This window comes from Achromobacter sp. ISS7, assembly GCF_056523125.1.
Genome location: NZ_JAWRZD010000001.1, coordinates 5,339,542 through 5,395,336, shown reverse-complemented (window position 1 = coordinate 5,395,336; position 55,795 = coordinate 5,339,542). Strand labels below are relative to the sequence as shown.

The following is a 55,795-nucleotide window of genomic DNA, read 5'->3' as shown; positions in this document are numbered from 1 at the left end:
CGTGAGGCCTGTGCATTCGTTGCCCCTTACCACTCTCTTAAAAGGACGCATGATGAAGAAGACAACCGCCCCCACGCCCCAGGACCTCGCCGGCGCCAACGCCGCCTATTGCCAACGACTGGGCGAACTGGCGCGCGAAAGCCAGCAGCGCTGGCTGCAACTGGGCCAGCGCCTGGCCAGCGACGGCACCGGCCAGTACCTGTCGACCCTGGCGCCGCTCAAGCTCGACGGCAACTGGCAGAACATCGCCCCCGCGCTGGGCGAGGTCACGCGCAAGCAATGGCAGTGCCAGCTCGAGGCCAGCCAGGCCATCACCCACGCCGCGCTCGAAGACCAGGCGGCGCTGGCCGCCGGCGTCAGCGAAGCCGTGAGCGGCTGGCTGCGCAACGCCTCGGCCGCGGCCAGCGGCGGCCTGGCCGATTCGCCGCTGACGCGCATGTGGTCGTCGTATTGCGACCAGATGACCTCGGCCTGCTCGGCGATGCGCGAGGCCAGCCAGTTCGGAGCGCGCCATGGCGACTAAACGCACCGCGCTCATCACCGGCGGCGCGGGCTGCCTGGGCCGCGCCATCGCCCGGGCCCTGAACGACGCCGGCCACGACGTGATCGTCACCTGCCACTCCAGCGAGGCCGCCACGCGCGAATGGCTCGACCAGGAGGCGGCCGCCGGCCGCCGCTACGACATGGTCAAGGTCGACGTGGCCGACTACGACTCGTGCCAGGCGCTGGCGCGGCGCCTGGCCGACGACGGCCGCCAGATCGACATCCTGATCAACAACGCCGGCATCACGCGCGACGCCAGCCTGCGCAAGATGAGCTACGAGAACTGGAACGAGGTCCTGCGCAGCAACCTCGATTCGATGTTCAACATGACGCAACCCCTGTGCGGGCCGATGGCCGACCGCGGCTGGGGACGCATCGTCAACATCTCGTCGGTGAACGGCTCCAAGGGCGCCTTCGGCCAGACCAACTATGCCGCATCCAAGGCCGGCATCCACGGTTTCACCAAGGCGCTGGCGCTGGAACTGGCCAGGAAGAACGTCACGGTCAACACCGTATCGCCGGGCTACCTGGCCACGCGCATGGTCAAGGCCGTGCCGGAGGAAGTGCTCAAGGAGAAGATCCTGCCGCAGATTCCGCTGGGCCGGCTGGGCGAGCCCGACGAGATCGCCGCGCTGGTGGCGTTCATCTGCAGCGACGCGGCCGCGTTCATGACCGGCAGCAATGTGGCCATGAACGGCGGGCAGCACATGTATTGATGCGCGCCGGGCGTCGGGCGGCGGCGTCCGGCCGTTTCCCGACGCCCTGCCTGTCGCCGCGCCGGCCTCACGCCGGCGGCGGCGCCAGTTCCTCGACCAGGAAGTCCACCAGCGCGCGCACCTTGGCCACCATGTGACGGCGCGACGGGTACACCGCGTAGACGTCGGTCTCCACCGGCGCCCAGTCCGGCAGCACCGCACGCAGCGTGCCGCGTTCCAGGTCGTCCCGCACATACACCCGCGGCACCAGGCTGACGCCGAATCCGGCCCGCAGCGCGTCGCACACCGCCAGGCTGGAGCTGACCTTGTAGCGGCCGCGCACCGGCACCCGCTCGACCTGCGCGCCGCGCCGGAAGGTCCATTCATCCGCATGCCCCGACAGCGTGAAGCGCACGCACTCCAGGCGCCGCAGGTCGGCCGGCTGCGTCGGTTCGCCATGCTGATCGAAGTAGGCCGGCGCGCCGCACAGCACATGCTCCAGCGCCATCAACTTGCGCGCCACCAGGCTCGAATCCTCGAGCCTGTCGCTGCCGCGGATGGCCACGTCGAACCCCTCCTTGACCAGGTCGATGCGGCGATCCTCCAGGTGCAGGTCGAGCGACAGGCGCGGGTGGCGGGCCAGGAAGCGCGGCATCGCGGCCGACAGCAGGGTCAGGCTCAACGACAGCGGCGCGCTGACGCGCAACGTGCCGCTGGGCTCCTGCTGCAAGGGACCCAGCGCCAGCTCGGCCTCGTTCAGGTCGTCGAGGATGCGGGCCACCTGCTCGTAGTACTGCCGCCCCGCCTCGGTCAGGCTCATGCGGCGCGTGGTGCGGTTCAGCAGCCGCGCCGCGACGTGCGCCTCGAGTTCGGCGATGTTCTTGCTGACGGCCGCGGGCGACAGGCGCAATTGGCGCGAAGCCGCGGCGAAGCCGCCCTGCTCGACCACCTGGCGAAAGACCCTGAGCGCGGTGAGATGATCCATGGGACGGCCCTTTTTTATTTACTGGTGGTGAATGATGTCGCGACCGGAATCGATATTATCGTCCGGGCGCGATTCAATTAGCCTGTCGGTATCGAAGCCGCCGGCCCGCGCCCCTTGGCGTGGCCGGCCTGAAGGAATCCCGCCATGCCCCGCAGCACCGACCTGCTCCTGACCGCCACCGCCCCCGCCATCTGGGGCAGCACCTATGTCGTCACCACCCTGATGCTGCCGCAGGGCTATCCGCTGACGGTGGCGATGCTGCGCGCGCTGCCCGCCGGGCTCCTGCTGCTGCTGGCGGTGCGCAAGCTGCCGCACGGCATCTGGTGGCTGCGCACCGCGATCCTGGGCGCGCTGAACTTCTCCATTTTCTGGGCGCTGCTGTTCGTGGCCGCCTACCGCCTGCCGGGCGGCGTGGCCGCGACCCTGGGCGCGATCCAGCCGCTGGTCGTGATCCTGCTGGCGCGCGCCTTGCTGGGCGCGCCGGTGCGCGGCCTGGCGGTGCTGGCGGCCCTGGCCGGCATCGGCGGCGTGGCGCTGCTGGTGCTGGGGCCGAAGGCGGCGCTGGATCCGGTGGGCGTGGCGGCCGGGCTGGCCAGCGCCGCGTCGATGGCGCTGGGCACCGTGCTGAGCCGCCGCTGGCAGCCGCCGGTATCGGCGCTGGCGTTTACCTCCTGGCAATTGACGGCGGGCGGCGTGCTGCTCGTGCCTCTCGCCTTGCTGGCCGAACCGGCGCTGCCCGCGCCGACCCTGCTGAACGTGCTGGGCATCGCCTACCTGGGACTGATCGGCGCCGCGCTGACCTACGTCATCTGGTTCCGCGGCCTGGCGCGGCTGGAGCCCGCGGTGGTGTCGTCGCTGGGCTTCCTGAGCCCGGTGTCGGCGGTGCTGCTGGGCTGGGCGCTGCTGGACCAGCGCCTGAGCGCGGCGCAGATGGCCGGCATGGCGATCGTGGTGGCCAGCGTATGGCTGAGCCAGCGCGTGCAGCGGCGCGCGGCGCTCACTGGCGCAAGCGTTCCAGCAGGAAATCCACGAACGTCCGCACCCGCAGCGACACATGGCGCACGTGGGGATAAAGCAGGGTGAACGCGCGCGAGGCGCCGCCGAACGCCGGCATGATTTCCATCAGATCGCCGCGCCGCAGGTCGTCCTGCACCACGAAGCGATAGGTCTGGAACAAGCCGGCGCCATGGCGCGCCAGGCTGACGCCGCCCAGCACGTCGCCCGAACAGCTGGTGCCGCCGCTGGTCGGCAGCTCGATCTGGCGGCCATCGCGCATGAAGATCCATGGAATGTTGCGGCCGGTGCTGGGGAGTTCGAACTGGATGCAGTCGTGCTCGCGCAGGTCCTCCAGCGTGCGCGGCGTGCCCGCCCGCCGCAGGTAGCCGGGCGCGGCGACCAGCACCATCTCGGCGTCCTCGAGCTTGCGCGCCACCAGATTGGAATCGGGCGGCAGGCGTCCACGGATCGCCAGGTCATAGCCTTCCTCGGCAAAGTCGATGTTGCGGTTGCTGATGTGGACGTCGACCTGCACCAGCGGATAGCGTTGGCGGAACTCGCCCAGCAGCGGCAGCACGCGGTGATGGGCATACGGCGTGGGCAGGCTGATGCGCAGCTTGCCGGCCGGCTCGGCCTGCTGGCCGGTGACCTCGCGCTCGGCCTCGTTCAACAGCGCCAGGGCCGAACGGCATTGCTCCATGTAGCGCTGGCCGGCGGCGGTCAGGCGGATCTGGCGCGTGGTGCGCACGAACAGCCGCACGCCCAGGCGCTCTTCCAGCCGCGACACCGAACGGCTGACCGCGGCCGGCGTCACGCCCGCGGCGTTGGCCGCGGCGGTGAAGCTCTGCAGTTCGGCCGCCAAGCAGAACAGTTCGACGCTGCCCAGCATCAGGTCTTCGAAACGGCGCTGCATGACATGTCCTCGTGCATGACGGGACCGCGCGCGGGGTTCACCGCGGCGGTTCGGCCGCGCGTCGAACCGGCCAGGGCGCGGCCACTCGATTCATTACATGGTGTATTCATTGATTTGATATTTGGTATGTTTATCACGTTTCGAGTCATAAGTAGAGTGGCGCTACCCCCTCTTATCTCGGAGTTCACAACATGTCCAAGCAAACCAAGACCATCATCGTGACCGGCGCCTCCAGCGGCATCGGCCTGGCCATCGCCCGCGCCTACCTGGAGCGTGGCGACAACGTGGTGGGCAATGCCCGCAGCGCCGAACGCCTGGCCCACGCCGCCCGCCAGCTGGGCAACCCGCCGCGCTTTCTGGGCGTGGCCGGCGACATCGGCCACCCCGACACCGCGCGCGCCCTGTTCGACCGCGCCACGCAGGCCTTCGGCAAGGTCGACGTGCTGGTCAACAATGCCGGCATCTTCATCGCCAAGCCGCTGGGCGAGTACACCACCGACGACGCCGACGCGCTGTTCAGCACCAACCTCAAGGGCTTCTTCTACCCGTCGCAGCAGGCCGCCGCGCACATGGCGGCGCACGGCGGCGGCCACATCGTCAACATCACCGCCAGCATCGCGCTGCAACCGCAGCAACAGGTGCCCGCGCTGCTGCCGGTCCTGGTCAAGGGCGGCCTGAACCAGGCCACCGAAGCGCTGGCGCTGGAACTGGCGCCGCACAACATCCGCGTCAACGCGGTCGCCCCGGGTATCATCGAGACGCCCATGCATGACGGCGGCGACACGGATTTCCTGGACCGCCTGTCGCCGTCCGGCCGCCGCGGCAACACCCGCGACGTGGTCGACGCGGTGCTGTACCTGACCGATTCGTCGTTCACGTCCGGCGCCATCCTGCCCGTCGATGGCGGCGCCGCGGCCGGTCGTTGGTAAGCCCGTTGACAAGCCCCGCCGGCGCGCGCCGGCCTATACATCGAGGAATCCGCATGCCTTACATCAACATCCAGATCACCCGCGAAGGCGCCACGCGCGAACAGAAGGCCGAGCTGATCAAGGGCGCCACCGACCTGGTGGTGCGCGTGCTCGGCAAGGACCCGCAGGCCACGTTCGTGGTCATCGAGGAAGTCGACACCGATAGCTGGGGCGTGGCCGGCGAAACCGTCACGGCGCTGCGCCAGCGGCAGCGCGCCGCGCAGGCGACCTGACGGGTCCGGCCCGCCGCCAGGTGCCCCTGCGCGGCGGCCGGATCAGACGGCGCAGCCTTACCGCTGCGCCGTTTTTTTTGTAACGCCGTCATCTGGCCCTTTCATCGCATCCGCCTTGTTTTCCCTATGGGAATCCGGACCGCGGGATCACCGCATCGCCAAACTGATCCGCTTTTTTCGTCGCCGTCTGAATCTGTACTGCACAGCGCCCCCGGCCTATCTTGGCGCTACAGGCATCGGCCTGTCCGCGCGCGCCGCCCGGTGGCGGCAGGATCGCGCGGGCCTTGAAGTCAGGAATCACCCGCCATGGATAGCGACGCGCTACTGCTTGCCCGAATACAGTTCGGATTCACCATTTCCTTCCACATCATTTTTCCGGCCATCACCATCGGCCTGGCCAGCTACCTGGCCGTGCTCGAAGGCTGCTGGCTGCGCACCCGCAATACCGTCTACCGCGACCTCTACCACTTCTGGACCAAGATCTTCGCCGTCAACTTCGGCATGGGCGTGGTGTCCGGGCTGGTGATGGCGTACCAGTTCGGCACCAACTGGAGCTTCTTTTCCGATTTCGCCGGCAGCGTCACCGGGCCCCTGCTGGCCTATGAGGTGCTGACCGCGTTCTTCCTGGAGGCCGGCTTTCTCGGCGTGATGCTGTTCGGCTGGTCGCGCGTGGGCCCGGGCCTGCACTTCTTCTCGACCATCATGGTGGCGCTGGGCACGCTGGTGTCGGCCACCTGGATCCTGGCGTCCAACAGCTGGATGCAGACGCCCGCGGGCTACGAGATCCTGGACGGCCGCGTGGTGCCGACCGATTGGCTGGCGGTGATCTTCAATCCCTCGTTCCCCTATCGCCTGGCGCACATGGGCATCGCCGCGTTCCTGGCCACCGCGCTGATGGTGGGCGCGTCCGGCGCCTGGCACCTGCTGCGCGGCGACCGCAGCCCGGCGGTGAAAAAGATGTTCGCGATGGCGATGACCATGCTGGCGATTTCCGCGCCGCTGCAGGCGGTGGTGGGCGACTTCCACGGCCTGAACACGCTCAAGCACCAGCCCGCCAAGATCGCGGCGATCGAAGGCCATTGGGACAACGAGCCCGGCGCCGGCGTGCCGCTGACGCTGTTCGGCATCCCCGACATGGAACGCGAAGAGACCCGTTACGCGCTCAACGTGCCGCGCCTGGGCAGCCTGATCCTCACGCACAGCTGGGACGGCCAATTCCCCGGCCTGAAGTCGTATCCGCCCGAGGACCGGCCCAACGCCACCGTGGTGTTCTGGTCGTTCCGCGTCATGGCGGGCCTGGGCATGCTGATGATCCTGCTGGCCGGCTGGGCGCTGTGGGCGCGCTGGCGCGGCCGCCTGTACCAGTCGCGCGCGCTGCAACGCTTCGCGCTGTGGATGGGGCCGTCCGGCCTGGTGGCGATCCTGGCCGGCTGGTATGTCACCGAGATCGGCCGCCAGCCGTGGATCGTCTACGGCGTGATGCGCACGGCCGACGCCGCGACCCGCCATGGCCTGGGCGAACTGACGCTGACGCTGGCGTTGTTCGTGGTGGTGTACCTGTTCGTATTCGGCGCCGGCGTGTCGTACATGCTGCGCCTGATCCGCATGGGCCCGACCCCGGCGCCCGGCCACGCGCCGCTGTCCGGCGGTCCGGGCGAACCGCGCCAGCCATCGCGGCCGCTGTCGGCCGCCTCCACCTCGGCGGACGCCCCGTCCGCGCAACCTGGATTCAAAGGAGCCTGACGCCATGGGCATCGACCTTGCATTGATATGGGCCGGCATCATCCTGTTCGGCGTGATGATGTACGTGGTGATGGACGGCTTCGACCTGGGCATCGGCATCCTCTTTCCGCTGATCGCCGACGCCGAGGAACGCGACGCCATGGTCAACACCGTCGCGCCCGTCTGGGACGGCAACGAGACCTGGCTGGTGCTGGGCGGCGCGGGGCTGCTGGCCGCGTTTCCGCTGGCCTACTCGGTGATCCTGAGCGCGCTGTACCTGCCGCTGGTGTTCATGCTGCTGGGGCTGATCTTCCGCGGCGTGGCGTTCGAATTCCGCTTCAAGGCCGACCCGCGCCACCGCGCGCTGTGGGACCGCGCCTTCGTGCTGGGCTCGCTCTGCGCCACCTTCTTCCAGGGCGTGACGCTGGGCGCCTACATCGAGGGCATCCCGGTGGTCGACCGCGCCTACCAGGGCGGGCCGTGGGACTGGATCAGTCCGTTCTCGCTGTTCACCGGCGCGGGCCTGGTGGCGGCCTACGCGCTGCTGGGCTGCACCTGGCTCATCATGAAGACCGAGGGCCGCCTGCACCGCCACATGTGCGCGCTGGCGCGGCCGTTGACGCTGGCGCTGCTGGCGGTGATCACCGTGCTCAGCCTGTGGACGCCGCTGGCGCAGCCGCAGATCGCGCAGCGCTGGTTCAGCCTGCCCAACATGTTCTGGTTCCTGCCGGTGCCGCTGCTGGTGGCGGCGGCCGGCATCGACCTGATGCGGCGCGTGCGCGGCACGCCCGACGCGGGGCCGTTCGTGCTGGCGCTGTGCCTGGTGTTCCTGGGCTACAGCGGCCTGGGCATCAGCATCTGGCCCGCGGTGATTCCGCCCGACGTGTCGATCTGGACCGCCGCCGCGCCGCCGCAGAGCCTGGGCTTCGCGCTGGTCGGCGCGCTCGCCATCATTCCGATTATCCTGATGTACACCGCCTGGTCCTACTACGTGTTCCGCGGCAAGGTGCGCACCGGCGAGGCGTTTCACTGATGGCCGCGCCAACCTCCCTGCCCTCCTGGCGCAGCCGACTGCTGTGGCTGCTGTTGATCTGGGCCGGCGGCGTGGCGGCGCTGGGCCTGGCCGCCGGCGCGCTGCGGCTGGTGATGCGCGCCATCGGCATGTCGACCTGAACCGCCTTCTTCCCCGGATCCTGCCATGAAGCGCTATGAACGGTTGACCGAAGAAATCACCGCCTCGATCCTGTCGGGCCTGCTGCAGGCGGGCGACCGGCTGCCCTCGGTGCGCCAGACCAGCGCCAGCCGCGGCGTCAGCCCGTCGACGGTGTTCAAGGCCTACTACCTGCTGGAAGCGCGCGGCCTGATCCGCGCGCGCGATCGCTCCGGCTACTACGTGCTGCGCGCTTCGCAGGCCGCGCTGCCCGAGCCCGACGACCTGTCCAGCGCCGCCGCCGGCCGCCATCCGGTGGACGTCAGCGACAACGTGCTGCAGGTGCTCAACGCCACCTTGCGGCGCGACATGCTGCCGTTCGGCTCCGCGTTTCCCAGCCCGTCGCTGCTGCCCTACAGCCGGCTGGCGCGCTACATGGCCACCACGGTGCAGCAGCTGGACCCGTGGGGCTCGATCGACGACCTCAGCCCCGGCGACGCCGCGCTGCGCCGCGCCATCGCCTTGCGCTACCTGGCCGACGGCCTGACGGTGCCGGTGGACGACATCATCATCACCAACGGCGCGCTCGACGCGCTCAACCTGTGCCTGAGCGCGGTCACGCGGCCCGGCGACGCGGTGATCGTGGAATCGCCGACGTTCTATGCCGCCCTGCAATCGCTGGAACGCAACCAGCTGCACGCCATCGAGGTGGCGACGCATCCGCGCGAAGGCATCGACCTGCAGGCGCTCGAGCGGGCCATCGTGCAGCACCAGCCGCGCGCCTGCTGGTTGATGACGACCTTCCAGAATCCGCTCGGCAGCCTGATGCCCGAGTCCAAGAAGGAAGCGCTGGTCGCGCTGCTGGCGCGCCACGGCGTGGCGTTGATCGAGGACGACGTCTACGGCGAGCTGTACTTCGGCGCCACGCGGCCGCGGCCCGCCAAGGCCTTCGACCGCGAAGGCCTGGTGATGCATTGCTCGTCGTTCTCGAAAACGCTGGCGCCGGGCTACCGCGTGGGCTGGGTCGCGGCCGGGCGCTACACCCGCGCCATCATGCGCAACAAGCTCACCACCAGCCTGGCCACCGCCGCGCCGACGCAGGCCGCGATTGCCGCGTACCTGGCGCAGGGCGGCTACGACCGCCACCTGCGCCAGTTCCGCCAGACGCTGGCCTTGCAGCAAGGCGAGATGCTGCAAGCGGTGGCGCGCTACTTTCCCAAGGGCACGCGCGCCACGCGGCCGCTGGGCGGCTACTTCACCTGGGTCGAACTGCCCGCGCACATCGACACCCTGCGCCTGCATCGCGCGGCGCTCGACCACGGCATCAGCATCGCGCCGGGGCCGCTGTTTTCCTCGTCCGGCGCGTTCGGCAACTTCCTGCGGCTGAACTGCGGACACCCCTGGAACGCGGAGATGGAGCAAGGCATGGCGACGCTCGGCAAGCTCATGGCGACATGAAATCCGCCATATTGATACAGATGGAAACCCCGCCCCGACGCGCATCCCTTAGAGTGCGAAGCCTTCAACATCAGGACGGTGCCGCGTCGCGGCGCGTTGCTCATGACGGCTTCCTTTTCCCGTGTTCTACCGCGCCATGCGCTGGGTTGCTACCTCGGCGCGGCCGCGCTGCTGTACCTGTTCAGCGCGCAGCTGCTGGCCATCATTGACATCTGGCTGCTGCCGCGCAGCCTGCTGGTCGAGATGCTGCGCTATCGTGCCATGTGGCTGGTCTTCTTCCTGACATTGCCCGCCGTCGGCTATCTGCTGTGGCGCGGTTCGGACCTGGTCGCCTGGTGGCGCGCGCCCGCCGCGTTGACGCTGGATGACCGCGCGCTGCACCTGGGCGCACGCACGGTGGCGTTCAGCGACATCGCGTCGATGCGCCATCTGCACAATCGCGACCATCTACTGCTCACGCTGGCCAACGGCGAGCGCGTGCGCTTGCGGCTGGGAATCTGGGCAGGCGCCGACGAGCTGCTCGAGCAGCTAGATGCGCGCATCGGCGGCAATCTCGAAGCCGACGCCCAACGCCGCATCGACGCCGGCGCCACCGTCGCTTTCGGTTCCCTCGGCATGAACGCGGCCGGCCTGGTGCACAAGGGCCGGCAGATTCCGTGGACGACGATCGACACCATCCGCACGCAGTCCGACAGCGAAGGCATGGAAACCGACGAGACGCTGATCATCGTCGCGCAGGGCAAGACCCACAAGATCGACCGTTCCCGCATCGACAACGAGCCGGTGATGCTGGCCTGTCTGCAGCGCTACCTTCCCGGCGCCTGACCCCGACATCCGCCCTTCGTGGCGGCCTCCCCTCCCTACCCCGCAGCCTCGACATGGAAATCTACAGCTCCGCCTCGCACCAAGCCCAAACGCTGGCCGACCGTCCGGTGTACTACTCGCGCAACCGCCTCATCGTCGGCGCCGTCATCTGGACGGTGGGCGCGGTGGTGTTCGGCGCCCTGGCCGCGCGCACCCGCGGCAATCTCGGCGGCATGGCGTTCTTCGCCGCCATCGCGGCCATCGGCGTCTGGCTGGTGATCCGCTGCCTGATGCGCGCATTCGGCCCGGCCAAGCCGGTGATCACCTTCACCCGCGCGGGCCTGCAGGTGACGGACGGCACCGTCATTCCGTGGGACGCGATCAACGAGAACACCTACGTCAACCAGACCTACGTCGGCATCCCCACCGCCAGGCAGATCCAGTTGAAGACCTCGCTGCCGAACCGCAAGCGCGTGCTGATCCAGGCCATGGCGCTGGAGATCAGCGCCGACGAATACCTGGCCTTGTGCGACGCCTACCAGGCGCGCTGACCAACCGGCATCTTCCCCTCGGCGGGACCGGGCCGGCACCGACGCCGGCCCGTCATGCGCCACGCCTCAGTTGGCGGTGGCGCCGGAATCCTTCACTGCCTGCGCCCAGGCCGCGATCTCCTGGCGGATGAACGCGCCGAAGCCGGCGGTATGCAGGTTCGACGCCTGGGCCCCTTCTTCCATCAGGCGCTGCCTGACCGCCGGCGCCGCCAGCGCGCCGCCCAGGGCGTCGTTCAAGCGCGCCACCACCGCGTCCGGCGTTCCCGCTGGCGCCACCACGCCGTGCCACGACAGGGCCTGGAAGCCCGCCAGGCCCGATTCCGCCATGGTCGGAATCCCGGGCAAGGCCGGCGAGCGCTGCGGCGAGGTCACCGCCAACGCGCGCAACGTGCCCGCCTTGACGTGCGGCAGCACGCCCGGAATCGTCGTGAACATGAAGTCGATCTGGCCGCCGATCAGGTCGGTGATGGCCGGGCTGCCGCCCTTGTACGGCACGTGCGTGAACTGCAGGTCCGCGGCGCGCTTGAACATCTCGCCCGCCAGGTGGCCGGGCGTGCCGGCGCCGGCCGATCCCATGTTGCTGCGATCGCCCCGCGCCTTGACGTAGGCGATCAGCTCGGACACGGTCTCGGCCTTCACGTTGGGGCCGACCACCAGCACGTTGGGCACGGTGGCCAGCAGCGTGACCGGCGTGAAATCCTTGACCGCGTCGTAAGAAATGCGCGAGTACAGCGACGGGTTGATGCCATGCGTGCTGGCGGTCGCCAGCAGCAGCGTGTAGCCGTCGGGCGCGGCCGAGGCCACCTGCTTGGCGGCGATGGTGCCGTTGGCGCCGCCCTTGTTGTCGATCACGATGGTCTGCCCCAGCGCCTTGGCCGCCTCGGCCGCCACGGTGCGGGCCAGGATGTCCGAGGTGCCGCCGGCCGAATGCGGCACGACCAGCGTGATGGGCTTGGCGGGAAAGGTCTGCGCGTGCGCGGCCGGCAGGGCCGGCAGCAGACAGGCGGCGAATGCCGCCTGGGCAAGGCGATGAGGGAACATGCGAATCTCCTGAGGGTATTGGAATCGCGGCGCCATCGAGGACGCCGTCATGCGCGGGCCGGGCCACCGGCAAGCGGCGGCCGCCGCGCGGCTCAATCGGCGCCCAACTGCAATTTGTCGGGCTGCCGTTTTTCGATCGCCCACTTCAACAGCGCGGCCGAGCGATAGATGCCATGGGCGAACTTGCCGTAAGGCAGGGTCAGGAACAGCGCCATCACCACGCCCAGGTGCACCGCCAGCAGCAGGGCCATGGCGCCGGTGTCGCGGCCGGCCAGCAGCGCCAGGCCGGTGGCGCTGGTCAGCAACAACAGCGCGATGAAGCCGCGGTCCATCGGCTTCTGCGCCGCGTCGCCCTGCAGCGGATGGCGTTTCAGGTTCAGCCACAGCAGCCCCGCCGGTCCGATCAGCAGGCCGATGCCGCCCGCCGTGCCAAGCAGCACCGGCGCGCTCCAGAACGGATACGGCGCCTGCTGGCCCAGCAGGTAGTGATAGAGCGTGGCCACGCAGGTGGCGGCAAAGCACAGCATGAAGCCGTAGAACGTGAAGTGATGGAAACGCCGCCGCCACAACGTGAAGGCATCGTCGGCGTTGTTGCAGCCCTTGCCGTGGCCGCCGTCCAGGTAGCGCAGGCGCAGCGCGTCGTGCGCGGCCTCGGCCACCGCCGCGCCGCTGGCCGCGCCGGGGCTGACGTCGCGCCAGAAGCGCGCCGCGCCGATGCCCAATGCCAGCATGGCGAAGCCGAACACGGCGCCGAACATCAGCGCCAGCGTGTTGTGCGGGAACACCGCATAGAAATTGCCCGCCAGCGGCGCGTGGAACAGGCCGCCCGTCAACATCACCGTCAACGCCAGGAACAGCGCCAGCCCCGTCGCCGTGGCCAGCGAGAGCGCCAACCCGTTGCGCCGGTACAGCTTGCCCAGCGCCGCCGGGAACGCGTACTCGGTATAGGTCTGCAATCGCACCTTGGCCATGGCCTGCGGCACGTTCACCGCGAACTCGTGCGGCGGCGCGTACTGGCAGGCGTGCAGACAGGCGCCGCAGTTGTGGCACAGGTTGGCCAGGTAGTTCAGGTCGGCCTTGCCGAATTCCAGGCGCCGGGTCATGGCCGGAAAGACCGCGCAGAAACCTTCGCAGTAGCGACAGGCGTTGCAGATCTGCATGACGCGCGCCACTTCGGTCTCGTCCGGGCTGAGCGCGGCGCCGCCGCGGCCATGCCAGCGCACCGGCTGTTCGGCCGCCTGGCGCGGCGCGTCGGCGAACGATTGGGCCTCGCGGGCCAGGGTTTCAAGCTGCCGCATGCTGTGCTCCTGCGTGATGCGAAAGGCGCGCGGCGGCCGCGGCCCGGGTGCCGGCGATGCGGCCGAACGCGGTGCCGATGGACATGCCCACCCCCGCGGTATAGCCCTTGCCCAGCACGTTGCCGGCCATCATCTCGCCCGCCACGAACAGGTTGTCGCTGGGCATGCCGCTGAAGCGGACCGCGGCGGTCTCGTCCACCTTCAGGCCCAGATAGGTGAAGGTGATGCCCGGCCGCAACGCGTAGCCATAGAACGGCGCGGTGTCGATGGGCCGCGCCCAGTGGGTCTTGGCGGGCGCCAGGCCGTCGGTGCGGCAGTCGTCCAGCACCGTGTGGTCGAAGGTGCCGGTTCTACAGGCCTGGTTGTATTCGCGGAGGGTGCGCTCGAACGCCACCGGATCCAGCCCCAGCAGCCGCCCCAGCTCCGGCAGCGAATCGGCAGCGACGCCGGGAAACACCGGCGGCATGAAGCGGCCGACGGCCTTGGCGTCGATGATGGAATAGGCGATCTGCCCCGGCTGCATGGCCGTCAGGCGGCCCCAGATGGCGTAGCGCTTGGGCCAGAAATCCTCGCCCTCGTCGTAGAAGCGTTGCGCGTCGCGGTTGACCACCACGCCCAGCGACACGCAGTCGATGCGGGTACAGATGCCGCCGTCGTACAGCGGCGCGCGCGCATCGATGGCCACGCAGTGCGACTGCGACGGATCGCCAATGCGGTCGGCGCCGGCATCCAGCATGAACTTGAGCAGCACGCCCTGGTTGAAGCGGGTGCCGCGGATGAGGAAGTTGTCGGCCGGCCATTCGCCGCGCTCGTTGCGGCCCCAGGCTTCGCGCAGCCATTCGCGGTTGGATTCGAAGCCGCCGGCCGCCAGCACGCAGGCGCGCGCCTCGATGCGCTCGGCGCCGATGCGGGCGGCCTTGAAGCGGCCGTCCTCCAGTTCCAGCGCGTCCACCGGCGCGTCGTAGCGGATGCGCACGCCCAGGGCCTCGGCGCTGCGGTAATAGGCGTTCACCAGCGCCTTGCCGCCGCCCATGAAGAAGGCATTGGTGCGGGCCACGTGCAGCGCGCCCGACAGCGGCGGCTGGAAATTGACGCCGTGGCGCCGCATCCAGTCGCGACAGGTGGCGGACTCGCGGATCACCAGCCGCGCCAGCTTTTCATCGGTCTGGCCGCCGGTGACCTTGAGCAGGTCCTGCCAGTATTCCTCTTCCGGATAGGCGTCCACCAGCACGTCCTGCGGCGCGTCGTGCATGCAGCGCAGGTTGCGCGTGTGCTGCGAATTGCCGCCGCGCCATTCGCGCGGCGCGGCCTCCAGCAGCAACACGCTGGCGCCCGCCTCGCGCGCCATCAGGGCCGCGCAAAGCGCCGCGTTGCCCCCGCCCACCACCAATACGTCGACCATGTGTTCGTTCCCGGATCAAGGAACGGACTGTAGGCCGGCGCCGCGCGCCGCGATATCAGCGCGGCGTCAACGGGTCTTCATGATTCGTGAAGGGTGCGGCGTCCGATCAGACCGCGTGCAACGTCGTCACCGCCCACTTGCCGTCGCGCGCCAGGCCGCGCGACACGTCGGCCAGCACCAGGCGCGCGGCCAGCGCGGCGGGCGACAGTTCGTCGTCCGACAGGCTGGCCAGCAGGTTGGGCCGGAACAGGTCGGCGTCGTCGATCCGCGCCATGGCGAGCTGCCCCGGCGCGATGCGCGCGGTGGCGGAACTGGGCTGGATGGTGGCGGCGTAGCCCAGCTGCACCACGTCCATCAGCAGCGCCAGGCCATCGACCTCCGCCACCACGCGCGGCGTCAGCCCGCGCTGCTGGAACGCCTGGCTGACCAGGGCGCGCAGCCCGTGGCGGCCGCTGGGCAGCACCAGCGGCAGGCCGGCGATCGCTTCCAGGCGGGTGGTCGGGCCGGCGGGCAGGCCGGGCATGCCGCGCCCGGCGCACAGGTACAACGGCTCGTCCAGCAGCGGCATCACGCTCCAGCGGCGCGCCGCTTCGGCGTGGAACACCACGGCCAGGTCGAGCTGGCGGCCGTTGAGCATGTCGGCCAGGTGGCCCGACAGCGCCTCGACCAGATGCAGGCGGATGTCGGGATAGCGCTGGTTCATGGCCTGCACGAACGGCGCCCCCAGGATGGACGCGGTGGTGGACGACAGGCCGACGCTGACATGGCCGGCCAGGCGCGCCTGCTGCGCGGCGTGGACGGCGTCGTCGGCATGGCGCAGCGCGAGCTGGGCCTGGCGGAAGAACGCCAGGCCGGCGTCGGTCGGCACCACGCCGCTGGCGCTGCGTTGCAGCAGCCGCGTGGCCAGTTCGCCTTCCAGCCGGCTGATCTGCTGGCTGAGCGCCGACGTCACCATGCCGAGCGACATGGCCGCGCGGCCGATGCTGCCGGCTTCGACGACGCGAACGAAATAACGAAGCTGGCGCAGTTCCATGGCGGGCCCGGACGAAGGATGACCCGCCGATTGTAGGGCGCGGGGCGAGCCGGCGGCCCGCCACGCCACGCGTCAGTAGCGCGCGTCCTTGGGCTTCTTGCCGTCGGGCCAGTCCTTGTCCTTGGGCGGGAAGTCCGGCCGCGGCATGTGGGTGAAGTACTCGGCCACGTCCACCGCATCCTGGTCGGACAGCACCGCGCCCTCGCCCCAGTTGCCATGGGTATTCACCCCCATCGGCATGCTGTTGCGGATGAAGGCCGCCGCCTTGTAGGTGCGCGCCAGGCCCGCGCCGATGTTGAACGATTCGTCGCCCCACAGCGGCGGGAACACGATGTTGCCGGCGCCGTCGCGCTTGCCCTCGCCGTTGGCGCCGTGGCAGGCCGCGCACTGCGCCGCGTACAGGGTCTTGCCGCGCGCCGAATCGGGAACCAGCTTGGTGTCGATGGGCCAGGCGTTCTTGATCTGCACCTGGGCGCCATGCGGCACGTCCTGCGCCAGCCACTTCATGTAGGCCAGCATCGCCAGCATTTCCGGCGATTCCTTGTCCAGCGGCTTGCCGTTCATCGAGCGTTGGAAACAGCCATTGATGCGGTCCGCCAGCGACACCACCCGGCCCGAGCGCGGATTGAACTGCGGGAACGAATTGACCGAGTTGATGTACGGCGCGCCCAGCGGCTTCTTGCCCTGCTGCACGTGGCAGCTGCTGCAATTGAGGCTGGCGCCGGTGTTGTTCGGCAACAGGCGGCGGGTCTCGTTGAGCAGGCGCTGGCCGTGGCGGATCTGTTCGGCGTTGGGTTCCTTGTCGATCAGGGTGTCGGACGGAATGGTGTAGTCGGCCAACCGCTTGCCGTCCTTGTCGAGCACGGCGAAGGTCTTGGTCTCGGCCGGCGCCGGCGGAGCCGCCAGCGCGGCCATGCCGCCCGCGGCCGCCAGCGCCACCGTGGCGGCGATCTTGTACAGGTTATTCATGCTTGCCTCCCGACACGATGTTCGGCTTCTTGCTGGCCAGGAAGTCGCGGATGTGCGCGACCTCGTCGCTGGCGATCGGCGGCGCCTGGTTGGTCCAGGCCGTGCGGATGAAGTTGATGACGTCGGTGATGTCCTGGTCGCTCAGGTGGTTGAAGCGCGGCATCGCGAAGGCCATGGCGTCATGGTCGTTGGCGGGCATCCTGCCGCCTTCCAGGGTGATCTGGATGATCGACTGCGGGTTCTGCGCGAAGATCGCCGAGTTGCCCGCGAGCGCCGGGAAGATGCGCGGCATGCCCTGGCCGTCGGCCCGGTGGCAGATGACGCAATGCTCCATGTAGATCACCGCGCCGCGCGAGTCGTAGCGGCCGGCCAGCAGCGACGCGGTGGTGGCGTCCGCCTTGGCCGGGAACACCGGCACCTTGCCCTTCACGGGCGGCAGCTGCTTCAGGTATGCGGCGATGCTGGCCAGGTCGTCATCGGTGAAATAGCGCGTGCTGTGCTCGACCACGTCGGCCATGGCGCCGAACACCGCCACCCGGTCGGTGCGGCCGGTCTTCAGGAACAGGGCGATGTCGGCCGCGCTCCAGGAAGCCAGGCCGCGGGCCTCGCCGCGCAGGCTCTTGGCGCGCCAGCCGTCGATCACGGCGCCCGACAGGAACGCGTCGCCATCGGCCATCGACAGCGCCTTTTCCTGGTAGGCCAGGCCGCGCGGCGTATGGCAGGCGCCGCAATGTCCGGGGCCTTCCACCAGGTAGGCGCCGCGCGTCACCTGCTCGTCGGCGCCGGCGGGCGCGGCGAAGTCGCGCTTGCCAGCGAACAGCAGCTGCCACCAGGCCATGGGCCAGCGCATGTTCAGGGGCCAGGGAATGGTCGAATCGGCGCTGGGCTTGTCGACCGGCGCGACGTCGCCCATGAAGTAGGCGTAGAGCGCCTGGATGTCGCGGTCGGGCATGATGGCGTACGACGGATACGGCATGGCCGGATAGAGCGCCGCGCCGTCCTTGCGGATGCCGTACTGCACCGCGTTCTTGAAGTCGGCGTAGCTGTAGGCGCCGATGCCCGCGGTCTTGTCGGGCGTGATGTTGGACGAGTAGATGGTGCCGACCGGCGTCTGCATCGCCAGGCCGCCCGCGAAGGGCTTGTCGCCCGGCACGCTGTGACAGGCGACACAGTCGGCGGTGCGCGCGATATAGGCGCCGGCTTCGGCCAGCCGGCGGTCCTGCGGATCCACGGTGGTGGTGCTGTCCGTCTTGCGGATGGCGGTCAACAGGTGGGCGCCGCCAATCCCGCCGCCTATCCCCAGCAGCGCCACCAGCGCCACCGCCTTGATCCCGAAATGCTTCATTCTGACCCTCCGTTGCGTGCCGGGCAGCGCGCACGTCGGGTGTTCGTACTGCGTCGTCCAGCTTATGGAGGCAGCTTACGCCTTTCAGTAATAAACATATTACCGAAAAGCATGAAAGTATCGGGGTTGTTTGACGCGGCGCAAGCAGGCCGAATCTTGGAGACTCGTTAACACGAGAACAGTCCGATGTTGGACCGCTTCTCCGGGGATCGACGGGGCCTCAGGCCCCGGCCGTCCCCGGTGCACACCGCCCGTCAGGCCGGAATCGTCAGGCCCTTGGCCACCGCCGGACGCGCCACGAAGGCCTCCAACACGCGGGCCACGTTCTTGAATTGCGAGAACTCGACCAGCTCGCCGGCGCCATAGAAGCCGACCAGGTTGCGCACCCACGGCAGGATGGCGATATCGGCAATGGTGTATTGCTCGCCCATGACCCAGTCGCGGCCTTCCAGGCGCTTGTCCAGCACGCCCAGCAGGCGCTTGGATTCGGCCACGTAGCGGTCGCGCGGACGCTTGTCTTCGTAGTCCTTGCCGGCGAACTTATGGAAAAAGCCCAGCTGGCCGAACATCGGGCCGATGCCGCCCATCTGGAACATCACCCACTGCAGCGTCTCGTAACGCCCGGCGGTGTCGGCGGGGATGAACTGGCCGGTCTTGCTGGCCAGGTAGATCAGGATCGCGCCGGACTCGAACAGCGCCAGCGGCTTGCCGTCCGGACCGTTGGGATCGAGGATGGCCGGGATCTTGTTGTTCGGGCTGAGCGACAGGAATTCCGGCGAGAACTGGTCTTGCGAATCGAAACTGACCCGGTGCGGCTCATAGGGCAGGCCCAGCTCTTCCAGCAGGATCGACACCTTGACGCCATTGGGCGTGGGCAGCGAATAGAGCTGGATGCGGTCGGGATGCTGGGCGGGCCATTTCCGGGTGATGGCGAACGAGTCGAGGGAAGACATGCGGGGGAGCTCCTGGAGATCCGGGTGGCGATGAGGGGTGGCGATCGTGGCGGGCGCGGCCGCTGGCCGGCGCCCCGCGGCGCGTCGGGCAAATGTAGCGCAAATCGCCCGTCGGCAAGCGCCTTGTGGCCGCGGCGCGGGCACTGGCCGCGCAACGGTCCGTTCCAGGAAAAAACCGTATCGCCGGCAGGGGTTTGCGGACGGGCGCGGGCGGGCTTTCCCGCGCTGCCGTTCAGCGCTCCGCGTCGGCCCGGCCCCAGGCCGGCGGTTGCGCCCGGGCCTGGCGCAGGAAGGCGGTGGCGGTGATGACGTCGGCGTCGTTGCGCCGGTCCTCGACCATGGCCGGCACCTGCGCGCGGAAGTCCCGCCACAGGCTGGCGGTGCCCTGGCCCAGGGCCGCCGCCGGCCCCTGCGGATAGCGCAGGTCGACCGCCTGGGCGCCGTGCATCAGTTCCACCGCCAGCAGCCGGGTCAGGGAGGCGACCTGGCCGGCCACGCGCAGTCCGGTCAGCGGCGCGTTGGTGCCGACGTCCTCGATGTTGCCGGCCTGGGGCTGCACGTCGGTCACGACCGGCCCCGACAGGGCGCGCACGTCGGCCGCCAGCGACGACACCGTCTTCTGGATCGGGCCATAGCCGATGGCGCCATTGCCCGGACTGAGAAAGCGCGGCAGCCGCGTGAACGCCGGATCCGTCAGGCGCAAGGTGCGCTGCGCCGACAATTGCGCCACCTGCGACAGCGCCACCGCGGTGCCTTGCAGCGGCAGGACCCAGGCGCTGGGATCGAAGCCCGCGCTGGGTATCACCGCGCCACGCACCGGGCCCGAGGTCACGTAATACTGCGTCTCGTACTCGGGCGCATCGGCCGCGGGCGCCGCATCCAGCACCACTGTCGGGTTGTCGTCGGAACTGTTGATCTGCAATTGCAGTTGCCGGTCGAGCAGTCCCAGCAGATCGCGCGCGGCGCCATGCACCTGGCTCACCGTGCGAAAACTCAGCGGGTCCTGCAATGGCCGCCGCGGGTCGCGCTTCCACAGCGCGCTGCCGCGCAGCAGGCCCAGCATGCGCTCGGCGGTCTGGCGCTGGCCGGCGTAGGGCCGCTGCGCCTGCGCCGGCGCCAGCAGCGGCGCCAGGTTGCCATCCAGGCCTTCCAGCGACAACGCCGCCACCGCGTCGGCCTGCGCCAGCAGCGCGCGCGCATCATGCGCGGCCAGCACCGCCAGCGCGGCGCCATAGGCGTTCGAGCTGACCATCGACAGCGCGTCCTTGCCGAACGGACGCACCGCCGCCAGGCCGGCCTCGCGCAGGGCCTGCTCGGCGCCCATGCGACGGCCGCCGTGCCAGGCTTCGCCCTCGCCCATCATCACCAGGCCGATCTGCGGCAGGATGGTGATGTCGGCCTGGCCGACCGAGCCTTCGCCCAGCATCACCGGCGTCACGTCGCGGTTGAGAAACGCGGCGTACTGCTCCAGCACCGCCGGCTGCATCCCGGCGCCGCCGAACAGCGCGGTGTTCAGGCGGATCAGCATGGCGGCGCGGGTCACGTCGCGCGGCGCCTCGGCGCCATAGGCGGCGCTGTGCGAATGCAGCAGGTTGCGGTTGAACTGTTCGGACAGGCGCCGCACCTCGGGCGAGATCTCGCCGCCCTGGAAGATGGTCTGGTCCTTGTTCAGGCCCACGCCCCGGTTCAGGCCGTAGACCGGCTTGTCCAGGCGCGCGTAGGCCAGCAGCAGGTCGTAGGCGCGCGCCGCGCGCCGCGCCGCGGCCGGCGCGATGGCGACGGCGCAATCCTGCCGCGCCACCGCCAGCACCTGTGCGGCGGTCAGCGATTTGCCGTCCAGCGTTACGCTGCAATCGCCTGCCGCCTGCGCGGCCGTGCCGAGCATCAACGCCGCCAGCAGCGCCGTCCGGATCCACGCGCACGCCGCGCGTCGATGGGTTTCCACACGCAAAGACTTCATTCCGCCTCCGATGACGCTTAGGGCCTGTTCACACTAAAAGGAGCCTCGCACAGGCCCTAGGGTTGCTTCAGGGGAATACGCATCAAATCCTGGCCCAGCACCACCGGCCCCTTGAAGGTCTCGCGGGCGTGCAGCCAATGGTCGGCGGGCGCGTCGCCGGGCACCAGGTGCGACAGCACCAGCTTGCGCACGCCGGCCTGGGTAGCCGCCTCGCCCGCCTGCTGCGGCGTGGTGTGCGCCTCCAGCAGCTGCCGGGCCAGCGCCTGCTGGCGCGCGTCCCATGGCTTGGAGCCGACGATATGGTCGACCCAGGCGGGATCGATCGCCTCGTGCACCAGGATGTCGGCGCCGCGCGCCAGCTTGACCAGGTTGGGGCTGAGCGCGGTATCGCCCGAGAACACCACCGAGCCCGACGCGGTGTCGAAGCGGTAGGCGAAGTTGGGATACACCAGCCCGTGCGGCACCAGGATCGCGCTGACCCTCACGCGCTCGTCGCGCCAGACCTCGAAGGGCTCCATCGGCGGCGCCGGATCGACGTTCGGATCCTTCACCACGCCGGCCGGCACCGCGATGTCGTGCGCCTGGAAGAAACCGCGCACGTCCGGCACGCCTTCGCTGCGCACGCGGATGTTCAGATCGGCGGCCATGCCGGCGACCACCGAGTCCACCAGGTCCACGGTGCCCGCGCCCGGATTCTCGGCGTGGATCACCGGATCGCCCGCCAGGCCCGGCGCCAGCGGCGGCAAGGCGCCGCGGCGGCCCGGGCCGTAGATCTGCAGCGACGCCTTGGCGCGGCGGCGCGCGCTGGGGTCGTACATCAGCAGGCTGGCCAGGTCGATGATGTGGTCGGTGTGCAGGTGCGTGAGGAACACGGCCTGCTCGGCGCCGGGCTTGATGCCGGCGCGGCGCAGTTGCCGGTAGGCGCCCGAGCCCAGGTCGACGAGGTAGGCCTTGCCATCCACCACCAGCGCCGACGAGATGCCGTGGGGCGCGTCGTTGCCGTACCAGGTCGGGCCGCCGGCCACGCCCAGCAGCACCAGTTCAGCGCCTTCAGCCGCTTGCGCGGCAGGCGCGGCCAGCATGGCCGCCACGCCCAGCGCCGCGGCGGCGTGGCCAAGCCAGCGGCGCAGGCCGCTGGCGGCCGGCCGGCGCGCCGGCAAGCTAGCATGCGCCACGTCCGTAAACCGCACGCCAGCCTCAGACATGATTCTTCTGCGGCAGAACGGTCAACGCCACCAGCGCCACCACGCAGGCGCCCATCACGTACAGCGCCGGCGCGAAGGCCACGCCGGTGGTGTAGGTGATCCAGGTCAGGATGGCCGGCGCGAAGCCGCCCAGCACCGTCACGGCGGTGTTGTAGGCCAGGGACATGCCGGACGAGCGCACCGCCGTCGGGAACACTTCCGACAGCGCCGACGGGGCGGTGCCGACGTACAGCGCCACCAGCAGGCAGAACGACGACTGCACCACGATCAGCGCGAACTGCGTGTGGTTGGTCTGCAGCCACATCATCAACGGATAGACCGCGATCAGCAGCAACAGGGCCGAGGCGCGCAGCACGGTGCGGCGGCCGTAGCGGTCGGACAGCGTGCCCGAGAAGAAGCAGCCGCCGATCAGGAACAGGTTGCCGATCAGCGCGCCCAGGAAGGCCTGCGAGCTGGTGAAGCCCATGCTCTTCTGCACATAGATCGGCATGAAGATGATCAGCGCGTACGGACCGATGGCCCACAGCACCGACATGCACAGGCCGGTGAACAGTTCGCGCGGATAATCGCGCAGCACGCTCAAGAGCGGCGCCTTGGCGGGCTTGCCGCTGGCGGCCTGGCGCTGCTGTTCTTCGCGGAAATGCGGCGTCTCGTCGAGCGCGCGGCGCATCCACAGGCCCACCGGCGCGATCGACAGGCCGACGATGAACGGAATGCGCCAGCCCCACTCGCCCACCTGGTCTTCGGTCAGCAGCGTCGTCACCAGCGTGGCGACCAGCGCGCCCAGCAGGTTGGAGATGCCCATGCTGGCCTGCAGCCACGAGGCGTACTGGCCACGCTTGCCGGCCGGCGCGTGCTCGACCAGGAAGGCAGTGGCGCCGCCGACTTCGCCGCCGGCCGAGAAGCCCTGCAGCATGCGGCCGCACACGATCAGCAGCGGCGCGCCCACGCCGATGGCGGCGTACGGCGGCGCGATGGCGATCAGCAGCGTGCCCAGCGCCATCAGCATGATGGTCAGCGTCAATGCGGCCTTGCGGCCGGCGCGGTCGCCGTAGGCCCCCAGCACCAGCGCGCCCAGCGGCCGCACCACGAAGCCCAGCCCGAAGGCCAGGAACGAGGCCATCAGCTGCACCGTGGGGTCTTCGTTGTGGAAGAAGTTCTGGCCGATATACACCGCGAACAGCGCGTAGACCGAAAAGTCGTACCACTCCAGGGCGTTGCCGATGGAAGCGGCGATGACCGCCTTCTTGGCGCCCTTGTGCTCGTCGGCGCCCGCGTGGGCGGCATTGCCCCCCACCATCCCCGCGCCCGGGTTGATTGCGATGTTTTTCATTGACGTTCCCGTTGATTCGCCCCGTATCCGGGGCTGTTATGTACTGCCGTTCAGACCCGCGCCGCCATCGTGTCGATGCGGTCGATACCCTTTTTGTCCACTTCGTCCAGCGCTTCTTCGTAGCCGGCGTCGGCATAGCGCAGCACGCCGCTGGCGGTGTCGTTGGTCAGCGACAACGACAGGCGCTGCGCCGCCGCGTCGGTGCCGTCGGCCACCACCGTCACGCCGGCGCTGGTCATGTAGCCGCTGTAGCCGCCGCCGCCCGAGTGGATCGCCACCAGGTCGGCGCTCGACGAACAGTTGATCATCGCGTTCAGCAGCGGCCAGTCGGCGATGGCGTCGGAACCGTCGCGCATGTTCTCGGTCATGATGTTCGGATGCGCCATGGCGCCGGCGTCCAGGTGGTCGCGGGTGAACGCCACCGGCGCGGCCAGGATGCCCTCGCGCACCATGCGGTTCACTTCCAGCGCCAGTTCGGTGCGCTCGCCGTGGCCGAGCCAGGCGATGCGCGCGGGCAGGCCCTCGAACGGCACCGACTCGCGCGCCAGCCGGATCCAGTTCGACACGATCAGGTTGTCGGGGAAGCGCCGCAGCAGGAAGTCGTCGATCTTGCGGATGTCGTCGGGGTCGTTGGACAGCGCGATCCAGCGGAACGGGCCGATGGCGCGCGCGAACAGCGGGCGCAGGAAGGCCTCGGTGAACACCGGGATCTCGAAGGCGCGCTCGACGCCGCCCTGCTTCGCATGCGTGCGGATCAGGTTGCCGTTGTCGAACACCACCGCGCCGCGGTCCTTGAAGCCCAGCATCGCGGTGACGTGGCGCACGATCGACGCGCGGCTGGCATTCATCAGCCCCGTCATGTCGTCGCGACGCATGCGCGCCACCTGTTCCAGCGTGTGGCCGGCCGGCACGTAGCCGTAGACCAGGTCATGCGCCGAGGTCTGGTCGGTGACGATGTCGGGCACGATGCCGCGCGCCAGGATCTCGGGAAACACGTCGGCGGCATTGCCCAGCAGGCCCACCGACAGCGGGCGGCGCGCCGCCTGCGCTTCGCGGATCAGCGCCAGCGCCTCGTCCAGCGTGTCGGCGCGGCGTTCCAGGAAGCCGGCCTTGATGCGCTTGTCGATGCGTTCCGGGTCGATCTCGACCGTCAGGATGGCGGCGTTGGCCATGCGGCCCGCCAGCGGCTGGGCGCCGCCCATGCCGCCCATGCCGGCGGTCAGGATGAAGCGGCCGCGCAGGTCGTTGTCGAAATGGCGCTCGGCGATGCGCGAGAAGATCTCGTAGGTGCCCTGGATCACGCCCTGCGAGCCGATGTACTGCCAGTCGCCCGCGGTCAGGCCGCCCCAGCAGATCAGGTTGTCGTCCTGCAGGCGGTAGAAGTTCTCGGCATGCGCCCACTGGCCGATCATGTTGCAGTTGGCCATGATCACGATCGGCGCCTGCGGGTGGGTGCGCAGCACGCCGATGGGCTTGCCGGATTGCACGATCAGGGTCTGGTCTTCTTCCAGCGTCATCAGCGCGCGCACGATGGCGTCATGCGACGGCCAGTCGCGCGCGGCGCGGCCCAGCGCCGCGTAGACCACCAGGTTGGCGGGGTCTTCGCCCACCGCCAGCACGTTCTCCAGCAGGCGCAGCAGCGCTTCCTGGCGCCAGCCCTTGCAACGCAGCGTGGTGCCGCCCGGCACCTTGAATTCACGTTTCATCGCGATACCCCTCAGCGGCCCAGCGCGTAGCCGGTGAAGTCCATGCCCAGCGCCTTCTCGACGATGGGGTAGACCGACGCGTCGGTGACGCTGGAGGACAGCGGGATGTGCTGCTTGGACACGTGCAGGATGGACACCTGCAGGCCCTCGCGCAGCTTGCCGGCGCTGACCGGGTTGCCGTCGGCGTCCAGCGTGGTGATCACGTCCGGATAGCAGGCGATGCGCTCGCCTTGCCCGTCGGTCACCGCCATGTGCTCGTTCATGACGTGGATGACGCGCTTGCCCGCGCCCTCGCCGATCTCGACCGTGCCGATGTCGAACGCTTCCTCGGTGTACTTGAGCGTGTTGCGCACCACCTTGCCGGAACCGATGATCTCGCCCTGCGTGGCCTTGCAGATGGCGTCGATCACGGCGCTGCCACCCTTGGGCTGCGCCGCCAGGATCGCTTCGCCCAGCGCCAGCGCGCGGCTGATGCCGCCCAGCGCGGCGTGGCGCCGCACGTACGACGCGCGGATCGGGTTGCGGCAGCTGGCGATGAAACCGCCGGCCATGTCGGCGGCCTTGCGCAGCACCGGCGACACCTTGCCCGTGGCGCCGTGCACGGTCAGTTCCATATAGGCGTTGTTGGCGCGGTTGCCGCCCACGGCGCACTGGATCATCGGCTCGGGGCTGCCGGCCAGTCCCAGCGAGCCCATGTCGCCGGTGGGATGGGCGCGGATGTCGCCCACCGCGTCCACCACCTTGGTGCCCAACACCGCCGACGGCAGCCAGCCGTTGAGCGTGCTGGACATGCCGTTCTGGCCGATGATCAGGCCGTACAGGCGCTCGCCCAACGCATCCTGCAGGCGCTCGGCCGCCTTGACGTAGTCGATGCCCAGCATCTGCCAGTCGGTCAGGCCGCCGGGCGCGCCGATGGCGGCGGCGGTGGCGATCCAGGCGTCATCGGGCACTTCGTCCATCGACACCAGTTCGGGCCGGCCGATGGTCACGGCCAGCGATCCCAGTTCGCGGCCATGCTCGGCCCAGCCGCCCCCGCCACAGGCAAACACCGAACCGCCCCTGACCGCGGCTTCGACATCCTGCATCGTCAAGATTCTTCCCATTGCTGCGCCCTTCCTTTCCCGATTGCGTTTAGCGGCTCCAGCGGCGTTCGCGCTGGATAGACGAGGGCATCATAGGAACCAATCCCGTTAATGTCGTATTACCTTTTATGCCTTGTTCATAACATTGGGTTAATAGAGGGGTGCGCCCCGAGGGAGCGTCAAACCAGGGGCGGAAGGCACCTAGGGATATCCCCAGGCGCCCGCGGCGGCAAAGCTCAGGGGGAAACGGGCTGGTCGAGCGTCACCAGGACGTCGATGAAGGCCTGCGCCAGGCGCGACAGCGGCTGCAATTGCAGGTGGAACACATTGACCGGCGCGTTGACCGTGTCGGCGATCGACACCGTCACCACGTCCGACCAGATCGGCCCGGCCACGGTGATCTCGTCCACCAGCGCCACGCCGGCGCCGGCCTGCACCAGCGCACAGGCCACGTGCGCCTGCTGCACCTCGATGCGCGGCTCGGGCTGCGCGTCCTCGGTGCCGAACAGCTTGTGCACCAGCATGCCGAAGGGAATGTCGGCGCTGTAGCCGATCAGCGGTTCGCGCGCCAGTTCGGCGGCGGTCACCTGGCGGCGGCCGGCCAGCGGATGGCCGGCCGGCAGTACCGCCACGATGCGGTTCTCGTACAGCGGCCGGGTGACCAGGCTGGGATGGTTCACCGGCATGTAGGCCACGCCCAGCTCCACCTGCTGGGTCAGCAGCGACTGCTCCATCACCGCCGGGATCAGCGTCTGCAGCACGATGCGGATTTCCGGGTGCAGCTGGCGAAAGCGAGCGATGGCGCGCGGCAGCAGCGACTGGCCCAGGCTCGGGCTACAGGACAGGCGCAGCTGGCCCTCGCGGTTCTCGGCCAGGTTGTCGGCCACCTCGTTGACGCGCTGCACGTTCTGGTAGAGCGCGGTCACCTCGACGAACAGCCGCCGCGCCTCGGGCGTGGGGTACAGCCGCCCCTTGATGCGCTCGAACAGCATCAGGCCCAGGCGCTGCTCGGTGTAGGCGATCAGCCGACTGACGGCGGGTTGCGACACGAACAGCAGCTTGGAGGCGCCGCTGATCGAGCCGCTCAACATGATGGCGCGGAAGACCTCGATCTGGCGCAGATTCAATTTCATATGCTTAACCTGATGTTAATTCCCATGCACATATAAGCATAAGACGTTTTGAATCGTGCTTACTACACTGCCCTTCAGTTCTTCATTGGATGGAAGTGGTCATGAGCGATTTCGATTGGGTGGTGCGCGGCAATATCGTCGATCCGCACGGCATCGTGGAAAACGGCTGGCTGGCCGTACAGGACGGCAGGATCGCCGCGCGCGGCACCGGCGCCGCCCCCGCGGCACGCGACAGCGTCGACGCCAGCGGGCAGTGGATCATCCCCGGCGTGGTCGATGGCCAGGTGCACTCCGGCAGCCAGGCCAACCAGGAAGGCCTGGGCTGGGCCTCGCGCGCCGCCGCCGCCGGCGGCGTCACGGTCATGGTCGACATGCCCTACGACGATCCCGAACCGGTCGCCTCGCGCCCGCACCTGGACGCCAAGATCGCCGAGGTCGAGCGCGACTGCCACGTCGACGTGGCGCTGTTCGGCACCCTGAACAAGGAACACGGCCTGGCCGCCGCCGCCGGCCTGATCGAGGGCGGCGTCTGTGCCTTCAAGTTCTCCACCTTCGAAGCCACGCCCGGCCGCTTCCCGCGCATCGAGGAAGACGACCTGTACGAGGCCTTCCGACTGATCGCGCCGTCCGGCCTGGTGTGCGGCGTGCACAACCAGATGCAGGAGATGACGCGCAAGAACATCGCGCGCCTGATCGAGGCCGACGACACCGGCTGGGACGCCTTCATGCGCGCCCACACGCCGCTGATCGAGAACCTGGCCACCGCGCTGATCTACGAGATCGGCGCCGAGACCGGCGCCCGCGCCCACGCGGTGCACGTGTCCACGTCGCGCGGCTTCGAGATCTGCAACATGTTCCGCCGCAACGGCCACCGCGCCAGTATCGAGACCTGCGTGCAGTACCTGATGCTGAACCACGAGGAACACACCCGCCGCTTCGGCGCCAAGACCAAGCACTATCCGCCGATCCGCCCCAAGGCCGAGGTCGACCTGCTGTGGACCCACATCGCCAACGACGAATGCACCTTCGTGTCGTCGGATCACGTCAGCTGGGGCCTGGAGCGCAAGCAGAACCCCAACGTCTTCAAGAACTCGTCCGGCGGCCCGGGCCTGGAAACGCTGCTGCCGGCCTTCTGGACCGGTTGCGAGGAACACGGCATCTCGCCCTCGATGGTGGTGCGCCAGCTGTGCGACAACCCCGCGCGCCACTTCCTGCTGGACGACCGCAAGGGCACGCTGGACGTCGGCAAGGACGCCGACATCGTCATCCTGACGCCGGAACGCCATGCCTACGATCCGTCCACCAGCCTGTCGGCGGTGCAATGGAGCTCGTTCGAAGGCCGCGAATTCACCGTGCGCGTGGCCGGCACCTGGTGCCGCGGCCAGCAGGTCTACGACGGCCGCCGCATCGTCAACAACAAGGGCGACGGTCGCTTCCTGCGTCCGCGCAAGGCGTGAAGGGCATGGCCATGTCCTTTCCTCCGTTGAACGCCGAGCGCCTCTGGGCGCGCGTCGAGACCCTGTCGCGCTACACCCTGCCCGACCAGCCCTGGACCCGCCGCGCGTTCTCGCCGCTGTTCCTCGAGGCGCGCGAGTGGCTGCGCGGTGAATTCGAGGCCGCGGGCCTGACCACTCGCCTGGACGCCGGCGGCAACCTGGTCGGCACCCGCGCCGGCCGCAGCGCGCAACGCAAACCCATCGCCACCGGCTCGCACTGCGACACCGTCATGAGCGGCGGCCGCTTCGACGGCATCATCGGCGTGCTGGCCGGCATCGAGGTCGCCCATACGATGCAGGAACACGGCATCGAACTGGACCACCCGTTCGAGGTCATCGATTTCCTATCGGAAGAGCCCAGCGACTACGGCATCTCCTGCGTCGGCAGCCGCGCCCTGAGCGGCCAGCTCAGCGCCGACATGCTGGCCGCCCGCAACGCCGACGGCGAGACGCTGGCGCAAGGCATCGCCCGCATCGGCGGCGACCCGGCCGCGCTGGCCCGGCCCTTGCGCGGCGCGGACGGCACCGCCGCCTTCGTCGAACTGCACATCGAGCAAGGCCCCGTGCTGGAAAGCCGCCAGCTGCCGATCGGCGTGGTCACCAACATCGTCGGCATCCGCCGCGTGCTGATCACGGTCGAAGGCCAGCCCGACCACGCCGGCACCACGCCCATGGACATCCGCCGCGACGCCCTGGTCGGCGCGGCCCGCATCATCGACGCCGCCAGCCGCCAGGCCAGCGCCGCCAGCGGCAATCCGCACTACGTGGTCGCCACCGTCGGCAAGCTCGCCATGACGCCCAACGCCGCCAACGCCGTGCCCGGCCGCGTCGAGCTGACGCTGGAAATGCGCAGCGACAACAACGCCGTGCTCGACGCCTTCCCCGAAACGCTGATGGCCGGCGTGGCCGCCGACCTGAAGGCGCTGCGCCTGACTGCCGGCTTCGTGCCACTGAGCCGGGCCCAGCCCACCGACTGCACGCCGCTGGTGATGGACGCGGTGCAGACGGCCGCCGACCAGCTCGGCTACGCCAACATGCGCCTGCCCAGCGGCGCCGGCCACGACGCCGTCTACATGGCGCCCACCGGCCCCATCGGCATGATCTTCATCCCCTGCCTGAACGGGCGCAGCCACTGCCCCGAGGAATGGATCGAGCCGGCGCAGCTGCTGGACGGCACCCGCGTGCTGTACCAGACCGTGCTGGAACTGGATCGCAGGCTGCGCGGCTAGCGCCGCGATCCGGCCGCCCCGCGCAAGGCGCCGCGCACCGCCGCGGCGGCCAGCGCCAGCGGCAACGCGATATCCCACTGGCCCAGGAACAGTTCGAAGGTCGCCTCCCAGCGCGCCCAGGTGTTGCCGAACACCTGGGGGTCCGGCGGCCCGAGGTAGATCGCGAGCAACGCGGCCACCGCGACGAGCGCGACGCGCCCAAGCGCCGGGAGCCGGCCGCGCGACAATCGCTCCGCCAGCGCCAGGGCCGCCGTCGCGGCCAGCCCGGCGACCGCCGCGTCCAGGAAGAAATCGGCGCGCTCGTACAGATAGGGCGCATCGGGAATTTCCAGCCCATAGCTGCCCGTGCGCAGCTTGGCGGTCAGGCAGGCGCCGAACAGCGACGCCGTGGCGAAGAACAACAGGAAATCGCACAGGCGCGACAGCAATCTGGACATGGGTGATGGTCGGGAAACGGCGGGCAGCCCGCAGCATGCCACAAAGCCGCCCCACGTCGCCCACGCGCGCGGCCGCCGGGCTACATTACCCGGCATCCCGACCACCGCGCCGCCGCCATGTCCGCCATCCGCCTGTTCTGCCTGCTCGTGCTGCTCTGCCTGCCGCCCGGCCCGGCGTCGGCCGCCACGCTCACGGACCAGCGTTATGGGCCGGACGCCGCGCAACTGGCCGACGTCTACCTGCCCGCCACGCCCGCCGCGCCGCTTGCCCCCATCCTGGTGCTGGTGCACGGCGGTTCCTGGCTCCACGGCGACAAGGCCGAGCCCGTGTTCATCCAGGACAAGGTGGCGCGCTGGCTGCCGCTGGGCTTCGTGGTCGTCTCGGTCAATACCCGCCTGCTGCCCGACGCGCCGCCGCGGGCCCAGGCCGAAGACCTGGGGCTGGCGGTCGCCTGGATTCAGCGCCAGGCCGCCGGCTGGCGCGCCGATCCCGGCCGCATCCTGCTGATGGGGCATTCCTCCGGCGGCCACCTGCTCGCCCTGCTGGCCGCCGACGCCCCCATGCGCCAGCGCGCCGGCGTGACGCCGTGGCTGGCCAGCATCATCCTGGACGGCACGCCCTTCGACCTGCCGCGCATCATGGCCGCGGAACACGCCGGGTTCTACGACAAGGCGTTCGGCAGCGATCCGGCGCAATGGCGCGCCGCCTCGCCCGCCGCGCAACTGAGCGATGCCAATCCGCCCACGCTGCTGGTCTGTTCATCATTGCGGCCGCAGTCGTGCCAGCGTTCGCGCGACTATGCGCAGCGGTTGATCGAGCACGGCGGCCAGGCGCAGGTGCTGCCGGTCGCGCGCAACCACGGCCAGATCAACGCCGACGTCGGCGGCGACAATGACGAAACCCGGGCCATCCTCGCCTTCATCGACGCGCAGTCGCGGCGCCGGGCCGGCGACTAGGAGGACCCGTCACGCCATGACCCGCTTCACCCTGCAACGACTGCGCATCGGCGCCTGGCTGGCCCTGGGCGACGGCGCGCTGCTGGCCGCCGGCGCGGCGCTGTGCGCGCTGCCGCTGCTGGCCTGGGCCCTGCTGCCCAGCGCCGCCGCCGTCCTGGGCGTGGCGCTCACGCTGCCCGCCCTGGTCTCCGGCGTCATCATGCTCAAGACGCCGTTCAGCGCCACGGCCGACAACCCCGAGGACGGCCTGCCGCTGCGCCGCGACGACGCGCCCGGCCTGTTCGAGGAACTCGACCGCCTGCGCGCCGCCCTGGCCGCGCCGCCGCTGGACGCGGTCTATCTGGACGGCGAATTCAATGCCGCCATCCGCCAGCACCGCAAGCTGGGCGGCAGGACGCGCAACGTCCTGTGGCTGGGGCAACCGCTGCTCGAAATGCTGTCCCCGGCGGCGTGCCGCGCCATCCTGGCGCATGAAACCGCGCACATCGCGAGGCGCCACGGCCGCTACGCCAGCCGCGTGTATTTCGCGCGCCTGCAATGGCAGGACGTCAGCCTGCGGCTGGACCGGCGCCGGCGCCTGTCGAACGCGCCGCTGCGGCTGTTCGTGGCCTGGTACGTGCCGCGCTTCCTGCAGGTCAGCCTGGACTTCGCCCGCCAATGCGAGGCGCAGGCCGACGCCGAGGCCGCGCGTGTCTGCGGCCAGGCGGCGACGGCCGAGGCGCTGTCGGCGATGGCGCTGCAAGGGCGGGCGCTGCGCGACGCCTGGCCGGCGTTGCTCGCCGCCGGCGATGAGCCGCCACGGCCCTACGCGGCGCTGGCCGCGCACGGCCCGCTCGCCGCCCCCATCGACGAAGCCGAGGCCCGCGTCTGGCTGCATGGCGCGCTCTGCGCCACCACTGGCCACGGCGACACGCACCCGTCGCTGGCGGATCGCCTGACCGCGTTGCCGGCCGATCCAAACCGGTCGCTGCCGTGGCGCCGCGCCGCCCCCAACGCGGCCCAGGCCTGGTTGCCCGCGCAGCGCGAGGCCCTGGCAGTCCGGCTGGACCAGCGCTGCGCGGCGCAATCGGCCGACGAGGCAGAGCAGGTCCGCCAGGAGCGGGAAGCGCTCACCGCGCAGTATCACGACCTGCTGCGCAAGCGCCGCATCCGCGCCTTGTCGGCCGATGAGATCGCGCGCTGCGCCTGGCTGCGGGAGACGCTGGACAACGACACCCCGGGCGCCGCCGCGCTGGCCGAGGACGGGCTGCGGCAGGCGCCCGACCATCCCGCCCTGCTGGCCCAGCTGGCGCGCTGCCGCCTGCGCGAGGGGCATCCACGGCAAGCCGCGGACCTCTGGCGCCGCGCCGCGGCCCACGCCGGCCCGCAGCAGTTGCCAAGCCTGCGCCAGCTCAGCCTGGCGGCCCTGCGCGCGGACGACCAAGCACTGGCCGAGGACTACCGCCGCCAGGCCGACGCCCTGCAGCAATCCCCCGCGCGCGCAGAGGCGGCGGACGGCTACGATCCGCACGACCTGTCGCCCGCCGAGCTCGGCAAGCTGGCCGACACGCTCGACCCGTTGCTGCGCATCGCCACCGGCGCCTGGTTGCTGCGCCCCGCCGCCGGCGGCCGCTATCAGCTGCTGGTGCTGGCGCGCGACGCCGCCCTGCTGCGCCTCATCGGCCGCCTCACCGGCGAACCCAGCTACCTGCGGCGCGACTGCGAACAACTGCTGGGCCGGCTGCTGCCGCGCCTGCGCCTGGACGTGGAGGCCGACATCATGGCCGCCGGTGATCCCCGGCTGGCGTGGTGCGTCGAACAGGCGCGCGTGCGCCGCCCGGCCTGACGCGCGGCGCGCCGTGCAACTTTCCGCCCGACGCGCGGTCGATTCACCACACCACGCCTTTTCGGCAGGCCGGCGGTCACCACCGCCCCCCCGGGGCAGGCGGGTGAACGGCAATCGGCCCGACCGGGCAAAGGCACCCGCGATGCGTTCTGTTTCGTCCCCATTCCGTGGCGGCGCCCTGCCCGCCGTCGCGCGCTGGCGCTACGCCGCCTGCCTGCCGCTGATGCTGCTATGCGCCCAGGCGCTGGCCGCGCCACCACAGTGCGAGCCGGCGCCGCCCGGTCCGCGCGACCTCGAAGGCACGGGCTACTACACCGACCCCGCCCACTCGAAGATCGACCCCGCGCTGCAGGCCCGCAACCAGGCCCAGACCCGGCCGCTGAACGACTACGCCCGCCGCGTCGCCGACCTGTCCGATGCCTACCTGGCCCATGGCGACGCCGCCGCCGGCCAATGCGCGCTGACGTGGCTGGCAGCCTGGGCCAAGGACGGCGCCATGCTCGGCCGCATGATCCACGGCAACAACGACCAGGCCGACTACCTGCGCGAATGGACCCACGGCGCGGCCGCCATGGCTTATCTCAAGACCCTGCCGCTGGCCACGCCGGCGCAGCGCGGCCTCATCGCTCCCTGGCTCGAACAGCTATCGCGCGCCAACCTTGCCTACTGGGACGATCCCAGGCACAAACGCAATAACCACTATTACTGGACCGGCGTCGGCATCATGGCGACCGCCCTCGCCACCCGCGACGCCGGCCTGCTGCGCACGGCGCAGGCGATCTACCGCAAGGGCATCGACGACATCCAGGCCGACGGCAGCCTGCCGATGGAAATGGCGCTCGGCGCCCGCGCGCTGCACTATCACGACTATGCCGCCGCGCCGCTGGTGACGATGGCCGAACTGGCCCACGAGGACGGCCAGGACTGGTATGGCTACCGCGATGGCGCGCTCGACCGGCTGGCGCGGCGCGTGGCCGAGGGCTACCGCGACAGCGACTGGTTCGCGCGCCAGGCCGGCGTGGCGCAAAAAGACCGGCAGCCGCACGGATTCACCGGGTGGGTCGAGTTCTACCGCCGCCATGCGCCGGATGCGCACGTCTTCGACGCCCTGCACGCCGCCGGGCCGTTCGACGAACCGCGCCTGGGCGGCGACCTGACGCTGATGGCGACCCACGGCATCCTGCCCCGCTCCTGACGCCGGCGCGCCGCCCGGGCGGCCCGCGCATCGCGCTGATGCCGGCCGACCGCGCCAGGCGTAAACTGGATCGTGACGAATATGCTGTATGCGGCCGCCGAGGGGCAGCCGCCGGAGATCACCATGCAAGCCACCGCCACTCGCACACTCGCCCTGCTGGCCGCCCTGCTGATACTGGGCGGCTGTTCCTCACTGGGTCCGGGCGGCCCGCCGCATCCGGGCGCGGTCAACCCCTACAGCAGCGGCGGCTTCCACGACGCCGGCCCGAATTATCCGGACACCGGCCCCTGAGCGCCCTGGCCGGCGGCCGCGCCCGCCGCGGCCGCTGGATCGTTCGCCAGCTTGAACCAGCGCTGCACGCGCTGCCAATGCGCGTCGCCGTAGAGCCGGCGAAAGCGCAACGTCTCCTCCGATTGCGGGTCCGCCATCGCCGCCAGGCGCTGGGCGATGAAGGCCGGGGTCAATGCGAGGCCGCAGTCGACCGTGATGCAGCGATGCCACTGCGCGTAGGTTTCAGGGATCATTTCCGTTTCTCCGGGCAATCAGGTCAATGCCTGCGCGAGCAGCCAGGCCGAGACCAGCGAGGTCACGGCCTGGCGCCCGGCCAGGCCCCAGGCGTGGCGCGCGCCCAATTCGCGCCCGACCGTCCATAGCGTCACCAGGCAGGCCGAACAGGTCGACGCCAGCCACACCAGCACGAACATCTGCGCCGCATCCAGGCGGGCCAGCAGCGCCCCCTGGCCCTGGTTCAACGCCAGCAGGCCGTCCTTGCGCAGGATCGAGAACACCACGCCCGTCGCCGCGTCCGCCGGCAGGCCCAGCGCGGCCATCGGCGCGCGCAACAGCGACGCCAGCGCCTGCAACGCGCCCAGCCCGTCCAGCAGCGACGCCACCACGCAGATCAACAGGAACACCGGCATCGCCTGCTTCAGGAATTGCGCCACCACCGCGCGCAGGCGCCATGCCACGCCGCGCCACGACGGCCATTGCAGATAGGCCTTGCCCGGCAGCGGCGCGGCGGCCTCGGCCGGCAACGCGCCATGCCACAGGCGCGTGTGCGCCGCCCCCACCAGGAACAGCAGCAACAGGTAGGGCGCGAACAGCCCCATCCGCCCGGCCGCGCCGAACACCGACAGCGTCGCGCCGATCTGGTAGCTGCAGGCCGAGCCGAACGCGATCAGGCTGACGCAGGCGCGCCGCGTGCAGGCCGAGCACGCCCGGCTCTGGAACGTCGCCACCACGTTGCAGCCGAAGCCCGACAGCACCGGCACCAGGTCGCGCCCGCTCAGGCCGATGTGCCTGAGCGCGGGATCGAGCGCCGCGGTCATGCGGTCCTTCAGGCCGCTTTCCTCGGTCAGCGCCATCGCCAGGCCGATCAGCGCCACCACGGGAAAGGCCCAGATGAACGAATACAGCCCCAGGCTGACGAGGCCGTAGCCGCCCACCAGCAGCGTCTGCAATGCCGGCGGCGCTGACGCCAGCGCGCGGCTCAACGGTTCGATCAGCGCCGCGTCGGCCCACGGCTGCAACCCGCCCGACAGGCCGTAGGCCAGGTAAACCGGCAGCGCAAAGCTCAACAGCAACACCAGCAGCGCCCACCACGGCCCCCACATGGCGTGCTCGAACGGCGTGCGCTGCGGCCGGCGCGCCAGCGGCGCGTGCCACAGCACGGGCCTGGCCGGCAGCACCGGCAAGGCCACCGCGCCGGCCAGCGCATGACGCACCGCCGCCAGTTCCTGCGCCGCCGGCGTGCGCGCATTGATGACCGCCACCGGCACGCCCAGCGCCGCGCCGCAGCGCGCCGCCAAGCCGGGCGCGTCATCGCACTTGTCCGCGAACGTCAGCACCACGCAGATACGGTGGGCGCCATGCAGCGCGGCCAGCACCTCGCGCATCAGGTCGGCCGTGTCGGTCGCGCGCATCACCACCGCCACCACCGCGGCCGGCGCCATGCGCGCCAGGGCCAGCCGGGTGGCGGCGCTGTCGCCGCGCAGGCGCACGCCCGGCGTGTCCACCACGCGCATCGCGGCGCCCGCCAAGGCCGCCTCGCGGCAGGCCACGGTGGAACCGGCCACGTTGCTCTCGTCGCCGACCGCCTGGCCCGTCAGGCCGCGGAACAGCGCCGACTTGCCCGCGTTCTCCAGGCCGGCCAGCACCACGACCGCCTCGGCCGGCTCAGTGGCGTCGTGCCGCATCGCGTTCACCCGCCGGCGCGGTCAGCATTCGCAGGCCTCGTCGCAGCAATCGGCGTTGCCGAACGGCCCCCACGCGCGGGCGGCCTCGGCCGCCTGCAGCGGCGGCAGGCCCAGATGCTGCGCGATCATGCGCGCCACGCCGTCGAAGCGCTGGCGGAACTTGTAGATGAAGCAGTAGATGCGCCGGTCCTGGCGCACCTGCGGCCCGGCCAGGAACAGGCCCGGCATCAGGGTCGATTCATCGTGCGCGCTCAGCACCGGCCGGCCGTCGGGCGTCCAGTCGAAACACGGGCGGATCAATTGCGCGCCGCCGCCGCGCAGGAAACCGGTGCCGAGGATCGGCGGATTCGCGCTGGCGAAGGTCTGCCCGTCCTCGGCGCACACCCTGAAGCCCGCCGCCGTCCGGCGCACTTCGATCACGTTGACGCCGAACGAGATCTCCAGCCGGCCGCTGTCCATTGCCCGGTACAGCCGCTGGCGGCTGTAGGGCGACAACGACAGGCTCGGATCGTGCGGACTGGCCGGGTCCCAGGTGGATTTGCGCGCCAGCAGGCGCACCCGCGCGCCGTTGGCCGCCAGGTTCACCGCCGCATCCACCCCGCTCTCGTAGCCGCCGATCACCAGGTATTCATCGGCCTCGAACGCGGACCAGCTGTCGACTTCGGCGTAATGCACGCAATCGGCCGCGCCGGCGAAAGGCCGCAGGTCGGGGTACTGGTATTCGCCGGTGGCCCACACCACCGTGCGGGCCAGCGCCAGGCCCTTGGAGGTGTCGAGCTGGAATTCGCCGCGCGCGCCGCGCGTCAGCGCCGTGACGTCGCAGCCCAGCGCCAGCGGCAGGTCGTGCGCCTGCGCCACCCGCGCCAGGTACTGCGCATAGCGCGGCCCGTCCAGGTGTTCCATGCCCGCCGTCAGGGCCGGCGAACTGGTCTCGGTGACCGCGTTCAGGTCGGCCAGGCCAAACGGATTGCTGTAGAACGAGGGCGTGATGAAGCGCGTCTCCTGCGGCCAGGACAGGAACGACGCCCCCACCTGATGCCGGTCGATCACGGCCATCCGGTTCACGCCATGGCGCCGCAGGGCCACGGCCATGCCGATGCCGGCCGGCCCGGCGCCGACCACGGCGACCTCGAGTACTTTCGCGGGCACGATGCGGCGCTACTTGTGCTTGGCGCCGCCCTGGCGCGCCTTGAAGCGCGGATTCGATTTGCAGATCACGTAGATGCGCCCGCGGCGCTTGACCACCTGGCAGTCCCGGTGGCGGGTCTTGGCGTCTTTGAGGGAGGAAAGGACTTTCATGCGGGGCTCCGGCAAGGAATGGAACGGGGAGAGCGGCCCTGAGCGGCCGCCGGCCAACAAGAATGATATGTAATAACATTCTATTTGTCACGCCGCAGGTTTGGACGGTCTTGCGCCTGCCGAAGAGCAAGGGTAAATTGTTGACAATCAAAGCGCCCAACGGCGTCCCAAATCGGTTTTTCGGTACCGAAAACCCAAGATTGTTGACACCATGAGCAAAGTGCTGACGCTTCCCGGCGCCGCGCCCGACGACAGCGAGACCCTGGCGGAACAGATTTTCCGCAAGATCCAGTCCGCCATCGTCAAAGGCGAGATCGCCCCCGGCAGCAAGATTTCCGAGCCGGAACTGGCGCGCATCCACGGCGTCAGCCGCGGCCCGCTGCGCGAGGCCCTGCACCGGCTCGAAGGCCAGCGACTACTGGTGCGGGTGCCGCATGCCGGCGCCCGCGTGGTGTCGCTCAGCCCGCAGGAACTGGCCGAACTCTACGAAATCCGCGAATCGCTCGAAGGCATGGCCTGCCGCCTGGCGGCCGAGCGCATGGCGCCGGCCGAAGTCGAGCAGGTGCGCCAGGTGCTGCACGCCCACGAAAAGGACGAAGCCTTCCAGGCCGGCATCGGCTATTACCAGCAGGAGGGCGACTACGACTTCCACTACCGTATCGTCAAAGGCAGCGGCAATCAGATGCTGTTCCGCATGCTGTGCGACGAGCTCTACCAGCTGGCGCGGATGTACCGTATCCAGTACTCGACCACCCCAAACCGCCCGCGGCAGTCGTATGCCGAGCACCACCGCATTCTGGACGCCATCGCCGACCGCGATGGCGAGCTGGCTGAACTCCTGATGCGCCGCCACATCCGCGCATCCCGTCTCAACATTGAAAAACAGATCGCTCAGGGCAACCTGAAGCGCACCGAGGCATGAACAAATCCTATCGCAAGCCCCTGCAAGGCACCCGCCTGGACTATTTCGACGCGCGCGCCGCCGTGGACGCCATCGCCCCCGGCGCCTACGACCGCCTGCCCTATACCTCGCGCGTGCATGCCGAGAACCTGGTGCGCCGTTGCGATCCGGCGATGCTGACCGACGCGCTCAAGCAGCTGATCGAACGCCGCCGCGACCTGGATTTCCCGTGGTATCCGGCCCGCGTGGTCTGTCATGACATCCTCGGCCAGACCGCGCTGGTCGACCTGGCCGGCCTGCGCGACGCCATCGCCGAGAAGGGCGGCGACCCCGCCAAGGTCAACCCGGTGGTGCCGGTGCAGCTGATCGTCGACCACTCGCTGGCCGTGGAATACGGCGGCAACGACCCCGACGCCTTCGCCAAGAACCGCGCGGTGGAAGACCGCCGCAACGAAGACCGCTTCCACTTCATCGACTGGACCAAGCAGGCCTTCCGCAACATCGAAGTGGTGCCCCCGGGCAACGGCATCATGCACCAGATCAACCTGGAGCGGATGTCGCCGGTGATCTACACGCAGGACGGCGTGGCCTTCCCCGACACGCTGGTCGGCACCGACAGCCACACCCCGCACGTCGACGCGCTGGGCGTGATCGCCATCGGCGTGGGCGGCCTGGAAGCCGAGAACGTGATGCTGGGCCGCGCCTCGTGGATGCGCCTGCCCGACATCGTCGGCGTCGAACTGAGCGGCCGCGCCGGCCCCGGCATCACCGCCACCGACGTGGTGCTGACGCTGACCGAATTCCTGCGCAAGGAAAAGGTGGTCGGTGCCTACCTGGAGTTCTACGGCGAAGGCGCCGCCAGCCTGACGCTGGGCGACCGCGCCACCATCTCGAACATGGCGCCCGAGTACGGCGCCACCGCCGCGATGTTCTCGATCGACCAGCAGACCATCGACTACCTGCGCCTGACCGGCCGCGAGGACGAGCAGATCGCGCTGGTGGAAACCTACGCCAAGACCGCCGGCCTGTGGTCGGACAGCCTCAAGACCGCCGAATACGAGCGCGTGCTGCGCTTTGACCTGTCGACCGTGGTGCGCACCCTGGCCGGTCCGTCCAACCCGCACCGCCGCCTGCCGGTGGCCGACCTGGCCGAGCGCGGCATCGCCGGCACCGTCGAGAACCAGCCGGGCCTGATGCCCGACGGCGCCGTCATCATCGCCGCCATCACCAGCTGCACCAACACCAGCAACCCGCGCAACGTCATCGCCGCCGGCCTGCTGGCGCGCAACGCCAACCGCGCCGGCCTGGCGCGCAAGCCGTGGGTCAAGAGCTCGCTGGCGCCCGGCTCCAAGGCCGTGGCCCTGTACCTGGACGAGGCCGGCCTGACCGAAGACCTGGAAAAGCTCGGCTTCGGCGTCGTCGCCTTCGCCTGTACCACGTGCAACGGCATGTCGGGCGCGCTCGACCCGGTGATCCAGCAGGAAATCATCGACCGCGACCTGTACGCCACCGCCGTGCTGTCGGGCAACCGCAACTTCGACGGCCGCATCCATCCCTACGCCAAGCAGGCCTTCCTGGCATCGCCACCGCTGGTGGTGGCCTACGCCATCGCCGGCACCATCCGCTTCGACATCGAGCGCGACGTGCTCGGCACGGGCGCCGACGGCCGCGAGATCCGCCTGAAGGACATCTGGCCCAGCGACGAAGAGATCGACTCCATGGTCAAGGCGGCCGTCAAGCCGGAACAGTTCCGCAAGGTCTACGCGCCCATGTTCGGGCTGCGCAACGAGCGCGACGCCGCGGTCGATCCGCTCTACGCCTGGCGCCCGCAGAGCACCTACATCCGCCGCCCGCCGTACTGGGAAGGCGCCCTGGCCGGCGAACGCACGCTGCGCGGCATGCTGCCGCTGGCCGTGCTGGGCGACAACATCACCACCGACCACCTGTCGCCGTCCAACGCCATCCTGATGGACAGCGCCGCCGGTGAATACCTGCACAAGATGGGCCTGCCGGAAGAAGACTTCAACTCCTACGCCACCCACCGCGGCGACCACCTGACCGCGCAACGCGCCACCTTCGCCAATCCCAAGCTGTTCAACGAGATGGTCAAGGACGCCGACGGCAACGTGAAGCAGGGCTCGCTGGCCCGCGTGGAACCGGAAGGCCGCGAAATGCGCATGTGGGAAGCCATCGAGACCTACATGGACCGCAAGCAGCCGCTCATCATCGTGGCCGGCGCCGACTACGGCCAGGGCTCGTCGCGCGACTGGGCCGCCAAGGGCGTGCGCCTGGCCGGCGTCGAGGCCATCGCCGCCGAAGGCTTCGAACGCATCCACCGCACCAACCTGATCGGCATGGGCGTGCTGCCGCTGGAATTCAAGCCGGGCGTGAACCGCAAGACGCTGGGCCTGGACGGCACCGAGAGCTACGACGTGGTGGGCGAGCGCAAGCCGCGCGCCGACCTGACGCTGGTCATCCATCGCCGCGACGGCGAGACGCTGCAGGTGCCGATGACCTGTCGCCTCGACACCGCGGAAGAAGTGTCGATCTACGAGGCCGGCGGCGTGCTGCAACGCTTCGCGCAGGACTTCCTGGAAGCCGAATCGGCCGCCGGTTCGACCAAGAAGGCCGGCTGACACCCACTGCATGGCGGGCGCCGCGGCGCCCGCCCTCCCCACCCAAGACATCAGGACTGCCCCATGGCCCATGCCCCCCAGATCAAGATTTCCGCCACCTACATGCGCGGCGGCACCAGCAAAGGCGTGTTCTTCAAGCTCGACGACCTGCCCGAATCCGCCCGCGTGCCGGGCCCGGCGCGCGATGCGCTGCTGATGCGCGTCATCGGCAGCCCGGACCCCTACGGCAAGCAGATCGACGGCATGGGCGCGGCCACCTCCAGCACCAGCAAGACCGTCATCATCGGCAAGAGCAGCCGGCCGGAACACGACGTCGACTACCTGTTCGGCCAGGTCTCGATCGACCAGGCCTTCGTCGACTGGAGCGGCAACTGCGGCAACCTGTCGGCCGCCGTCGGCCCCTTCGCCATCAGCAACGGCCTGGTCGATCCGGCCCGCGTGCCGCGCAACGGCATCGCCGTGGTGCGCATCTGGCAGGCCAACATCCAGAAGACCATCATCGCCCACGTGCCCATCACCGACGGCGCGGTGCAGGAGACCGGCGACTTCGAGCTGGACGGCGTGACCTTCCCGGCCGCCGAACTGCAGCTGGAATTCATGAACCCGGCCGAGGAAGGCGACGGCGGCTCGATGTTCCCCACCGGCAACCTGGTGGACGACCTGGAAGTGCCCGGCATCGGCACCTTCAAGGCCACCATGATCAACTCCGGCATCCCCACCATCTTCCTGGACGCGCAGGCCCTGGGCTACAGCGGCACCGAACTGCAGGACGACATCAACGGCGACGCCGCCGCGCTGGCCCGCTTCGAGACCATCCGCGCCCACGGCGCGCTGCGCATGGGCCTGATCCAGAAACTGGAAGACGCGGCCGCGCGCCAGCACACGCCCAAGGTCGCCTTCGTGGCCAGCCCCAAGGCCTACACCTCGTCCAGCGGCAAGCAGATCGGCGCCGGCGACATCGACGTGCTGGTGCGCGCCCTGTCCATGGGCAAGCTGCACCACGCCATGATGGGCACCGCCTCGGTCGCCATCGCCACCGCCGCGGCCGTGCCCGGCACGCTGGTCAACCTGGCCGCCGGCGGCGGACAGCGCGACCAGGTCAACTTCGGCCATCCGTCGGGCACGCTGCGCGTCGGCGCGCAGGCCCAACTGGTCGACGGCGAATGGACCGTCACCAAGGCCATCATGAGCCGCAGCGCGCGCGTGCTGATGGAAGGCCGCGTGCACATTCCGCCCACCGGGTTCTGACGCCACGGCCGTTGGCGGGCGCGGGCTGCGGTATCCTCTGCCGCAGCCCCTTCCCCACCGACGGAACCGTCCATGGCACAACCCGGCGCCTCGCGCGCGCTACGCCGATTCAAACGCGTCCTGGCCAGCGCGGCGCTGCTGCTTTCCGCCAGCGCGGGATCGGCCCCGATCCTGATGCAGCCCCTGCCCGGCGCCACCTACACGCAGGGCCGCTACTACCTGATTCCCCAACCGTACGCGACGGTCAAGGGCGACCTGGAACAAGGCCTGGCCGGCAGGGACCTGGGCGGCTTCCAGGGCCGTGACGACAGCGGACCGCTGTCGTCCATGGAGTTCTACTGGCCCGAGATCGGCGCCCGCCATCTGCCCGCGCTGAAACAGGCGCTGGACCAGCAGGCCAGACAGGCCGCCGGCCCAATCCTTGCCAAGGCGCTGGCGGGCGGCGTCATCACCCGCGACGAGCAGGACGCGTTCCGCGCCGCCATCGCCCGCCAGCCCGACCATTCCCCCGAAAACATCAGGGCGCTGCCGTTCTTCTCGGCGCCAGTGGCGCGCTGGTCGTTCCAGCGCGAACGCGGCAAATCCAGCCGCACCCAGGCCGACTACGGCACGGTCATGGATCTCTCTGGCCTGACCGGCCGCGACGCGCTGACGCTGGTCTGGTACGGCGGCACCGCCACCACCGTCACGCGCCATTTCCGCCTGACCCGTTGCATGGTCGGCGTGACCTGCTTTCCCGACCCGCACATCGAATACAACAGCGACAGCGTCGAGCACGCCGACGCCGCCCTCGCCCGCTACCTGGACGGCCTGGCGCAACGCCTGCGGGCCCTGCCGGAAAACGACGCCGACCACCTGATGCAGGCCTATTTCGATGCCTACGCGCGCGGCCGCGCCACGGCCCCGGAGGCGCCCGCCCCCGCCGCGGCCTCGCTGCCCGAAACGGCCGTGTCCGGCATCCGCCTGCCGGCCGACGAATCCGACCTGCGACGCTACGACAACGATGGCTGGCGCCTGCTGGCGCTGCCCGACGGCAGCCTGCTGGCTTCCGGCACGGCCACCCAGCGTTTCGTGCCGCGCATGGCCGCCGCGGACCCCGCCACGCGGCCCGGCGACAAGGCGGTGACCGCCATCGAGCGCGAAGCCACCGTGGGCTTCGGCCAGGCGCACGCCCTCAAGATCGGCGCCGACGGCCAAGTCTGGGCGCTGGGTTTTCGCGACGACGGCAGCCGCACCCTGCTGGCCTGGCGCCCGGGCCAGCGCGGCGCCGTGTCCCACGCCCTGAGCCCGCGACTGCCCGACCGGCAGATCGACGACTGGACCCTGCCCGCCGCCGGCGGCGTGGCGCTGCGCCTGGGCGACATGCTGTACGCCATGACGCCGCAGGGACGCTGGCGCGAACAACACTGGGATGCCTCGCTGCGGCGCGATGCCAGCGACACGCTGGAACAGGCGCTGCCATGGGTGCCGAGCGAGGCCATCGCTTTCGGCGACGGCCTGTTCTGGGCCGCCGACCGCGACGGCTACGGCATCGACCCCGCCACCGCGCGGGTGGCCGCCACCATCCGGACCGCGACGCCCAAGCTGGTTTTCGGCAGCCGGCGCGGCGACTGGGCCGTGGCCATCGCGGAAACGCCCGAGGGCCGGCGCCTGCGCGCCATCGACCTGCGCACGGGCCATGCCCGCTTCGACCTGGAGACCCCCGCCGTCTACTACACCTCGGCGGCCGCGCGCAGCGCCCACGGCCGCTTGCTGGCCCTGAGCGGCGCCGACAACACGGTGGTAGTGGTGGACATGGCGCAAGGCCGGTTGCTGGCCAACCTGCGCGCGCCCAAGGAATACAGCGTCAGCGCGCTGGCGTTCTCGTGGGCGGGAGACCGGCTGTGGATCTACGCCCGGCCGGTCGGCAACAACGACGTGGCGCAGCTGATCGCGTGGAACGCGCCGGCCGATGCGATCGACCCCGCGCAGGGCCGCGACCTGCCCGACCAGATCCGTTGCGGCTACTCGATGGCCTGCCGCTGAAGTGAGCGGGCGCGGCCCGGGACATCGCTTGATGTCCCGCGCCACGCCGGCTGAACCCGCTTACTGGCCCTTGTCCTTCGGCGCGCTGGCCACCAGCGCGTCGAACGCCTTGTCCAGGCTGGCCAGCGAATCGGCGATGTGGGCGCGGCGATCCTTGATCCACTTGTCCTGCGCGGCCAACTGCTCGCGCGCTTGCTTGATCATGCGCTCCATTTCCGCCGGCTGCGGACCGCCGCTGGTAGCGCGGTTCTTGACGATCGCCACCGGGTCCAGCGTCGAGCGGAACTCGGCCTCGCTCATCGGCAGCTCGTTCGGGTACTTCGAGCCCTTCATGGCCTCGGCGTAGATGCGGCGCGCCTGGTCATACGGGAAGTCCAGCGGCTTGATGTTGTTGGTCTTGGCGTAGCTCACGACCTCGGAGGCGAAGTGATGGCCGTCGCGGAACGGCAGCTTGTACTTGCGCATCAGCACGTCGGCCAGTTCCTGGGACGCGGTCCAGTCGCTGTTCAGTTCCTCCAGCGCGCGGTCCGGGCTGATCACCATGGCCTTGAGCACGCGGTCCCAGCGCTTGAGCGCGGAGATGCCGGCATCGACCATCGCCGAGTTCTGCTTGACGTCCTTCGGGTCGCTCATGCCCGGGGTGATGTTGTGCGTCTGGATCACCGGCCCCATGGCCAGCGTCACCGCGGTCGAGGCGTCGCTGCGCGTGTCGTTGAGCAGGCCTGGATTGCGCTTCTGCGGCATGGCGCTGGACACGTAGGTGTTGCCGCCGCCCTCTTCCAGCAAGATCCAGGGCCGCGATTGCGCGTACTGCGTCATCACATCCTCGACGAAGTTGCCGGTGCGCAGCGCGATGCTGGTGACGATCGACGCCACTTCCACCGGCTGGTCCATCGACGAGATCTGCGAGGCGTCATAGGCGTTGTCCACCAGCGCGGTGAAGCCCAGGTACTGCGCCATGCGCTTGCGGTCCAGCGGCCAGCTGGTGCCGTTCAGCACCGTCGTGCCCATGGGCGAGCGGTCGATGCGCGCGTAGGCTTCGCGGATGCGCTGGGCATCGCGCTCCAGGCCGGCCGCCTGGCCCAGCAGATAGTGGCCATAGCTGTTGGGCTGGGCCGCCACGCCGTTGGTGTAGTTGGGCACGATGGTGCCGGCGTGCTTGGCCGCCAGCTCCACCAGCGTCCGCGACGTGGCGTTCAACTGGTCCGCCAGTTCCAGCAGCTTGTCGCGCAGGATGGCGCTGCGGTAGGTGGCGTGCATGTCCTGGCTGGAACGGCCGGCGTGCAGCAGCGTCACGTCCTCGCCCGCGGCCTTGATCAGCAGCGGCTCGAAGGTGATGACGCTGGCCGGACGCTTGGCGCCGGGCTGGTTGCCGTCGTTGATTACCTTCGCCACGCCCGCGGCCAGCCGGGGCGCCATGGACTTGTCCAGCAGCCCTTCGTCGGTGTTGATCACCGCCGTCGCCTTGTTGATCTCCCCGAGCCAGAAAAACGGATCGCGCGCCGGCTTGGCGGCGGCGCTGGCGGCGGGCGCCTGCTGCGCCGACGCGGCGTGGGCGCCGAGGGAAAGGACTAGCGCTGCGCCCAGGGCGGGCAGGAAATGTCTCATGGCGTTCTCGTTATGAGGGGGGAAAGGAAACCCCCGTATGAAACACCATTTTTGCTCGGCTTGCGCATGAAAATGCAATTTTCGAAAACGTAACAGTTCTCGACCAGGGGCCCCTGGCATGCGCCGAAACCCCGGCGCTGCGCATAACATGCGGAAAAAATTCCAACGGGCACAGGCAGGAGGGGCCCAGCGCCATGACAGATGCATCCGGTTCACCCGAACGATTCCTGGTGTCCGACGATCACCCCACGTTCCGCATGGGCATGTGCGAGATCATTCGGCGCATCGCTCCGGCCGCCGCGGTGGGCGAGGCCGGCCGCCTCGACGAAGTCTTCGCGCTGATCCAGCGCGACGGCCCGCCGGACACGCTGATACTGGACCTGCTGTTCCCGGAGAGCAGCAACCTCGACTGGATCTCGGACCTGCGGCGGCTGTGCCCGCGCAGCTCGCTGATCGTGGTCTCGGTCATCAACGACACGCAGAAGATCGACGCGGTCATGGCCGCCGGCGCGGACGGCTTCATCGGCAAATCGGTATCGCCCGCGGAGATCGGCGAAGCCATCCTGGCGGTGCGGGCGGGCGATCTGGTGGTCAAGTACAACAGGCCGAACCTGTCCGGCGACACCGACCTGTCAGACGCCATCGCCAGCCTCACGCAGCGGCAGCGCGATGTGCTGGCGATGCTGGTCGAAGGCCTGACCAACAAGGAGATCGCGCGGATCCTGCATATCTCGCCGTTCACGGTCCGCATCCATGTGTCGGCCGTGCTGCGCGCGCTGAACGTGCCGTCGCGCGCGGCGGCGGCGGCGTTGGGCGCCCAGGCGGCCGTCACGCGCGGCGGACCAGCCTGACGCGCCCCCTCAGGACCGTAATGTCATCGTGGCGACGGGCGACCCCGCTGCGGGCGTCCCGGCATCGGGCGTCCCGGCATCGGTCGTCCCCGCCCCCAGCGCCAGCGTCGTCAGCAACGACCGCAGTTCCGCCGCGCGGATCGGCTTGGCCAGCACCGGCAGCGCCGGATCGGCCACCGCTTCGCGGATCGCCTTGGTGTCGTGCCCGGTCAGCAACAGCGCCGGCACCAGCCGCCCCAGCCGCTGCCGGACCCGCGCGATGCACTCCGCGCCCGTCACCTCGGCATTCAGGTCGTAGTCGCTGATGATCACATCGCAGTCGGCCGGCGCCGCCGGCAACGAGACTTCCCTGGCGACCACGCAGCCCCAGCGCTCCAGCAGCATGGCCGTCGCCATCAGCACGTTGGCGTCGTCCTCGATCAGCAGCACCCGCAACCCGTTCAGCACGCTCGCCTGCGCCGCCGTGCGCCGCGCTCCTTCGGGCGGCGCACGGTCCAGCAGTTCGAATCCCTCGACCGTGACCGTGGTGCCGCGTCCCAGCCGCGAACGCAGGCTCACGCGCAATCCGAGCAGGCCGCACAGCCGCTTGACGATCGACAGGCCCAGCCCCAGCCCTTCGATATCCCTGTCGCGCGGCCGCCTCACCCGGTAGAACTCGTCGAACACCATGCCCTGGTTCGCCTCCGGGATGCCGCGGCCACGGTCATGCACCTGCAGGGCCAGCGTGCGCCCGCGGCGGCGCGCCGCCACCAGGACGCCGCGCCCCTCGCCGTACTTGACGGCGTTGGACACCAGGTTCTGCACGATGGTGCCGAGCAGGTGCGGATCGGTCCGGACCAGGTGGGCGCCGGCGCGCACGCGGATCGGCGCATCGGCGCCCAGGCCCAGGCCGTCGCGGCTGTCGCGCACCACCGTGTCCAGCACATCGCCCACGCGCACCGCCTCGATCCTGGGCTCGAGCTTGCCGCTGTCCAGCGTGTAGCTGTCCAGGATCGAGCGGAACAGGTGCGAGACGCTGTGCAGCGAACGGTCGATGCTGTCGACCAGGTGGCGCTGGTGGCCGTTCAGGTTTTCATCGCGCAGGCAGTCCGCGAACAGCGCGATCGAATGGATGGGCTGGCGCAGGTCGTGGCTGGCCTGCGCCAGCAGCCGGGTCTTGGCCTGCGTCGCCTCGCGCTCGCGGGCATGCGACCTTTCGTTGCTGCGCAACAGAAAGTATGTGTAGGCCGGCACGATGAGCGTCGTCAGGAACAGCATCACCGTGACATAGGGCTGCTCGCGCCAGTACGGCGTCAGGCTGGCGACCACCACCAGGTCCAGCAGCGCCGCGGCGGTCGCCGCCACCAGATAGCGCGATCCGTAGCGCACGCCGTAGCCGATGGTCATCCACAGCACCACCGCGTAGACCGGCAACAGCGCCCGTCCGCCCAGGATCAGGTGAAAGCCCAGCGCCGCGTAATCATTCAGCATGGCCAGCAGGCGCCGTGCCGGATAGTGTCCGGGCCAACGGATGACGGCCCAGCGCAACAGCAGCGCCACGCCCAGGAACGCCACGCCATGGATCGCCATGATGGTGGCCAGCTCGGCGGGCAGTTGCCCGGCCCAGGCCAGGATCGGCGCGTAGACCGTCACCAGCAATGCGCTCAGCAGCCGCACGCCCGCCTGCGCCCGCTCGGTGTCCCTGACCTTCTCCGCCATACGTCCCCGGCTTTTCCGTTGCGCGCCGCGCGCGCCGTTTCCCAGCGGCATTGTCCGTCTTTTTGGCCCGGCGGCGCGCATTCCGCCCGCCGCGCCACGGTGTACTAGTACACCGCGAAGGCCCGCGGATGATTGATCCCGCCCCCGCGCGCCACTTATCATTTTCGGGCGTCCCTTCCCGCGGCGCGCCAACAGAGAACAGAAAACGGAAATGCCAGGACAGGCCCTCAAACTCACCGCGGCAGCGATCCTCTCGATGAGCCTCTCGGGCTGCATCATGGAAGCCTACGACAGTCAGGCACGCAGCGATGCCAAATCGTGGATCGGCGAGCCGATCCAGAAAGTCGCCAAGCGCTTCGGCCAGCCCGACGCCGTCTCGTCGGGCGATGCCGGCAAGACGAAGTACGTGTGGAAGGAATACGAGAACTACAGCAACGACTACAACTACACCTACTACGAGCAGGGCCAGGGCATGACGCCCAACAGCACCGTCCTGACCGCCAAGACCGGCACCGGCAACCAGAGCGGGTATTACACCTGCATCTATGAGTTCTATGCCGACGCTTCGGGCACCGTGGTCGACGCCACCGCGCGCGGCGAATGCCGCTGACGCTCAGCGCTATTCGGGCAGCCCCTGGTCGGCGGCCCAGCGCAGCACGAAGCGCGCCCCGCCCGCCGGGCTCTCGGTCACGCTGATGCTGCCGCGGTGGCTCAGCGCCACCCGCTGCACGATCGCCAGCCCGAGGCCCGCGCCGCCGGTGCCGCGGTCGCGGCTTTCATCCAGGCGGATGAAGGGTTCGAAGATGCGCTCGCGGTCGGCCGCGGCGATTCCCGGCCCGTCATCGTCCACCACCAGCTCGAAGCCGCCCTCGGCGCGCTGCGTCAACGCGATGTCGATGCGGCCGCGCGCATAGCGCACCGCGTTCTGCACCAGGTTCAGCAGGGCCCGGCTCATGTAGCGCGGATTCAGGCGCACATGCGGCGGCGGGTCGGGCGCCACCACGCAGCGCACATTGCGCGCCTCGGCCTGGTGCGCCACCTGGGCCAGCGCCTCGCCCAGCCAGTCGCGCGTATCCACCGTTTCGAGCTGCACGGTTTCCTCGGTGGGCCGTTCCAGGCGTGCGTACACCAGCAGTTCGGCCACCATGCTTTCCAGCTCCGAGATATCGGCGCGCATATCGCGCAGGACGCGGCCGTGGCGGGCCGGCAGGCCGCCGCGGTCCAGCAGATCGACCTCGAACGACAGCCGCGCCAGCGGCGTGCGCAGCTCGTGCGATACGGCGTTGGTCAGGCTGCGCTGGTTCTCGACCAGCGCGGCGATCCGCTCGGCCATGGTGTTGAAGCTCTCGCCGACGTGACGGATTCCGGAAATGCGCGACAGGTGCACGCGCATGCTCAGCTCGCCCTGGCCCATCCGCAGCGCGGCGTTGCGCAGCGCGTCCATGTCGCGCCACATGGGCAGCGCCCACAGCGCCAGCAGGCTTATCGCCACCATGACCCCCAGGAACCCCCACACGCCCCAGGTCAGCAGCGTATCGACCAGGCCTTCGCCCGGCAGGCGTACTTCCAGCCATTGGGCCGGCTTGCCGGGCAGCGGCACCAGGTGGGTGCTGTACTCGTCCCGCATCACGAACCCCAGGACTTCCAGCTGCTCGTGTTCTTCCTGGTTCAGGCGCACCTCGTCCGGGCTCAGCAGTTGCAGCCGCAGGCCGTAGTAGGGCCGGATCTGCTCGCGCAGCAACGCTTCGCGCTGCGCCGGCGCGACGTCGTCGAGCCGCTGACGCAGTTCATGGACCTGGCCGCGCAGCGACTGGAAGGCGACGTTCTCCACGACTGGCCGGAACAGCGTGCCCAGGCCTTTGTCCACGAGCTGGTAGGCCACCCCGAGACTGATCAGAACCACGACGAAAACGCGAACGAGAAATTTGAGCATCGATGGCCTTCGGGCCGCGCGCCGACGGTTCGACGCGGCGGGCGCGCCCGCGTGGCGGTGCAGGCGGGGTAGCGGGAAACAGCGGGAGGGCAAGGTGGCGCGGCGGCCACACGGCCGGGCCCGCGTCTACTGGCGGGGCGCGCCCCCGGGATGATAGGGAACAAGCCCGCCCGCGTTCCGCCGCCTTTTGTGTGGGATTTGTGAAAAAAAGTGAAACAGGCAGGACGGGCGCGGCAAGGTATGCTGACCAGGCGTTGCGTTGTCCGCTGCCCGCCGCCCCTGCGGCGTCCCCGCCCTCTCGAAAGGACTGGAATCCCCATGGACCCGCTAGACAAGCTGCTGCGTTCCAGCAAGATCCTGAAGACGTTCGATGGCGCCTCGGAAGGCGCGATCCAGGCCTACGAAGACGCCTGGCACACCCGGCTCTCGGCCGCCTACCGCGCTTTCCTCAAGCGCAGCAACGGCCTGCTGTTCGGCTTCGAATTCGCCGAGGCCCACCGCGCCGGCGTCTCGCCCGCGCTGGCCGATATGAACACCTTCTTCGGCATCGGCAACGGCGACCCGGATTTCGACCTGGCGTTGCTGACGCCGCACATGGGCTTCCACAATCCGGCCTTCCTGCCGTTCGCGCCGGTGCTGGGCCTGGGCGGCGATTTCTGTACCTACGTCGAGATCAACCAGGGCCGGCATGCGGGCCGCATCATGTACACCGACGGCGAGCTGTACCCGGGGTATGCCGACCTCGAGATCACGGATCAGCCGGTGGACGCGCTGGTCGACGGCTTCATCGAGGACGGCTGGTTCATGCCGGTGGCGCCGTCCTTCGAGGCCCTGATCGCGAGCTACGCGAAGATGGCCTAGGGCCCGATCAGGCGTTGGCGCGCGGCGCCGCGTATTCCGGCGCGGCCGGCGCCTGGATCAGGAATTCCTTCAGGCTGGTGACGTTGCGCTTCTTGAAGATGCGGTTCTTGTAGGTCACCACCGTGGTCGGCGACAGCCCCAGTTCGCGCCCCACTTCCTTGGCGGTGCGTCCCTGGCGCAGCAGGTCCGCCACCTGGACCTCGCGTTCGGACAGGCCATCGCACCAGGCGGCCTGCGCGGGCATCGCCTCGCGCCGGCACAGTTGGTGGTGACGCCGCGCCAGCGCGATCAGCAGCGGCGCGCGGCCGCGCATCAGGTCGGTCACGTCGGCCGAATGCGAGCGTGAAAAGTAAAGGTTGAGGTAGCTGATGCCTTCGCTGCGCGCGCCGATCAGCGAGATCTTGCTGGCGAAGCCAGGACGTTCGAACAGCAGTTCGCGGTATTCGGCGTCGAGGATGCGCTCGGGCGCCGCGGTCTGGATGATCAGGTCCGGATGCTGCTCGGGTCGACAGGCCAGGTCGCGCAACAGCGCGTAGTTCGGATCGCGGCGGTAGAACTGGTTATCCACATAGACGGTGGTGGTCCATTCGATCAGCGCCTGGTTCAACAGGCTGGCGGCCGACGAGTACTGCACCGCGCCGTCATGGCCATAGAAGACGTGCGCGACATGATCGGCGGCCACCGACTCGCGCAACGCCAGCAGCAACGCGGCATGGAACATCGGACTGCCCAGGTCCATGACGGCCGACGCCGCCCACTGGTCCGCCCGCCCGTCCACGGCCAACGGCTTGCTTGTCTCTTCCATGGTTCTCGTCCCCCGTTCCGGGCGTGTTTTTCCCGATTCTAAGGGCTTCCCGGCCGTCCGGGTGTCCTCTCTCGTGAGGACATGACGCGTCCTTCCCGCGCTCCTAGAGTGGTGCCTGTGACCTACCTCGCAGAACCCTCGGAGTCCTAGGGAAAACGATGACAGAGCTTCCCCTCTACCCCTATCTCAGGCCGGACGAAATGGACCGTCCGCGCGCTGAGCCTCATCCGGTCGCCATCGTCGGCGCCGGCCTGACCGGCCTGTCGCTGGCCCTGGATCTGGTGCGCCGCGGCATCCCGGTGGTGGTGCTGGACGACGACAACACCGTCGGCGTGCGCGGCCTGGCCTCGCGCGGCATGGTCTGGGCGCAGCGCACGCTCGACATCTTCGACCGGCTGGGCATGGCCGACGCGGTGGTCGCCAAGGGCGTGCGCTGGAACGTCGGCCGCGTGCTGTGCCGCGACATGGCGGTGGCATCGTTCACGCTGCAGGCGCAGCCCGACATGCGCCACAACGGCTTCATCAACCTGCAGCAGTACTACCTGGAAGCGTTCCTGGTTGATGCGCTGCAACGCGAGCCGCTGGCCGACCTGCGCTGGCTGAACCAGGTCGCCGGCATCGAGTCCTGTACCGACGGCCCCGTCACGCTGCGGGTGCAGACGCCGGACGGCGCCTATCGCACCCAGGCCCGCTGGGTGGTCGCTTGCGACGGCGCCAACAGCGCCGTGCGCGGCATGCTGGGCCTGCGTCCGCGCGTCTACGACCGCACGGAAGACCGCTGGATCATCATCGACATCGTGCTGCGCGGCACCACCTGGCCGGAGGAGCGCTGGACCTGGCTCGACGCCCGCAGCAACCACGGCCGCGCGGTCTGGCGCCACAAGATGGCCGACGACACCTGGCGCCTGGATTTCCAGTTGCGTCCGGACGAAGATCCCGAGGCCGCCGCCACCGACGCCGCCATGCGCCAGCGGGTCTGGGACCTGCTGGGCGAGCGGGTCGATTTCGACATCGCCTGGCACGGCGTCTGGGCCTATCGCCACGAATGCCTGGACGACCTGCGCCATGGCCGCGTGCTGTTCGCGGGCGACTCGGCCCACCTGGTGGCGCCGTTCGGCGCGCGCGGCGGCAACGGGGGCATCCAGGATGCCGACAACCTGGGCTGGAAACTGGCGTTGCTGCTGCAAGGCCGCGCTGGCCCCGGCCTGCTCGACAGCTACGGCGCCGAACGCAAGCACGCCGCCATGGAGAACATCCGCCAGGCGCGCCGCTCGTCGCGCTTCGTCTATCCCGGCGCCGCCCGCTCCGCCGCGCTGTGGCGCGACGCCATCATCGCGCTGGCCCCGCGGCACGAGATCGCGGCGCGCATGATCAATACCGGCCGCCTGTGCATGCCGGCCGTCTATCCCGCGTCGCCGCTGGCGCGCGGCGCCCACGAACACACCGGGCGCGCGTTGCCCAACGTGGTGCTGCGGCAGGCCGATGGCCTGTCCCTGCATGCGCTGCTGGGCCCCTGGTTCACCGTACTGGTGTTCGACGACGCCTTGCCCGCGGGCGTGGCCGGCGCGCACGACGACGCGTTGCTGCGCTGGGTCGCGGTCGGCTCCTGGTGCGACGCGCGCGGACGCGCCGCCCTGGCCCACCAGCTGGGCCAGGCCATGGACGGCGGCGCCTGGCTGTTGCGGCCCGACCATCACGTCATGGCGGTCAGCGACGCGCAGACGCTGGCGCCCGCCACCATCACGGATTGGGTCGACGCGGCGCTAAGCCCGCCCTGCGCCCACGCTGAATTCCTTCCCGAGGCCGGCGGCCTCCCGCACATTTCCGAAGGCGCAATCCATGCCGCACTCCCAGCAACAACTTGATGACCTGCTCGAGCACCTGATCGCGCTCACCGACGTGGCCGACCCGGCGGACCAGCGCGACAGCCTGGCCCGGCTGTCGCTGCTGCTGATCGAGGCGCTGGACGACGCCGCCCGGGTGCGCGCCGCGGTCGACGAAATCCTGGCGGCCCGCGGCCAGCCGCCCGCCTTGCACATTCCCTGAACCACGGAGACCGCGCCATGACGCAGTTCAACGATCCCGCCGCGCCCGCGGCCGCCTGCCCGCCCATCCACGGCCTGCACCACTTCGCCTGGCGTTGCCGCGACGCCGAGGAAACGCGCCACTTCTACGAAGACATCCTGGGCCTGCCCCTGGTGCACGTGGTCAAGGAAGAGCGCGTGCCGTCCACCGGCGAACACTGCCCGTTCGTGCACCTGTTCTTCGAATTCGCCGACCACTCGCACATCGCCTTCTTCGACCTTGGCGACAACGCGCTCAGCCAGCCGGATCCGGACACGCCGCGCTGGGTCAATCATTTCGCCATGGAAATCCGCGGCGAAGCCGAACTGGAACGGATGCGCCAGCGCCTGCGCGACCACGGCATCGAGGTGGTCGGCCCGACCGACCACCACTTCATCCGCTCCATCTACTTCTTCGATCCGAATGGCATCCGGCTGGAACTGACGGCGCGCCTGCCCGTGCCCGACTACGTGGCCCGCAAGCGCCTCAGCGCGCATGAGGAACTGGCCACCTGGACCCGCGACAAGGCCGCCGGCCTCAAGCCCGGCGCCACCGGCACCACCAGCCATGCCCGCCACCACGGCGGCGCGGACTGACCCCGTCCCCCTTCATTCATCCAGACAAGGAACACGATGAGCAAGCCTTTCGCATCCCAAGCCGACGTGGCGGAAAAGAAGACCTCTTTTGAGCGCCTGTCCGAAAACGCCTACGCCTACATCGCCGACGGCGACCCCAACTCCGGCGTCATCATCGGCGACGACAGCGTGATGGTGGTCGACGCCACCGCCACGCCGGCCATGGCGCAGAACCTGATCCGGGCCATCCGCGGCGTCACCGACAAGCCCATCCGCCACGTTGCCCTGACGCACTACCACGCGGTGCGCGTGCTGGGCGCGTCGGCTTTCGCGGCCGAAGGCGCCGTCAACACCTACGCCAGCCGCGGCACCTACGAACTGATCGTCGAGCGCGGTCAGGCCGATATGGATTCCGAGATCGGCCGCTTCCCGCGCCTGTTCCAGTCGGCCGAGGGCATTCCGGGCCTGACCTGGCCCAC

Annotated in this window: 53 protein-coding genes (2 of these 53 running past the window's edge); 29 read left to right on the top strand and 24 right to left on the bottom strand. The window is 69.7% G+C overall.

All coding sequences use genetic code 11. From position 1 onward, the window contains the following. The 3 genes in view from AC1HFW_RS24550 to phbB are tightly spaced (at most 44 nt apart) and all read left to right on the top strand, a layout consistent with a single transcriptional unit that may run on beyond the window. On the top strand, positions 1–5 hold the 3' end of the coding sequence (locus AC1HFW_RS24550) for an ABC transporter permease (protein WP_006391458.1). The gene continues 1,123 nt to the left of window position 1, outside the view; the window shows 5 of its 1,128 coding nt (coding positions 1,124–1,128); the start codon falls outside the window, past its left edge; its stop codon occupies positions 3–5. 44 nt (positions 6–49) lie between these two features. Further along, positions 50–523: a hypothetical protein gene (locus AC1HFW_RS24545; protein ID WP_006391459.1), complete on the top strand. Its 474-nt coding sequence runs from the start codon at positions 50–52 to the stop codon at positions 521–523. Next, positions 513–1,259, top strand: coding sequence for an acetoacetyl-CoA reductase (gene phbB, locus AC1HFW_RS24540; RefSeq protein ID WP_479285443.1), 747 nt, complete (start codon positions 513–515; stop codon positions 1,257–1,259). The genes AC1HFW_RS24545 and phbB overlap by 11 nt, the downstream gene beginning before the upstream one ends. 67 nt (positions 1,260–1,326) lie before the next feature. Here the strand turns inward: phbB and AC1HFW_RS24535 are convergent, their stop codons facing one another. After that, complete coding sequence (locus AC1HFW_RS24535; RefSeq protein ID WP_479285442.1) at positions 1,327–2,223, bottom strand: LysR family transcriptional regulator; 897 nt, start codon at positions 2,221–2,223, stop codon at positions 1,327–1,329. A 144-nt stretch (positions 2,224–2,367) separates the two neighbouring features. Between AC1HFW_RS24535 and AC1HFW_RS24530 the strand changes: the two genes are divergently transcribed. Continuing rightward, a complete protein-coding gene (locus AC1HFW_RS24530) occupies positions 2,368–3,306 on the top strand; it encodes an EamA family transporter (protein ID WP_479285441.1) in 939 nt (312 codons plus the stop codon). On the opposite strand, the gene AC1HFW_RS24525 is transcribed toward AC1HFW_RS24530, so the two are convergent. Beyond that, positions 3,221–4,132 (bottom strand): LysR family transcriptional regulator, encoded by a 912-nt coding sequence (locus AC1HFW_RS24525; RefSeq protein ID WP_006391463.1) that lies wholly within the window; start codon positions 4,130–4,132, stop codon positions 3,221–3,223. The two genes, AC1HFW_RS24530 and AC1HFW_RS24525, sit on opposite strands and share 86 nt — an antisense overlap. 191 nt (positions 4,133–4,323) lie before the next feature. Between AC1HFW_RS24525 and AC1HFW_RS24520 the strand changes: the two genes are divergently transcribed. The 8 genes from AC1HFW_RS24520 to AC1HFW_RS24485 all read left to right on the top strand — a co-directional run bounded on the left by AC1HFW_RS24520 (position 4,324) and on the right by AC1HFW_RS24485 (position 11,018). Beyond that, a complete protein-coding gene (locus AC1HFW_RS24520) occupies positions 4,324–5,061 on the top strand; it encodes an SDR family NAD(P)-dependent oxidoreductase (protein WP_006391464.1) in 738 nt (245 codons plus the stop codon). Positions 5,062–5,114: 53 nt separating this feature from the next. Then, positions 5,115–5,333, top strand: a complete 219-nt coding sequence (locus tag AC1HFW_RS24515) for a tautomerase family protein (RefSeq protein ID WP_006391465.1) — start codon at positions 5,115–5,117, stop codon at positions 5,331–5,333. 306 nt (positions 5,334–5,639) lie between these two features. Further along, on the top strand, positions 5,640–7,076 hold the full coding sequence (locus tag AC1HFW_RS24510; RefSeq protein ID WP_479285440.1) for a cytochrome ubiquinol oxidase subunit I: 1,437 nt from the start codon (positions 5,640–5,642) through the stop codon (positions 7,074–7,076). 4 nt (positions 7,077–7,080) lie between these two features. Next, positions 7,081–8,088, top strand: coding sequence for a cytochrome d ubiquinol oxidase subunit II (gene cydB, locus AC1HFW_RS24505; RefSeq protein WP_479285439.1), 1,008 nt, complete (start codon positions 7,081–7,083; stop codon positions 8,086–8,088). Next, complete coding sequence (locus tag AC1HFW_RS24500; protein WP_006391468.1) at positions 8,088–8,228, top strand: DUF2474 family protein; 141 nt, start codon at positions 8,088–8,090, stop codon at positions 8,226–8,228. The genes cydB and AC1HFW_RS24500 overlap by 1 nt, the downstream gene beginning before the upstream one ends. Before the next feature lie 25 nt (positions 8,229–8,253). Continuing rightward, a complete protein-coding gene (locus AC1HFW_RS24495; protein ID WP_479285438.1) occupies positions 8,254–9,663 on the top strand; it encodes an aminotransferase-like domain-containing protein in 1,410 nt (469 codons plus the stop codon). A 102-nt stretch (positions 9,664–9,765) separates the two neighbouring features. Next, positions 9,766–10,488 carry a hypothetical protein gene (locus tag AC1HFW_RS24490; protein ID WP_061073246.1) on the top strand — a complete coding sequence of 241 codons (723 nt, stop codon included), beginning with the start codon at positions 9,766–9,768 and terminating at the stop codon, positions 10,486–10,488. 53 nt (positions 10,489–10,541) lie between these two features. Beyond that, positions 10,542–11,018 carry a hypothetical protein gene (locus AC1HFW_RS24485; protein WP_006391471.1) on the top strand — a complete coding sequence of 159 codons (477 nt, stop codon included), beginning with the start codon at positions 10,542–10,544 and terminating at the stop codon, positions 11,016–11,018. A 66-nt stretch (positions 11,019–11,084) separates the two neighbouring features. On the opposite strand, the gene AC1HFW_RS24480 is transcribed toward AC1HFW_RS24485, so the two are convergent. The 13 genes from AC1HFW_RS24480 to AC1HFW_RS24420 all read right to left on the bottom strand — a co-directional run bounded on the left by AC1HFW_RS24480 (position 11,085) and on the right by AC1HFW_RS24420 (position 27,478). Continuing rightward, complete coding sequence (locus tag AC1HFW_RS24480; RefSeq protein WP_479285437.1) at positions 11,085–12,059, bottom strand: Bug family tripartite tricarboxylate transporter substrate binding protein; 975 nt, start codon at positions 12,057–12,059, stop codon at positions 11,085–11,087. Positions 12,060–12,151: 92 nt separating this feature from the next. Further along, the gene (gene tcuB, locus AC1HFW_RS24475; RefSeq protein WP_479285436.1) at positions 12,152–13,357 is read right to left on the bottom strand and encodes a tricarballylate utilization 4Fe-4S protein TcuB; all 1,206 of its coding nucleotides are present in this window, start codon (positions 13,355–13,357) and stop codon (positions 12,152–12,154) included. Continuing rightward, positions 13,344–14,759 (bottom strand): FAD-dependent tricarballylate dehydrogenase TcuA, encoded by a 1,416-nt coding sequence (gene tcuA, locus AC1HFW_RS24470; protein WP_479285435.1) that lies wholly within the window; start codon positions 14,757–14,759, stop codon positions 13,344–13,346. Before tcuA ends, tcuB begins: the two co-directional genes overlap by 14 nt. Before the next feature lie 106 nt (positions 14,760–14,865). Then, positions 14,866–15,792, bottom strand: coding sequence for a LysR family transcriptional regulator (locus tag AC1HFW_RS24465; protein ID WP_479285434.1), 927 nt, complete (start codon positions 15,790–15,792; stop codon positions 14,866–14,868). Positions 15,793–15,864: 72 nt separating this feature from the next. After that, positions 15,865–16,761: a c-type cytochrome gene (locus AC1HFW_RS24460; RefSeq protein WP_241075677.1), complete on the bottom strand. Its 897-nt coding sequence runs from the start codon at positions 16,759–16,761 to the stop codon at positions 15,865–15,867. After that, complete coding sequence (locus AC1HFW_RS24455; RefSeq protein WP_479285433.1) at positions 16,754–18,106, bottom strand: c-type cytochrome; 1,353 nt, start codon at positions 18,104–18,106, stop codon at positions 16,754–16,756. The genes AC1HFW_RS24460 and AC1HFW_RS24455 overlap by 8 nt, the downstream gene beginning before the upstream one ends. A gap of 254 nt (positions 18,107–18,360) precedes the next feature. Continuing rightward, positions 18,361–19,059, bottom strand: coding sequence for a glutathione S-transferase N-terminal domain-containing protein (locus AC1HFW_RS24450; protein ID WP_241075675.1), 699 nt, complete (start codon positions 19,057–19,059; stop codon positions 18,361–18,363). A 232-nt stretch (positions 19,060–19,291) separates the two neighbouring features. Further along, positions 19,292–21,019 carry an HAL/PAL/TAL family ammonia-lyase gene (locus AC1HFW_RS24445; protein WP_479285432.1) on the bottom strand — a complete coding sequence of 576 codons (1,728 nt, stop codon included), beginning with the start codon at positions 21,017–21,019 and terminating at the stop codon, positions 19,292–19,294. A 56-nt stretch (positions 21,020–21,075) separates the two neighbouring features. After that, complete coding sequence (locus tag AC1HFW_RS24440) at positions 21,076–22,224, bottom strand: MBL fold metallo-hydrolase (protein WP_479285431.1); 1,149 nt, start codon at positions 22,222–22,224, stop codon at positions 21,076–21,078. Continuing rightward, positions 22,217–23,557: an MFS transporter gene (locus AC1HFW_RS24435; protein WP_479285430.1), complete on the bottom strand. Its 1,341-nt coding sequence runs from the start codon at positions 23,555–23,557 to the stop codon at positions 22,217–22,219. Before AC1HFW_RS24435 ends, AC1HFW_RS24440 begins: the two co-directional genes overlap by 8 nt. A 50-nt stretch (positions 23,558–23,607) precedes the next feature. Further along, positions 23,608–25,263 carry a urocanate hydratase gene (locus AC1HFW_RS24430; RefSeq protein WP_238888772.1) on the bottom strand — a complete coding sequence of 552 codons (1,656 nt, stop codon included), beginning with the start codon at positions 25,261–25,263 and terminating at the stop codon, positions 23,608–23,610. Positions 25,264–25,274: 11 nt separating this feature from the next. After that, complete coding sequence (locus AC1HFW_RS24425; protein ID WP_061073236.1) at positions 25,275–26,366, bottom strand: DUF917 domain-containing protein; 1,092 nt, start codon at positions 26,364–26,366, stop codon at positions 25,275–25,277. 215 nt (positions 26,367–26,581) lie between these two features. Beyond that, positions 26,582–27,478 (bottom strand): LysR family transcriptional regulator, encoded by an 897-nt coding sequence (locus AC1HFW_RS24420; protein WP_479285429.1) that lies wholly within the window; start codon positions 27,476–27,478, stop codon positions 26,582–26,584. Between the two features lie 101 nt (positions 27,479–27,579). Between AC1HFW_RS24420 and AC1HFW_RS24415 the strand changes: the two genes are divergently transcribed. Next, a complete protein-coding gene (locus tag AC1HFW_RS24415; RefSeq protein ID WP_006391485.1) occupies positions 27,580–28,935 on the top strand; it encodes a dihydroorotase in 1,356 nt (451 codons plus the stop codon). A gap of 5 nt (positions 28,936–28,940) precedes the next feature. Next, positions 28,941–30,203 (top strand): allantoate amidohydrolase, encoded by a 1,263-nt coding sequence (locus tag AC1HFW_RS24410; protein WP_479285428.1) that lies wholly within the window; start codon positions 28,941–28,943, stop codon positions 30,201–30,203. Here AC1HFW_RS24410 and AC1HFW_RS24405 read toward each other — a convergent pair. After that, positions 30,200–30,640, bottom strand: coding sequence for a hypothetical protein (locus AC1HFW_RS24405; protein ID WP_241074174.1), 441 nt, complete (start codon positions 30,638–30,640; stop codon positions 30,200–30,202). The two genes, AC1HFW_RS24410 and AC1HFW_RS24405, sit on opposite strands and share 4 nt — an antisense overlap. Before the next feature lie 117 nt (positions 30,641–30,757). Between AC1HFW_RS24405 and AC1HFW_RS24400 the strand changes: the two genes are divergently transcribed. The 4 genes from AC1HFW_RS24400 to AC1HFW_RS24385 all read left to right on the top strand — a co-directional run bounded on the left by AC1HFW_RS24400 (position 30,758) and on the right by AC1HFW_RS24385 (position 34,908). Continuing rightward, positions 30,758–31,597, top strand: coding sequence for an alpha/beta hydrolase (locus AC1HFW_RS24400; protein WP_479285427.1), 840 nt, complete (start codon positions 30,758–30,760; stop codon positions 31,595–31,597). 16 nt (positions 31,598–31,613) lie between these two features. Next, the gene (locus tag AC1HFW_RS24395) at positions 31,614–33,422 is read left to right on the top strand and encodes a M48 family metalloprotease (protein ID WP_479285426.1); all 1,809 of its coding nucleotides are present in this window, start codon (positions 31,614–31,616) and stop codon (positions 33,420–33,422) included. A gap of 142 nt (positions 33,423–33,564) precedes the next feature. After that, positions 33,565–34,617, top strand: coding sequence for an alginate lyase family protein (locus tag AC1HFW_RS24390; protein ID WP_479285425.1), 1,053 nt, complete (start codon positions 33,565–33,567; stop codon positions 34,615–34,617). Between the two features lie 72 nt (positions 34,618–34,689). Further along, entirely contained in the window at positions 34,690–34,908 is a 219-nt protein-coding gene (locus AC1HFW_RS24385) for a hypothetical protein (RefSeq protein ID WP_162876443.1), read from the top strand. Here AC1HFW_RS24385 and AC1HFW_RS24380 read toward each other — a convergent pair. The 4 genes from AC1HFW_RS24380 to ykgO are packed head-to-tail and all read right to left on the bottom strand — an operon-like array spanning position 34,887 to position 38,111. Beyond that, positions 34,887–35,141 carry a hypothetical protein gene (locus AC1HFW_RS24380; protein ID WP_006391496.1) on the bottom strand — a complete coding sequence of 85 codons (255 nt, stop codon included), beginning with the start codon at positions 35,139–35,141 and terminating at the stop codon, positions 34,887–34,889. The genes AC1HFW_RS24385 and AC1HFW_RS24380 overlap by 22 nt on opposite strands. Positions 35,142–35,159: 18 nt before the next feature. Then, positions 35,160–36,812 (bottom strand): nucleoside recognition domain-containing protein, encoded by a 1,653-nt coding sequence (locus AC1HFW_RS24375; RefSeq protein WP_479285424.1) that lies wholly within the window; start codon positions 36,810–36,812, stop codon positions 35,160–35,162. A gap of 21 nt (positions 36,813–36,833) precedes the next feature. Next, positions 36,834–37,961, bottom strand: a complete 1,128-nt coding sequence (locus AC1HFW_RS24370) for an NAD(P)/FAD-dependent oxidoreductase (RefSeq protein WP_479285423.1) — start codon at positions 37,959–37,961, stop codon at positions 36,834–36,836. A gap of 9 nt (positions 37,962–37,970) precedes the next feature. Next, positions 37,971–38,111: a type B 50S ribosomal protein L36 gene (gene ykgO, locus AC1HFW_RS24365; RefSeq protein WP_006385796.1), complete on the bottom strand. Its 141-nt coding sequence runs from the start codon at positions 38,109–38,111 to the stop codon at positions 37,971–37,973. 211 nt (positions 38,112–38,322) lie between these two features. Here ykgO and AC1HFW_RS24360 point away from each other — a divergent pair, with 211 nt between their 5' ends. The 4 genes from AC1HFW_RS24360 (at position 38,323) to AC1HFW_RS24345 (ending at position 44,921) form a co-directional block, all read left to right on the top strand. Then, a complete protein-coding gene (locus tag AC1HFW_RS24360; RefSeq protein WP_061073227.1) occupies positions 38,323–39,033 on the top strand; it encodes a GntR family transcriptional regulator in 711 nt (236 codons plus the stop codon). Then, the gene (gene acnD / locus AC1HFW_RS24355; protein WP_479285422.1) at positions 39,030–41,648 is read left to right on the top strand and encodes a Fe/S-dependent 2-methylisocitrate dehydratase AcnD; all 2,619 of its coding nucleotides are present in this window, start codon (positions 39,030–39,032) and stop codon (positions 41,646–41,648) included. Before AC1HFW_RS24360 ends, acnD begins: the two co-directional genes overlap by 4 nt. A gap of 63 nt (positions 41,649–41,711) precedes the next feature. Continuing rightward, positions 41,712–42,896, top strand: a complete 1,185-nt coding sequence (prpF, locus tag AC1HFW_RS24350; protein WP_241073279.1) for a 2-methylaconitate cis-trans isomerase PrpF — start codon at positions 41,712–41,714, stop codon at positions 42,894–42,896. A gap of 72 nt (positions 42,897–42,968) precedes the next feature. Continuing rightward, positions 42,969–44,921 carry a WD40 repeat domain-containing protein gene (locus AC1HFW_RS24345; protein WP_479285421.1) on the top strand — a complete coding sequence of 651 codons (1,953 nt, stop codon included), beginning with the start codon at positions 42,969–42,971 and terminating at the stop codon, positions 44,919–44,921. Between the two features lie 60 nt (positions 44,922–44,981). Here the strand turns inward: AC1HFW_RS24345 and AC1HFW_RS24340 are convergent, their stop codons facing one another. Then, a complete protein-coding gene (locus AC1HFW_RS24340) occupies positions 44,982–46,529 on the bottom strand; it encodes an argininosuccinate lyase (protein ID WP_006391503.1) in 1,548 nt (515 codons plus the stop codon). A 194-nt stretch (positions 46,530–46,723) separates the two neighbouring features. Between AC1HFW_RS24340 and AC1HFW_RS24335 the strand changes: the two genes are divergently transcribed. Next, the gene (locus AC1HFW_RS24335; protein WP_479285420.1) at positions 46,724–47,380 is read left to right on the top strand and encodes a LuxR C-terminal-related transcriptional regulator; all 657 of its coding nucleotides are present in this window, start codon (positions 46,724–46,726) and stop codon (positions 47,378–47,380) included. A gap of 9 nt (positions 47,381–47,389) precedes the next feature. Here AC1HFW_RS24335 and AC1HFW_RS24330 read toward each other — a convergent pair whose 3' ends face one another. After that, entirely contained in the window at positions 47,390–49,078 is a 1,689-nt protein-coding gene (locus tag AC1HFW_RS24330; RefSeq protein WP_479285419.1) for a hybrid sensor histidine kinase/response regulator, read from the bottom strand. A 211-nt stretch (positions 49,079–49,289) separates the two neighbouring features. Between AC1HFW_RS24330 and AC1HFW_RS24325 the strand changes: the two genes are divergently transcribed. Continuing rightward, positions 49,290–49,688 (top strand): hypothetical protein, encoded by a 399-nt coding sequence (locus tag AC1HFW_RS24325; protein WP_198486592.1) that lies wholly within the window; start codon positions 49,290–49,292, stop codon positions 49,686–49,688. A 9-nt stretch (positions 49,689–49,697) separates the two neighbouring features. On the opposite strand, the gene AC1HFW_RS24320 is transcribed toward AC1HFW_RS24325, so the two are convergent. After that, positions 49,698–50,981, bottom strand: coding sequence for an ATP-binding protein (locus AC1HFW_RS24320; RefSeq protein ID WP_479285418.1), 1,284 nt, complete (start codon positions 50,979–50,981; stop codon positions 49,698–49,700). Positions 50,982–51,329: 348 nt separating this feature from the next. Between AC1HFW_RS24320 and AC1HFW_RS24315 the strand changes: the two genes are divergently transcribed. Continuing rightward, the gene (locus tag AC1HFW_RS24315; protein ID WP_061073218.1) at positions 51,330–51,872 is read left to right on the top strand and encodes an SMI1/KNR4 family protein; all 543 of its coding nucleotides are present in this window, start codon (positions 51,330–51,332) and stop codon (positions 51,870–51,872) included. A gap of 7 nt (positions 51,873–51,879) precedes the next feature. Here the strand turns inward: AC1HFW_RS24315 and AC1HFW_RS24310 are convergent, their stop codons facing one another. Then, entirely contained in the window at positions 51,880–52,677 is a 798-nt protein-coding gene (locus tag AC1HFW_RS24310; RefSeq protein ID WP_225856543.1) for a helix-turn-helix transcriptional regulator, read from the bottom strand. 158 nt (positions 52,678–52,835) lie between these two features. Between AC1HFW_RS24310 and AC1HFW_RS24305 the strand changes: the two genes are divergently transcribed. The 4 genes in view from AC1HFW_RS24305 to AC1HFW_RS24290 are tightly spaced (at most 36 nt apart) and all read left to right on the top strand, a layout consistent with a single transcriptional unit that may run on beyond the window. Further along, positions 52,836–54,542: an FAD-dependent oxidoreductase gene (locus tag AC1HFW_RS24305; protein WP_479285417.1), complete on the top strand. Its 1,707-nt coding sequence runs from the start codon at positions 52,836–52,838 to the stop codon at positions 54,540–54,542. Next, positions 54,517–54,723 carry a DUF2783 domain-containing protein gene (locus AC1HFW_RS24300; protein ID WP_479285416.1) on the top strand — a complete coding sequence of 69 codons (207 nt, stop codon included), beginning with the start codon at positions 54,517–54,519 and terminating at the stop codon, positions 54,721–54,723. Before AC1HFW_RS24305 ends, AC1HFW_RS24300 begins: the two co-directional genes overlap by 26 nt. A gap of 17 nt (positions 54,724–54,740) precedes the next feature. Next, positions 54,741–55,337 carry a VOC family protein gene (locus AC1HFW_RS24295; RefSeq protein ID WP_479285415.1) on the top strand — a complete coding sequence of 199 codons (597 nt, stop codon included), beginning with the start codon at positions 54,741–54,743 and terminating at the stop codon, positions 55,335–55,337. Positions 55,338–55,373: 36 nt separating this feature from the next. After that, a protein-coding gene (locus AC1HFW_RS24290) for an MBL fold metallo-hydrolase (protein WP_479285414.1) crosses the window boundary here: on the top strand, positions 55,374–55,795 show its beginning. Its footprint extends 538 nt past the window's final position; the window shows 422 of its 960 coding nt (coding positions 1–422); its start codon is at positions 55,374–55,376; its stop codon lies beyond the right edge, outside the window.

Coding starts and splice junctions, on each gene's coding strand:
- AC1HFW_RS24455 (WP_479285433.1), bottom strand. CDS start 18,106: ATGAAGCATTTCGGGATCAAGGCGGTGGCGCTGGTGGCGCTGCTGGGG.
- ykgO (WP_006385796.1), bottom strand. CDS start 38,111: ATGAAAGTCCTTTCCTCCCTCAAAGACGCCAAGACCCGCCACCGGGAC.
- AC1HFW_RS24485 (WP_006391471.1), top strand. CDS start 10,542: ATGGAAATCTACAGCTCCGCCTCGCACCAAGCCCAAACGCTGGCCGAC.
- AC1HFW_RS24380 (WP_006391496.1), bottom strand. CDS start 35,141: ATGATCCCTGAAACCTACGCGCAGTGGCATCGCTGCATCACGGTCGAC.
- AC1HFW_RS24415 (WP_006391485.1), top strand. CDS start 27,580: ATGAGCGATTTCGATTGGGTGGTGCGCGGCAATATCGTCGATCCGCAC.
- AC1HFW_RS24420 (WP_479285429.1), bottom strand. CDS start 27,478: ATGAAATTGAATCTGCGCCAGATCGAGGTCTTCCGCGCCATCATGTTG.
- AC1HFW_RS24480 (WP_479285437.1), bottom strand. CDS start 12,059: ATGTTCCCTCATCGCCTTGCCCAGGCGGCATTCGCCGCCTGTCTGCTG.
- AC1HFW_RS24520 (WP_006391464.1), top strand. CDS start 4,324: ATGTCCAAGCAAACCAAGACCATCATCGTGACCGGCGCCTCCAGCGGC.
- AC1HFW_RS24445 (WP_479285432.1), bottom strand. CDS start 21,019: ATGAAGTCTTTGCGTGTGGAAACCCATCGACGCGCGGCGTGCGCGTGG.
- AC1HFW_RS24545 (WP_006391459.1), top strand. CDS start 50: ATGATGAAGAAGACAACCGCCCCCACGCCCCAGGACCTCGCCGGCGCC.
- AC1HFW_RS24295 (WP_479285415.1), top strand. CDS start 54,741: ATGACGCAGTTCAACGATCCCGCCGCGCCCGCGGCCGCCTGCCCGCCC.
- AC1HFW_RS24390 (WP_479285425.1), top strand. CDS start 33,565: ATGCGTTCTGTTTCGTCCCCATTCCGTGGCGGCGCCCTGCCCGCCGTC.
- tcuA (WP_479285435.1), bottom strand. CDS start 14,759: ATGGTCGACGTATTGGTGGTGGGCGGGGGCAACGCGGCGCTTTGCGCG.
- AC1HFW_RS24300 (WP_479285416.1), top strand. CDS start 54,517: ATGCCGCACTCCCAGCAACAACTTGATGACCTGCTCGAGCACCTGATC.
- AC1HFW_RS24430 (WP_238888772.1), bottom strand. CDS start 25,263: ATGAAACGTGAATTCAAGGTGCCGGGCGGCACCACGCTGCGTTGCAAG.
- acnD (WP_479285422.1), top strand. CDS start 39,030: ATGAACAAATCCTATCGCAAGCCCCTGCAAGGCACCCGCCTGGACTAT.
- AC1HFW_RS24310 (WP_225856543.1), bottom strand. CDS start 52,677: ATGGAAGAGACAAGCAAGCCGTTGGCCGTGGACGGGCGGGCGGACCAG.
- AC1HFW_RS24400 (WP_479285427.1), top strand. CDS start 30,758: ATGTCCGCCATCCGCCTGTTCTGCCTGCTCGTGCTGCTCTGCCTGCCG.
- prpF (WP_241073279.1), top strand. CDS start 41,712: ATGGCCCATGCCCCCCAGATCAAGATTTCCGCCACCTACATGCGCGGC.
- AC1HFW_RS24435 (WP_479285430.1), bottom strand. CDS start 23,557: ATGAAAAACATCGCAATCAACCCGGGCGCGGGGATGGTGGGGGGCAAT.
- AC1HFW_RS24345 (WP_479285421.1), top strand. CDS start 42,969: ATGGCACAACCCGGCGCCTCGCGCGCGCTACGCCGATTCAAACGCGTC.
- AC1HFW_RS24490 (WP_061073246.1), top strand. CDS start 9,766: ATGACGGCTTCCTTTTCCCGTGTTCTACCGCGCCATGCGCTGGGTTGC.
- AC1HFW_RS24410 (WP_479285428.1), top strand. CDS start 28,941: ATGGCCATGTCCTTTCCTCCGTTGAACGCCGAGCGCCTCTGGGCGCGC.
- AC1HFW_RS24375 (WP_479285424.1), bottom strand. CDS start 36,812: ATGCGGCACGACGCCACTGAGCCGGCCGAGGCGGTCGTGGTGCTGGCC.
- AC1HFW_RS24510 (WP_479285440.1), top strand. CDS start 5,640: ATGGATAGCGACGCGCTACTGCTTGCCCGAATACAGTTCGGATTCACC.
- phbB (WP_479285443.1), top strand. CDS start 513: ATGGCGACTAAACGCACCGCGCTCATCACCGGCGGCGCGGGCTGCCTG.
- AC1HFW_RS24335 (WP_479285420.1), top strand. CDS start 46,724: ATGACAGATGCATCCGGTTCACCCGAACGATTCCTGGTGTCCGACGAT.
- AC1HFW_RS24465 (WP_479285434.1), bottom strand. CDS start 15,792: ATGGAACTGCGCCAGCTTCGTTATTTCGTTCGCGTCGTCGAAGCCGGC.
- AC1HFW_RS24425 (WP_061073236.1), bottom strand. CDS start 26,366: ATGGGAAGAATCTTGACGATGCAGGATGTCGAAGCCGCGGTCAGGGGC.
- AC1HFW_RS24450 (WP_241075675.1), bottom strand. CDS start 19,059: ATGTCTTCCCTCGACTCGTTCGCCATCACCCGGAAATGGCCCGCCCAG.
- AC1HFW_RS24530 (WP_479285441.1), top strand. CDS start 2,368: ATGCCCCGCAGCACCGACCTGCTCCTGACCGCCACCGCCCCCGCCATC.
- AC1HFW_RS24515 (WP_006391465.1), top strand. CDS start 5,115: ATGCCTTACATCAACATCCAGATCACCCGCGAAGGCGCCACGCGCGAA.
- AC1HFW_RS24360 (WP_061073227.1), top strand. CDS start 38,323: ATGAGCAAAGTGCTGACGCTTCCCGGCGCCGCGCCCGACGACAGCGAG.
- AC1HFW_RS24500 (WP_006391468.1), top strand. CDS start 8,088: ATGGCCGCGCCAACCTCCCTGCCCTCCTGGCGCAGCCGACTGCTGTGG.
- AC1HFW_RS24315 (WP_061073218.1), top strand. CDS start 51,330: ATGGACCCGCTAGACAAGCTGCTGCGTTCCAGCAAGATCCTGAAGACG.
- AC1HFW_RS24405 (WP_241074174.1), bottom strand. CDS start 30,640: ATGTCCAGATTGCTGTCGCGCCTGTGCGATTTCCTGTTGTTCTTCGCC.
- cydB (WP_479285439.1), top strand. CDS start 7,081: ATGGGCATCGACCTTGCATTGATATGGGCCGGCATCATCCTGTTCGGC.
- AC1HFW_RS24535 (WP_479285442.1), bottom strand. CDS start 2,223: ATGGATCATCTCACCGCGCTCAGGGTCTTTCGCCAGGTGGTCGAGCAG.
- AC1HFW_RS24305 (WP_479285417.1), top strand. CDS start 52,836: ATGACAGAGCTTCCCCTCTACCCCTATCTCAGGCCGGACGAAATGGAC.
- AC1HFW_RS24525 (WP_006391463.1), bottom strand. CDS start 4,132: ATGCAGCGCCGTTTCGAAGACCTGATGCTGGGCAGCGTCGAACTGTTC.
- tcuB (WP_479285436.1), bottom strand. CDS start 13,357: ATGCGGCAGCTTGAAACCCTGGCCCGCGAGGCCCAATCGTTCGCCGAC.
- AC1HFW_RS24325 (WP_198486592.1), top strand. CDS start 49,290: ATGCCAGGACAGGCCCTCAAACTCACCGCGGCAGCGATCCTCTCGATG.
- AC1HFW_RS24440 (WP_479285431.1), bottom strand. CDS start 22,224: ATGTCTGAGGCTGGCGTGCGGTTTACGGACGTGGCGCATGCTAGCTTG.
- AC1HFW_RS24340 (WP_006391503.1), bottom strand. CDS start 46,529: ATGAGACATTTCCTGCCCGCCCTGGGCGCAGCGCTAGTCCTTTCCCTC.
- AC1HFW_RS24395 (WP_479285426.1), top strand. CDS start 31,614: ATGACCCGCTTCACCCTGCAACGACTGCGCATCGGCGCCTGGCTGGCC.
- AC1HFW_RS24330 (WP_479285419.1), bottom strand. CDS start 49,078: ATGGCGGAGAAGGTCAGGGACACCGAGCGGGCGCAGGCGGGCGTGCGG.
- AC1HFW_RS24495 (WP_479285438.1), top strand. CDS start 8,254: ATGAAGCGCTATGAACGGTTGACCGAAGAAATCACCGCCTCGATCCTG.
- AC1HFW_RS24460 (WP_241075677.1), bottom strand. CDS start 16,761: ATGAATAACCTGTACAAGATCGCCGCCACGGTGGCGCTGGCGGCCGCG.